54 protein-coding genes, 2 pseudogenes and 1 riboswitch (1 of these 57 running past the window's edge) are annotated in these 57,671 nt (G+C 48.8%); of the genes and pseudogenes, 19 read left to right on the plus strand and 37 right to left on the minus strand.

Going from position 1 to position 57,671, the window contains the following annotated elements:
- Positions 1-177: 177 nt before the first annotated feature.
- Positions 178-759, minus strand: a complete 582-nt coding sequence (locus tag ACOBQJ_RS10965) for a GNAT family N-acetyltransferase (RefSeq protein ID WP_421071809.1) — start codon at positions 757-759, stop codon at positions 178-180.
- A gap of 273 nt (positions 760-1,032) precedes the next feature.
- The gene (locus ACOBQJ_RS10970) at positions 1,033-1,596 is read right to left on the minus strand and encodes a YdeI/OmpD-associated family protein (RefSeq protein ID WP_421071810.1); all 564 of its coding nucleotides are present in this window, start codon (positions 1,594-1,596) and stop codon (positions 1,033-1,035) included.
- A 564-nt stretch (positions 1,597-2,160) separates the two neighbouring features.
- Between ACOBQJ_RS10970 and ACOBQJ_RS10975 the strand changes: the two genes are divergently transcribed.
- Complete coding sequence (locus ACOBQJ_RS10975; protein ID WP_421071811.1) at positions 2,161-3,039, plus strand: AraC family transcriptional regulator; 879 nt, start codon at positions 2,161-2,163, stop codon at positions 3,037-3,039.
- 300 nt (positions 3,040-3,339) lie between these two features.
- Here ACOBQJ_RS10975 and ACOBQJ_RS10980 read toward each other — a convergent pair whose 3' ends face one another.
- From ACOBQJ_RS10980 to ACOBQJ_RS11015, 8 genes and pseudogenes are all read right to left on the minus strand, one after another.
- Positions 3,340-4,071 carry a hypothetical protein gene (locus tag ACOBQJ_RS10980; RefSeq protein WP_421071812.1) on the minus strand — a complete coding sequence of 244 codons (732 nt, stop codon included), beginning with the start codon at positions 4,069-4,071 and terminating at the stop codon, positions 3,340-3,342.
- Positions 4,072-4,233: 162 nt separating this feature from the next.
- A pseudogene (locus ACOBQJ_RS10985) lies at positions 4,234-4,536 on the minus strand (tyrosine-type recombinase/integrase); the annotation flags it as partial.
- Between the two features lie 177 nt (positions 4,537-4,713).
- A complete protein-coding gene (locus ACOBQJ_RS10990; RefSeq protein WP_421071813.1) occupies positions 4,714-5,940 on the minus strand; it encodes a M48 family metallopeptidase in 1,227 nt (408 codons plus the stop codon).
- A gap of 497 nt (positions 5,941-6,437) precedes the next feature.
- Positions 6,438-7,622: a DUF362 domain-containing protein gene (locus tag ACOBQJ_RS10995; protein WP_421071814.1), complete on the minus strand. Its 1,185-nt coding sequence runs from the start codon at positions 7,620-7,622 to the stop codon at positions 6,438-6,440.
- 515 nt (positions 7,623-8,137) lie between these two features.
- Positions 8,138-8,860 carry a LiaF domain-containing protein gene (locus ACOBQJ_RS11000; RefSeq protein WP_421071815.1) on the minus strand — a complete coding sequence of 241 codons (723 nt, stop codon included), beginning with the start codon at positions 8,858-8,860 and terminating at the stop codon, positions 8,138-8,140.
- A 26-nt stretch (positions 8,861-8,886) separates the two neighbouring features.
- The gene (locus ACOBQJ_RS11005) at positions 8,887-9,162 is read right to left on the minus strand and encodes a LiaI-LiaF-like domain-containing protein (RefSeq protein WP_421071816.1); all 276 of its coding nucleotides are present in this window, start codon (positions 9,160-9,162) and stop codon (positions 8,887-8,889) included.
- A complete protein-coding gene (locus tag ACOBQJ_RS11010; RefSeq protein ID WP_421071817.1) occupies positions 9,162-9,572 on the minus strand; it encodes a PspC domain-containing protein in 411 nt (136 codons plus the stop codon). Before ACOBQJ_RS11010 ends, ACOBQJ_RS11005 begins: the two co-directional genes overlap by 1 nt.
- A 97-nt stretch (positions 9,573-9,669) precedes the next feature.
- Entirely contained in the window at positions 9,670-10,083 is a 414-nt protein-coding gene (locus tag ACOBQJ_RS11015; RefSeq protein WP_421071818.1) for a secondary thiamine-phosphate synthase enzyme YjbQ, read from the minus strand.
- A gap of 124 nt (positions 10,084-10,207) precedes the next feature.
- On the opposite strand from ACOBQJ_RS11015, the gene ACOBQJ_RS11020 reads away from it, so the two are divergent.
- Positions 10,208-10,459, plus strand: coding sequence for a DUF1540 domain-containing protein (locus ACOBQJ_RS11020; RefSeq protein WP_421071955.1), 252 nt, complete (start codon positions 10,208-10,210; stop codon positions 10,457-10,459).
- Between the two features lie 76 nt (positions 10,460-10,535).
- Here ACOBQJ_RS11020 and ACOBQJ_RS11025 read toward each other — a convergent pair whose 3' ends face one another.
- The 5 genes from ACOBQJ_RS11025 to ACOBQJ_RS11045 form a co-directional block, all read right to left on the minus strand.
- The gene (locus ACOBQJ_RS11025; protein WP_421071819.1) at positions 10,536-11,444 is read right to left on the minus strand and encodes a PLP-dependent cysteine synthase family protein; all 909 of its coding nucleotides are present in this window, start codon (positions 11,442-11,444) and stop codon (positions 10,536-10,538) included.
- A gap of 71 nt (positions 11,445-11,515) precedes the next feature.
- Positions 11,516-12,307, minus strand: coding sequence for an enoyl-CoA hydratase/isomerase family protein (locus ACOBQJ_RS11030; RefSeq protein WP_421071820.1), 792 nt, complete (start codon positions 12,305-12,307; stop codon positions 11,516-11,518).
- An 84-nt stretch (positions 12,308-12,391) separates the two neighbouring features.
- Complete coding sequence (locus tag ACOBQJ_RS11035) at positions 12,392-16,708, minus strand: acyl-CoA dehydratase activase (RefSeq protein WP_421071821.1); 4,317 nt, start codon at positions 16,706-16,708, stop codon at positions 12,392-12,394.
- A 26-nt stretch (positions 16,709-16,734) separates the two neighbouring features.
- Complete coding sequence (locus tag ACOBQJ_RS11040) at positions 16,735-18,096, minus strand: hexokinase (protein ID WP_421071822.1); 1,362 nt, start codon at positions 18,094-18,096, stop codon at positions 16,735-16,737.
- A 188-nt stretch (positions 18,097-18,284) separates the two neighbouring features.
- Positions 18,285-19,142: a YitT family protein gene (locus ACOBQJ_RS11045; RefSeq protein ID WP_421071823.1), complete on the minus strand. Its 858-nt coding sequence runs from the start codon at positions 19,140-19,142 to the stop codon at positions 18,285-18,287.
- Positions 19,143-19,382: 240 nt separating this feature from the next.
- On the opposite strand from ACOBQJ_RS11045, the gene ACOBQJ_RS11050 reads away from it, so the two are divergent.
- Positions 19,383-19,700 carry a hypothetical protein gene (locus ACOBQJ_RS11050; protein ID WP_421071824.1) on the plus strand — a complete coding sequence of 106 codons (318 nt, stop codon included), beginning with the start codon at positions 19,383-19,385 and terminating at the stop codon, positions 19,698-19,700.
- A gap of 264 nt (positions 19,701-19,964) precedes the next feature.
- On the opposite strand, the gene ACOBQJ_RS11055 is transcribed toward ACOBQJ_RS11050, so the two are convergent.
- From ACOBQJ_RS11055 to ACOBQJ_RS11075, 5 genes are all read right to left on the minus strand, one after another.
- On the minus strand, positions 19,965-20,657 hold the full coding sequence (locus ACOBQJ_RS11055; RefSeq protein WP_421071825.1) for a peptidylprolyl isomerase: 693 nt from the start codon (positions 20,655-20,657) through the stop codon (positions 19,965-19,967).
- A 192-nt stretch (positions 20,658-20,849) separates the two neighbouring features.
- A complete protein-coding gene (locus ACOBQJ_RS11060; RefSeq protein WP_421071826.1) occupies positions 20,850-22,157 on the minus strand; it encodes a TRAP transporter large permease in 1,308 nt (435 codons plus the stop codon).
- Entirely contained in the window at positions 22,154-22,645 is a 492-nt protein-coding gene (locus ACOBQJ_RS11065) for a TRAP transporter small permease (protein ID WP_421071827.1), read from the minus strand. Before ACOBQJ_RS11065 ends, ACOBQJ_RS11060 begins: the two co-directional genes overlap by 4 nt.
- A 22-nt stretch (positions 22,646-22,667) precedes the next feature.
- A complete protein-coding gene (locus ACOBQJ_RS11070) occupies positions 22,668-23,762 on the minus strand; it encodes a TRAP transporter substrate-binding protein (protein ID WP_421071828.1) in 1,095 nt (364 codons plus the stop codon).
- Positions 23,763-24,065: 303 nt separating this feature from the next.
- On the minus strand, positions 24,066-25,484 hold the full coding sequence (locus ACOBQJ_RS11075; protein WP_421071829.1) for a metallophosphoesterase: 1,419 nt from the start codon (positions 25,482-25,484) through the stop codon (positions 24,066-24,068).
- 160 nt (positions 25,485-25,644) lie between these two features.
- Here ACOBQJ_RS11075 and ACOBQJ_RS11080 point away from each other — a divergent pair, with 160 nt between their 5' ends.
- Positions 25,645-26,661: a sensor domain-containing diguanylate cyclase gene (locus ACOBQJ_RS11080; protein WP_421071830.1), complete on the plus strand. Its 1,017-nt coding sequence runs from the start codon at positions 25,645-25,647 to the stop codon at positions 26,659-26,661.
- Between the two features lie 182 nt (positions 26,662-26,843).
- Here the strand turns inward: ACOBQJ_RS11080 and ACOBQJ_RS11085 are convergent, their stop codons facing one another.
- The 3 genes from ACOBQJ_RS11085 to ACOBQJ_RS11095 all read right to left on the minus strand — a co-directional run bounded on the left by ACOBQJ_RS11085 (position 26,844) and on the right by ACOBQJ_RS11095 (position 29,076).
- Positions 26,844-27,620: a DUF169 domain-containing protein gene (locus ACOBQJ_RS11085; protein WP_421071831.1), complete on the minus strand. Its 777-nt coding sequence runs from the start codon at positions 27,618-27,620 to the stop codon at positions 26,844-26,846.
- 256 nt (positions 27,621-27,876) lie between these two features.
- Positions 27,877-28,071, minus strand: coding sequence for a twin-arginine translocase TatA/TatE family subunit (tatA, locus tag ACOBQJ_RS11090; protein ID WP_421071832.1), 195 nt, complete (start codon positions 28,069-28,071; stop codon positions 27,877-27,879).
- Positions 28,072-28,191: 120 nt separating this feature from the next.
- A complete protein-coding gene (locus ACOBQJ_RS11095) occupies positions 28,192-29,076 on the minus strand; it encodes a hypothetical protein (RefSeq protein ID WP_421071833.1) in 885 nt (294 codons plus the stop codon).
- 295 nt (positions 29,077-29,371) lie between these two features.
- Between ACOBQJ_RS11095 and ilvD the strand changes: the two genes are divergently transcribed.
- Entirely contained in the window at positions 29,372-31,060 is a 1,689-nt protein-coding gene (ilvD, locus tag ACOBQJ_RS11100; RefSeq protein ID WP_421071834.1) for a dihydroxy-acid dehydratase, read from the plus strand.
- Between the two features lie 80 nt (positions 31,061-31,140).
- Here the strand turns inward: ilvD and ACOBQJ_RS11105 are convergent, their stop codons facing one another.
- Both ACOBQJ_RS11105 and ACOBQJ_RS11110 read right to left on the minus strand, forming a co-directional pair.
- Positions 31,141-31,479: a cupin domain-containing protein gene (locus ACOBQJ_RS11105; protein ID WP_421071835.1), complete on the minus strand. Its 339-nt coding sequence runs from the start codon at positions 31,477-31,479 to the stop codon at positions 31,141-31,143.
- 183 nt (positions 31,480-31,662) lie between these two features.
- Positions 31,663-31,863: a hypothetical protein gene (locus ACOBQJ_RS11110; protein WP_421071836.1), complete on the minus strand. Its 201-nt coding sequence runs from the start codon at positions 31,861-31,863 to the stop codon at positions 31,663-31,665.
- 144 nt (positions 31,864-32,007) lie between these two features.
- On the opposite strand from ACOBQJ_RS11110, the gene ACOBQJ_RS11115 reads away from it, so the two are divergent.
- Both ACOBQJ_RS11115 and ACOBQJ_RS11120 read left to right on the plus strand, forming a co-directional pair.
- The gene (locus ACOBQJ_RS11115; RefSeq protein ID WP_421071837.1) at positions 32,008-32,688 is read left to right on the plus strand and encodes a DUF421 domain-containing protein; all 681 of its coding nucleotides are present in this window, start codon (positions 32,008-32,010) and stop codon (positions 32,686-32,688) included.
- Positions 32,689-32,916: 228 nt separating this feature from the next.
- Positions 32,917-33,297: a DUF4363 family protein gene (locus ACOBQJ_RS11120; RefSeq protein WP_421071838.1), complete on the plus strand. Its 381-nt coding sequence runs from the start codon at positions 32,917-32,919 to the stop codon at positions 33,295-33,297.
- Between the two features lie 7 nt (positions 33,298-33,304).
- Here the strand turns inward: ACOBQJ_RS11120 and ACOBQJ_RS11125 are convergent, their stop codons facing one another.
- Positions 33,305-34,024, minus strand: a complete 720-nt coding sequence (locus ACOBQJ_RS11125) for a hypothetical protein (RefSeq protein WP_421071839.1) — start codon at positions 34,022-34,024, stop codon at positions 33,305-33,307.
- A gap of 175 nt (positions 34,025-34,199) precedes the next feature.
- Between ACOBQJ_RS11125 and ACOBQJ_RS11130 the strand changes: the two genes are divergently transcribed.
- Entirely contained in the window at positions 34,200-34,331 is a 132-nt protein-coding gene (locus ACOBQJ_RS11130) for a hypothetical protein (RefSeq protein WP_421071840.1), read from the plus strand.
- Between the two features lie 33 nt (positions 34,332-34,364).
- Positions 34,365-35,141 (plus strand): hypothetical protein, encoded by a 777-nt coding sequence (locus ACOBQJ_RS11135; RefSeq protein WP_421071841.1) that lies wholly within the window; start codon positions 34,365-34,367, stop codon positions 35,139-35,141.
- Positions 35,142-35,424: 283 nt separating this feature from the next.
- Here the strand turns inward: ACOBQJ_RS11135 and ACOBQJ_RS11140 are convergent, their stop codons facing one another.
- The 7 genes and pseudogenes from ACOBQJ_RS11140 to ACOBQJ_RS11170 all read right to left on the minus strand — a co-directional run bounded on the left by ACOBQJ_RS11140 (position 35,425) and on the right by ACOBQJ_RS11170 (position 41,736).
- Entirely contained in the window at positions 35,425-35,862 is a 438-nt protein-coding gene (locus ACOBQJ_RS11140) for a hypothetical protein (protein ID WP_421071842.1), read from the minus strand.
- Between the two features lie 97 nt (positions 35,863-35,959).
- Entirely contained in the window at positions 35,960-37,111 is a 1,152-nt protein-coding gene (locus ACOBQJ_RS11145; RefSeq protein ID WP_421071843.1) for a hypothetical protein, read from the minus strand.
- A 331-nt stretch (positions 37,112-37,442) separates the two neighbouring features.
- Positions 37,443-38,621, minus strand: a complete 1,179-nt coding sequence (locus ACOBQJ_RS11150) for an anaerobic nitric oxide reductase flavorubredoxin (RefSeq protein ID WP_421071844.1) — start codon at positions 38,619-38,621, stop codon at positions 37,443-37,445.
- A 107-nt stretch (positions 38,622-38,728) separates the two neighbouring features.
- Positions 38,729-39,442, minus strand: a complete 714-nt coding sequence (locus ACOBQJ_RS11155; RefSeq protein ID WP_421071845.1) for a hypothetical protein — start codon at positions 39,440-39,442, stop codon at positions 38,729-38,731.
- Between the two features lie 278 nt (positions 39,443-39,720).
- Positions 39,721-40,173 (minus strand): CoA-binding protein, encoded by a 453-nt coding sequence (locus ACOBQJ_RS11160; RefSeq protein ID WP_421071846.1) that lies wholly within the window; start codon positions 40,171-40,173, stop codon positions 39,721-39,723.
- Between the two features lie 44 nt (positions 40,174-40,217).
- A pseudogene (msrB, locus tag ACOBQJ_RS11165) lies at positions 40,218-41,166 on the minus strand (peptide-methionine (R)-S-oxide reductase MsrB).
- Between the two features lie 99 nt (positions 41,167-41,265).
- Positions 41,266-41,736: a ferritin family protein gene (locus tag ACOBQJ_RS11170; RefSeq protein ID WP_421071847.1), complete on the minus strand. Its 471-nt coding sequence runs from the start codon at positions 41,734-41,736 to the stop codon at positions 41,266-41,268.
- Between the two features lie 177 nt (positions 41,737-41,913).
- Here ACOBQJ_RS11170 and ACOBQJ_RS11175 point away from each other — a divergent pair, with 177 nt between their 5' ends.
- The 5 genes from ACOBQJ_RS11175 (at position 41,914) to ACOBQJ_RS11195 (ending at position 47,127) form a co-directional block, all read left to right on the plus strand.
- Positions 41,914-42,414 (plus strand): superoxide dismutase family protein, encoded by a 501-nt coding sequence (locus tag ACOBQJ_RS11175; RefSeq protein ID WP_421071848.1) that lies wholly within the window; start codon positions 41,914-41,916, stop codon positions 42,412-42,414.
- Between the two features lie 154 nt (positions 42,415-42,568).
- Positions 42,569-43,930 carry an NfeD family protein gene (locus tag ACOBQJ_RS11180; RefSeq protein WP_421071849.1) on the plus strand — a complete coding sequence of 454 codons (1,362 nt, stop codon included), beginning with the start codon at positions 42,569-42,571 and terminating at the stop codon, positions 43,928-43,930.
- Positions 43,930-44,682 (plus strand): slipin family protein, encoded by a 753-nt coding sequence (locus ACOBQJ_RS11185; protein ID WP_421071850.1) that lies wholly within the window; start codon positions 43,930-43,932, stop codon positions 44,680-44,682. Before ACOBQJ_RS11180 ends, ACOBQJ_RS11185 begins: the two co-directional genes overlap by 1 nt.
- 341 nt (positions 44,683-45,023) lie before the next feature.
- Positions 45,024-45,265: riboswitch (cyclic di-AMP (ydaO/yuaA leader) on the plus strand.
- Between the two features lie 132 nt (positions 45,266-45,397).
- Entirely contained in the window at positions 45,398-46,696 is a 1,299-nt protein-coding gene (eam, locus tag ACOBQJ_RS11190) for a glutamate 2,3-aminomutase (RefSeq protein ID WP_421071851.1), read from the plus strand.
- A gap of 185 nt (positions 46,697-46,881) precedes the next feature.
- The gene (locus tag ACOBQJ_RS11195; protein ID WP_421071852.1) at positions 46,882-47,127 is read left to right on the plus strand and encodes a hypothetical protein; all 246 of its coding nucleotides are present in this window, start codon (positions 46,882-46,884) and stop codon (positions 47,125-47,127) included.
- 153 nt (positions 47,128-47,280) lie between these two features.
- On the opposite strand, the gene ACOBQJ_RS11200 is transcribed toward ACOBQJ_RS11195, so the two are convergent.
- Positions 47,281-47,424 carry a hypothetical protein gene (locus ACOBQJ_RS11200; RefSeq protein WP_421071853.1) on the minus strand — a complete coding sequence of 48 codons (144 nt, stop codon included), beginning with the start codon at positions 47,422-47,424 and terminating at the stop codon, positions 47,281-47,283.
- Between the two features lie 214 nt (positions 47,425-47,638).
- On the opposite strand from ACOBQJ_RS11200, the gene typA reads away from it, so the two are divergent.
- Positions 47,639-49,462: a translational GTPase TypA gene (gene typA, locus ACOBQJ_RS11205; protein WP_421071854.1), complete on the plus strand. Its 1,824-nt coding sequence runs from the start codon at positions 47,639-47,641 to the stop codon at positions 49,460-49,462.
- 525 nt (positions 49,463-49,987) lie between these two features.
- On the plus strand, positions 49,988-50,410 hold the full coding sequence (locus ACOBQJ_RS11210) for a helix-turn-helix domain-containing protein (protein WP_421071855.1): 423 nt from the start codon (positions 49,988-49,990) through the stop codon (positions 50,408-50,410).
- A 130-nt stretch (positions 50,411-50,540) separates the two neighbouring features.
- Here ACOBQJ_RS11210 and ACOBQJ_RS11215 read toward each other — a convergent pair whose 3' ends face one another.
- Both ACOBQJ_RS11215 and ACOBQJ_RS11220 read right to left on the minus strand, forming a co-directional pair.
- The gene (locus ACOBQJ_RS11215) at positions 50,541-51,158 is read right to left on the minus strand and encodes a LysM peptidoglycan-binding domain-containing protein (RefSeq protein WP_421071856.1); all 618 of its coding nucleotides are present in this window, start codon (positions 51,156-51,158) and stop codon (positions 50,541-50,543) included.
- Positions 51,159-51,344: 186 nt separating this feature from the next.
- Complete coding sequence (locus tag ACOBQJ_RS11220) at positions 51,345-52,877, minus strand: long-chain-fatty-acid--CoA ligase (RefSeq protein WP_421071857.1); 1,533 nt, start codon at positions 52,875-52,877, stop codon at positions 51,345-51,347.
- 271 nt (positions 52,878-53,148) lie between these two features.
- Here ACOBQJ_RS11220 and ACOBQJ_RS11225 point away from each other — a divergent pair, with 271 nt between their 5' ends.
- From ACOBQJ_RS11225 to ACOBQJ_RS11235, 3 genes are all read left to right on the plus strand, one after another.
- Positions 53,149-53,604, plus strand: coding sequence for an acyl-CoA thioesterase (locus tag ACOBQJ_RS11225; protein WP_421071858.1), 456 nt, complete (start codon positions 53,149-53,151; stop codon positions 53,602-53,604).
- Between the two features lie 79 nt (positions 53,605-53,683).
- Positions 53,684-54,451, plus strand: a complete 768-nt coding sequence (locus tag ACOBQJ_RS11230; RefSeq protein WP_421071859.1) for a sulfite exporter TauE/SafE family protein — start codon at positions 53,684-53,686, stop codon at positions 54,449-54,451.
- 25 nt (positions 54,452-54,476) lie between these two features.
- Positions 54,477-54,947 carry a CBS domain-containing protein gene (locus tag ACOBQJ_RS11235; protein WP_421071860.1) on the plus strand — a complete coding sequence of 157 codons (471 nt, stop codon included), beginning with the start codon at positions 54,477-54,479 and terminating at the stop codon, positions 54,945-54,947.
- A gap of 35 nt (positions 54,948-54,982) precedes the next feature.
- Here the strand turns inward: ACOBQJ_RS11235 and ACOBQJ_RS11240 are convergent, their stop codons facing one another.
- Positions 54,983-57,671 carry the 3' portion of a PAS domain S-box protein gene (locus ACOBQJ_RS11240; protein ID WP_421071861.1) on the minus strand. It continues 1,352 nt past the right edge of the window, so only the last 2,689 of its 4,041 coding nucleotides appear in the window; the start codon falls outside the window, past its right edge; it ends in the stop codon at positions 54,983-54,985.

The following is a 57,671-nucleotide window of genomic DNA, read 5'->3' on the forward strand; positions in this document are numbered from 1 at the left end:
CCTGCCCAGTTGACTACTACCTCAAAAGCAAGCTCAATGAAGCTGCTTGATATTTACCAACAAACTAACACGGGAAGGAGAAAACTTAAATTTTTAAATCCGTGTTCTTTACAAGGGGAGCATTATATACATCATATTATGCTCATACTGTACATCTTCGTAATTTTAAACTTAGAGTCATGTTCTTAATACTTCAATTTCTGCAATTGGAATAACCGGATCAGGCGCGTCTGGATGCTCTCCAAGCATCTTTTCCATCCAGATCATATCGTACCAGGTGCCGAATTTATAGCCGCATTTCGTAAAGTGGGCTACCTTTGTAAAACCTAAATGTTCATGAAAAGCTGTGCTTGTATTGTAGAGATGTACATCCTCAATAGATGTATATGCAATACAGGCATTCAGGTTGATAATGTTCTGGCGCTTAAGGATATCCTCCAAAGTAAGATATAGCTTTTTGCCCAAGCCTTTACCTCTGCAATCTTGCTTCAGATACACGGTAGTTTCAACGGCCCAATTATATGCCGCACGTTCTTTAAACGCCGATGCATATGCATAGCCAACAATGCGCTTCTCTTCCAAAGCAACGATGTAGGGATACATCTGCAATGTGTCTTTAATTCGCTGTGAAAACTCAGCAACAGACGGTATGTCATATTCAAAAGTGATGGCAGTATCCGTAACATAGGGGGAATAAATTTTCAAAATTTCTTCTGCGTCAGCCTCTGTTGCCATCCTAATCGAGACATCTGTGTTCATTTTTAGGCCTTCTTTCACTTGATTGCTATAACCACATTATATAAATAACTGGAACTTTAAATCAAAATATCCTTCAAACCTACTTACACAACCCGCGCCTGGACGGCGCGGCCTAAAATATTAGCAGAGAGCATCAAATCGCTATTCAAATAATTCCTAAGTATTTACTTCTTTCATAACTTTTTATTGTTAATACTCTAAACATTCCTTATATCTAAAACTATTTAAAAACATACTCACCGAAATTTCCTTTAATTCCCCTCGGAGATTTTACTACATTGGTTTTAAATTTAAATTCAGCCTATCTATTATTTTCTCTAACCTTCTTTTTTTTGCATCATCAGATTTAGCTTCCAAATATAGCCCAGTATAGTTTTTTCTAACAGAAAACGACATAGCCTGAAAATTTGTGAATGCTGGTTCCTTGCCTTTTATTAGTTCTGTAAACATTTGTACGTTCTCTTCTGAAATAGGTGTCGACTTTGGGGCATCCCACATTCCATTTTTCTTTGCTTCTTCAACTTTTATTCGGCCAAAATCAGTCATTAACCCTTTAGATTCAAGCTCTCTTACCAGATTTTTATTTTTGTCTGACCATTTACTTCCTTTTCTTCTTATTGAAAAGTATTTTAAGTACTTTGTTTCGTCAATGCTTTGCATTTGTCCGTCAATCCAACCAAAACATAGTGCTTCTTCAAGAGCTTCACTAGCCTTAAGCGTTTTAATACTAGCTTGTTTACTGAATACCAACCAAATTCCATTACTAGTGGTACAATTGTTAGATAACCAATTTCGAAAATTCATTCTTGATTCAAATAAGATTTGTTCCAAACTCATGCACCATCCTTCATATCATCACTATATCTTAAAACTACGAATAAAAACTATAATTATTACGTCCGCGCCAGGACGGTGCGGCCTTTGCACGATATGTCGTATAACGTTCTGAGAAGTCCCGCAGCGTCATACTACACTCATCTATTCTAAGTTGCGGGACTTCTCTGTTATATGATGCGGTGCGCCCCCGAAGCCTAGCCTGTACAACTGCCACACTCCTTGTGCCCCTCCGAATGATCTCGTTTCCCATATTAAGGTTTTTGTGAAGTTATGAGTTCTCAAGAAAGGTTTCATTGGCACTGGTTCCGCTTTCAATTCATAGCGGTAATTTTTGCGTTATTTACTTCACCTTCAAGAAAATAATCCATGCCGCTTCTCAGGAAAAAACCTAGTAGCAGAAGCAATGTCGCGACAGAGCAGCCGACAGCAGGACAAGCCTGGGCAGGCTCCGGAAATGTCCCCGGGTTTTTAAAAGGAATTGACTCTCCGATATATTCCGTATAATAAATATCGAGTGGATATCAAATTTTTACGATAAAATGTATTTGCAAAGGAGGGAAACGAATGTTAAAAGAATTCAATAATTTAATGGATTACATTGAAACACATTTAACGGAAGAAATCTCTGGAAAAGATATATCAAAAATTGTAGGAGTATCTGATTATCATTTTAAAAGAATGTTCTCGTATATGGCCGGAATGTCATTGAGTGAGTACATCAAAAATAGAAGATTATCCGTTGCGAATGATGAATTAATAAGAGGAGCAAAAGTGACAGATGTTGCCTATAAATATTGCTATCAATCTTTAGAGGGATTTTCAAGAGCGTTTCGAGAATGGAGTGGTTTTCTGCCCTCAGATGTCGCTCATAATAACATTCAAAAATCTTTCCCTAAACTTTCCTTTCATTTAGAAATTAAAGGAGGAATATCGGTGGAATTTAAAATTGAAAAGAAAGAAAAGTTCAATATTGTGGGGGTATTTACAAGAGTGCCCCGACAACCCGAAGATGTTAAAAAAGCTGTTACAGAATTGGCCAAGTCAATTACCGAACAACAAAGAAATGAAATGAGTCAATTAGGTGATTTATATCCTCAACAAATACTGCAAGTAGGTTTTCACTTTGATGAAGATAACTTGGAAGAAAAAGACTACTTTTCATATATGATGGGTTTTGCAACGACAAAAGAAAACACCTTCAATGATTTAAAGCAAATTTCAGTTGAAGAAAGTTTATGGGCTATTTTTCCTAATCAAGGATCATTTCCTGCAACCGTTCAAGAAACTAGTGCAAAGATTTTTACTGAATGGTTGCCTTCTTCGGATTATGAATTAGTCGAGTTACCTGGAATTACTTTCGTAAAGAAAAATGGTACATTAGAAAATGTATATAGCGAAATTTGGGTACCAGTAAAAGAAAAAGCTAGTAATAAAGTCGGCTGATTATACTAATTATAATCATTAAGTTATCACAAAGGGCTGAGAACTCTATTACAAGGGATATTCTTAGCTCTTTCTTTCCGTAATACCCTCGACCTGAAAATCACATCTATAAAAAAGAGACTCATAAGCTCCCGACCCGCTGCGTACCGTGTCATATAACGTCCCGAGTATTGCCGAAGCGTCACAACCACATTGATCTGTGCAAAGTTTCGGCAATACTCTGTTAAATGAAGTTGGTCGTCCCCATATTCAGAGGGCGACAGGACGTCGACCCCTTATATTATTGTTATAACTTGTTTTTTACATTGCTTCTTCACTTAACCATTCTTTACTCCGAGAACAATATAAATAGCTTGTGTTATTATAGCAGATCTTCACATGATCCCCAATATTTAGATATTCAATTACTGATTTCATAGTATTAAAAATATTGTCATTCTCATTAAAGTCTACTGACAAAAACGATTGAATTTTCTTTGCCATGATAACAACTTTTGGAAATCTTTTTGAAAAACAGTCATGCATTTTTGCTGATAAATCAGCTGGTGCTACATATGCGTATAACGCTAGTCTTATTGCTGAGTATTTCTGCAAGAAATCATTGTTTGCAAAGCCTTTAAAGCCAGTATTTCTAATGAATTGCATTTGTTTTAGTCTAGTTTGCGAAAAATATAATGAATCTAATTCATATATTCGTTTTAACTTATCTTCTACTTCTAAATCTAGAATTAATGCATTAATTGAACACGCAAAAGCATTCTCTCCTTCAGCATCAACATTAATTGCCCTTGTATCAGGTAAATCCCTTTGCATTTGACATAAGTGTAATAATTCATGTACTAAGTTAACTTCAAATTCATATTGTGGTAAGTTCTCATCAAGCCAAATATAGTAATTAGTTTCATCTTGACCGCACTTTCCAAATGAACCTTTTTCCTCTAATTTGTAATATATTACTGGTTTATTTAGTTGCTCTCTGATACCACTTTCAATATTTATCGTTTTCGATGATAATATTTTTCCAAGTACCATTATTTGTCTCCTTTATTTTCCATGACTACTTGTGTCTTAATCCGCGCCAGGACTGCACGGTCTTTGCGACCAATTTCATTTAACTTGTGGATTCGCGCACTAAAAAGTTCGTGAATCCCTCTAATACTGGGGTGTTAAACGAACTAGTTCGTGAATATCTGCTTATGTAGGTATGTCCTTCCTGTTGCTTTTTTGCCTGGTAATCAGACTGTCCAAGGGGCTTTGGATTCTTCCTATATGGCGCTCACTGACATGGGTGTATATTTCAGTGGTTTTGGAACTTTGATGCCCGAGCAATTCCTGTATATATCGCAAATCAGTACCGGCTTCCAGCAAGTGAGTAGCAAAAGAATGCCGGAGAGTGTGAACCGAAACATCTTTCTTGATGCCGGCTTTCTCTTGCGCCTGCTCAAATATCTTTTGTACTGATCGCTCGTGCAAATGACGGCCTGGCTCGGCGCCGGGGAAGAGCCAATCCTAAATATTAATAATGGATAATGGTAACTGAGTTGTATACTTCTGCCTTTTGTTTCAAATTCCTACATAGCATTGTCATTTTTTTCAATATTCTTACGGGAAAGTCACGGGTAGGGTTGTGAGCAGGTACGGTGGAAGTTAGACCATGTGTGGAGTATGATTTTTTTATAATGCTTTACCGGCCTGCTCAATTGTTTTAATCCTGGTCAGGGCGGGCGGGTGGCTGTAGCTGAACCACTGCACGAAGGGGGCCGGGGCCACGTCGGAGAGGTTGCCGGCGGCCAGGTCTATTTCCAGGCGCACAGCGGCCGGGACGTCCCCGGTAAGCATCACGGAGGTCCGGTCAGCTTCTGTTTCCATGCGACGGGATATATAGTTCTGCAGGGGGCTTCCGGCGAAAGAAGTAATCAAAAAGAAAAGCAGTATTACTGACCAGGTAACCGGGCTGCGCGTTACATTCGGGACGGTCACACGCAGCAGCAAAAACAAAAGGTACCATAGGATGAAGTTGCCAATTATCCCCAGGGTCATGCCCTGAATTATGTGCCCTTTCTGCCAATGAGCCATTTCATGGGCCACCACCGCTTGCACTTCGTTCAGCGGGTATGCTGATAACAGGGTGTCATACAGCACGATCTGCCTGGTGCTCCCCAGTCCTGCGTAATAGGCGTTGGTCCTGGTGGTGCGGCTGCTGGCGTCCATGACCAGCACCTCGTCCACAGGCAGACCGGCTTTTCCGGCCAGTTCCCGGACCATGGAAGTTACTGCGGGGTCTGTGGCAGGCGTAAAGCGGTTGAACAGAGGGGAAACCGCCACCGGCCAGATAAAAGTCTGAATAATAATCCAGACTGAAAGAAAAGCAGCGGCGGCCAGCCACCAGGCGTTGGGCCAGCGGCTCATCAACCCGAAGAGGATAAGGACACCGGCGGCTGACAGGACCAGGCTAATAGCGCCCTCCTTAAAATAATCACTCCACCAGGACCCCATGGTCTGGGTGGAAAACCCCCACCAGTGCTGCCAGTAGTAGCTGTTGAAAAGCGTAAAGGGCAGGTTGATAAGCTGCAGTAAAAACCAGAGAACCAGGAAAAACAGCAATAGACTGCTCCAGAAACCACCACCTACTGTTTGCTCCAACCACCGTGCCAGCGCCGCAGCCCGGCCCGTGAAAATAAACCAGGCCAGGAAAGCGGCCTGGGCGAAAATCGAGAAAATATAGACCAGGCGGACAGCCCTGCTGTACTGACGGCCTCGTTCCACCTGCTCCGCACTGAAGTATAGAAATGTATCGGGAGCGGCCTTGCCGGGAAAAAGGGTGAACCAGACATACAGCAGGCCAAGCACACCCACCCCGGCAATCAGGATTAACCAGATCATATTGAAACGAGGCTGCATTATTAACCTCCTCAAATTTTTAATCATCTCACGCAGGAAGCTGGGGGATGGTTCTTTGGACCGTGTCATAAGGACAGTTCTTTCTAAGAGGCTTTTTCTCTCGATCGTGTCATGAGGACAGTTCTGTTGACACGCTTTTGTCTCAAGATTTAATAATAGTAATCGTGTCAACAAAACCGTCCCCAAGACACGCTCGGTGGACGGCTTTGACCCTGGAGATAGGTCACGAAAATTGTCCCCTGATATGGACACGCTCCCGCGTGAAGCTTGAAAATTGCAGGTGCGACTTTAGCCGCACATTGGCCGGCTGAAGCCGGCCCTACAACAATTAGCCAAGCGGGTTCAACACCATGGGCTTTGCATAGGGTATTTGTCGGCAGCCTGAAGAAAGCACCTGTCTCACTTGAACACTAGGAGCTGGGGGACGGTTTTTTTGCTTCCCCGACATTGAGGCTCCCTTTATACTGGGAAGCTAAAAGAACCTTCCCAATGCTTCCCTATTTAAACAGGACCCGGCCCAGCCAGGGCCTAATGATTTTGACAGCCCTCTGCGGGCAAAGTTCCTGGCAGCAGAAACAGCGAATGCATTTATCCAGGTCGGGCGACGGTGTTTTCTTGTCCATACTGATGGCCCCGGCGGGACAGATGCGGGAGCATTCGCCGCAGCTGATGCAAATTTCCGGGGAAAACCCGGGGGAGGGGCGAAGCCGCCTGTTAAGTGAACTGATCAGCCACCCCGGCAGCCTGCCGTGCGTATTGGATTTTAAAAGGTCAAAATCCCTGGCTTTAGGAGGCAGGCGAAAACGCAGCCTGGGCAGGGAAACCGGGTCGCCCAGCAGGCTAACGTCTGATAAATTCCCGCTGATATAACCCCTTTCAAATGAAACCGCGATAGTGGGTACTTCTTCAGCCCTGATTCCCACGAGGGCGGAGGCGACCAGGTCCAGCGTGAAAGGGCAGGCGCTGCCCAGGAGCAGTCCGATCTGGACAGGCTCACCACCGGATGGTCCCTCCCCTTCCATGCCTACCACCGCGTCCATGAGGTGCAGGCGCGGCGAAACAGCCCTGGCGACGTCCACCAGCATGGCTGAAAATTCTTTCGCTCCGGGCATCCGGCAGTGGTATTCCGCCTTTTTCAGGCCGGGAATTACACCAAACAGGTTCTTAACAGCTCCGGTCATCCTGGTTAAACCATGCGTCTTCAGCTTGCTTATGGAAACGACCCCGTCCGCCCGGGCTACTTCCTCCAAAACTGTAACCCCGGCCACGATGCCTCCGGCGGGGACTTTGGCTGTTGTTTCCGTTGTATTAAAATTAAGGACGGCCCCGCTGCGGGAAGCCGCTTCGGTCAGGCCGCACCCCTTGTAGACCCACTGCAAAATCCGGGAATTAAAAGGCCCGCCCGGGCTCTCCGCAATTACAGCCCTGCCGCCCGCCCCGATCACTGAGCGGGCTGCCGCCTCAATGACGGAGGGGTGGGTTGTTACCGCCTCGTCCGGGCTTTTCCTGATCAGCAGGTTTGGTTTGATAACAATGTTTTCACCGGGCCTGACAAACTTTTCCCATCCCCCGAGAAGCCCAACCAGCCGGTTTACCGCTTCTTGTACGGTTGCCGGGTCATAGCCGGGGCATTCGACTATGGCAACGTCCTGTTTCAGGCTTTTCTCCTTCTCAATCTGCATGCTCTCTCCTTAGAATATATACAAACCCTGTAATGCTAAATAACTCCCGGGTAAACATTTTGACAGGATTTACAGGTTAAAGGATTAAAAAACATTTTTATCCCAGGTTGTTGACAATATCTCCATGGTTGAATCCGCTTGGCATTTGAGCCGTTGGACATGAGTCGTGGGACGTGGGATATTTGAGTTGTAAGTCGTGTGCGTGGGTCGTGAGTATCCGGGTATTACTCTGTAGGGCGGGATTTATCCCGCCAATCCAATCGGGGACATTCCTCGGCCTAAGAGTCCGGCTCCAAACAGAGGTGTGTCCCCATTCCGCTAACCGGCTGAAGCCGCACCTACACCTCTCACGCCACACGTCTCATTTCTCACGTCTCAATGGAGCAGCTGTTTCACCATCATTGACTTTGCTGTATTAATTTGTCCACACTCTGGGATTTAAAAAACTTTTTTAAATCATTAAAACCATGTTAATCAATGCAAATCCTGTTAATCCTGTCAATTTGTTTTTGCATTTAGTGTTTTATTTCTACGCCGCCCATTATTGCGGTACACCGCAGGACCAGCTTTGTGCCGCTTGCGGGCTCACCCTTGTATTGAGACTTCCTGGTGGCGATAATGCCGCCGCTGTCCTCGTCGAAAAACTTCACGCCGCCCAATACGGCAGTGCCCTCGTAATCAACCGTGATCTCCGGCGGCACGATAATTTTAATGCCGCCCATAACGGCCGTGGCATTTAAACGGACCTCTCCCTCAGGTATTTCAGCGGCGTTCAGGTCCATGTCGACACCGCCCATCAGGGCAAAAAAACTTCCGTCCTCCAGTTTCCAGCCTTTTTGCTTCAGTTCAATCCCGCTCATAAGAGCCCAGTGGACACCGCCCGAGCCGGACGTGCCCCTCAACAGGCTCCAGCCGATTAAAATTATCACCACAGGCCAGAACAAGCTCCAGAATATAGAAAAGTCCAATTCATACAGGTCCAGGTTGTTCCCGATCACGAGCAGGCCCAGGGCAACCAGGACCAAACCTGTAATTAGCGCCCCGGAATTTCGCCGGTTCCCCGATTCGGCCGGAATCAGCAGGTCCAGACCCCAGAACACAAGCAACAACGGCCAGTAAGTTGCAAACAGGTAACCCACGCTGACATCAATAATATTGAAGTTGTTGAGAAGCAGTATTACACCCAGGGCGATAACCGCGACGCCGAGCAAAAAGGAACTCCTGCGGTAAGGTCTCATCAGCAAAACCTCCGGCACTTAGGTATTTAAAAGATTTGACAGTTAAAATCAAAAACCAGCCTGGGAGCGTTAATGAATAAAAACACAACTCCCCCTACCAGACCCAGTATTATTATTAGCCCCAGCCATTGGGGAATCCTTCCATTACCCAAGAAGCTGATACCAATTATTATAATTATGATTGGCCACATTTTTTGCAGTTGGGTTATAAGATTCCTGGTTCCATAGCCGAGGTTAATTAATAGAGCTATTACACCGGCCAGAATAAAAGCCAGGCCAATTACAAAATTGCCTATTCTCATCAACCTGACCCCTTCCTGTCCCTAAAAACGATGAAAAGCCCCAGTGCGATCAACAGCAGAGGCCATGAATAGCGCATAAAGTCCCGGGGCAGTATTTCGTACGCGAGAAGTACAATCCCCAGGCCGATCAGCAGGAGACCGGCATTGCGGCGGGCAGTTTCTCCGTGCGGACCCTTTTCTGGTTTGACTCTGGCCTCTCCCTGCTCTGCCTTAGGATATCCGAATGTATCTTTTTCTTCGGGAATGATAATAGCAGCGGCAATATAGGCCAAAACACCCGCACCGCCAGCAAAAACAGCCAGTACCCATAATAACCGCACCAGAGTCACGTCAAATTCAAAGTATTCGGCCAGACCTCCGGCCACTCCGGCAATAATCCTGTTTTTCCGGGATCTGTACAATTTGTCCACCTGCACCCCACCTGCAGCCATACCGGCAAATTCAATTCTAAGTTATTATTTCAATACAGCATAGCTATGATTCATAATAAACAGGGACTTTCCGGTCTTATTCACCCATTACCTTGATCACAACTCTTTTTTTTCTTTGCCCGTCAAACTCGGCATAATAAACCTGCTGCCAGGGGCCGAAATCCAATCTGCCGCCCGTAACCGGTATGATGACCTGGTGGTGGACCAGCAAGCTTTTTAAATGCGCGTCCCCGTTATCCTCACCGGTCTGGTGGTGGCGGTAGGCCTTGCCGTAAGGCGCCAGTTTCTCCAGCATCTCGTCAATATCATGAATAATCCCCTGTTCATCGTCATTGACATAGACACCGGCGGTAATGTGCATAGCCGACACCAGTACCATGCCTTCCTGAATGCCGCTTTCACGAACCGCATTTTCCACTTCGCCCGTCACGTTGATATATTCGCGCCTTTTGCGGGTGTTAAACCAGAGATATTTGGTATGAGATTTCACATGGACCCTCCTCGTATAATTTTATTTTTATCAAATCAAGAAAAATTTTTAACTAATAAAAAACTCTTATCTGTTAAAAATACAGGAGAATACAAAATTAAAAGGAAAGGGTTGAGCAAGGTTGATGAATAATCAGCACATCCACTGCATTGTCAACGACTGCCACTACTGGAACCAGGGGAATATGTGCCAGGCCAACGAGATCCTGGTGTCCACCGATGAATTCGGCAGCAAGCAGCCGGACCATATTGACGCGGCCACGGCCAAACAGCTGACTCCGGCCTCGGCCGGTTCCTGCATGGCCACCTGCTGTAAAACTTATGTATCCAAGGGTTCCGGCCAGATTAAGGCGGACACCGTAAAACGGATGTCTTAGATTTCACAAAGACCCGGCTAACCTACAGCCGGGTCTACTTTGTAAATTCAGTATTGTTGCTTTTTAGATTATTAGGCTAAAATGAACATTCGGCACAGATTGACCTGAAAAGGGTGGTGCTTAGATAACGGTCGCCGCGGTCCGGCAGTATTGTCACTATAATGCCTGATTCCATGGTCCTGGCAATTTGCAGGGCGCCTGCCACTGCAGCGCCGCTCGACATGCCCACAAAAATTCCTTCCTTGGTGGCCAGCTGTCGTGCCGTTTCATAGGCCTCGTCGTCCTCCACGTTGATCTTTAGGTCCATCTGCGAGGGTTTGTATATCTTGGGGACAATGGCTTCTTCCATATTTTTCAGCCCCTGGATGGCATGTCCCACATAAGGTTCCACCCCGACCACTTTTATAGACGGTTTCATGCTTTTTAAGTACCTTCCTGTCCCCATCAGGGTCCCGGTTGTGCCCATCCCGGCGACAAAAACGTCGATTTCCCCTTCCGTCTGCGCAAAAATTTCCGGGCCGGTAGTCTCGTAGTGGGAAAGGGTGTTGTTTATGTTCGTAAACTGGTCGGGCATATAATATTTATGAGGTTCCTCCTGGACGATCTTGCGCGCCATCCTGATGGCGCCGTCGGTGCGTTCTTCGGCAGGGGTGAGCAGGACTTCCGCGCCGTAAGCCTCAAGTATGCGGCTCCTCTCCTCGCTCACACAGCCCGGCATTACCAACTTGACCCGGTATCCCTTGGCCGCTCCAATCATCGCTATGGCGATGCCGGTGTTGCCGGACGTGGGTTCCAGTATAATCTTGCCCCTGGTAAGCTCGCCTGATTCTTCAGCTTTCTTGATCATGTAATACGCGGGGCGGTCTTTTATTGAGCCGCCCGGGTTGTTTCCTTCCAGCTTGGCGAATATCCTGACTTTGCTCCCGTTATTGAGTATTTTTAATTCAACAAGCGGTGTGTTGCCGATAGCAGATAATACGTCCAAAATTTTTCCCTCCAGTTGTCCCCTTTGATTATAATTAACTGCTTATATTAGAAAATTAAATATCCAGCTTTTCAGGACCCCTTGAAAAAAGGCTTGCGTTTTTTCAGGAAAGCGTCCAGACCTTCCTGGTAGTCGTCGCTCCGGGACGCGTCCAATACACCCTGGCGCTCCACCTCCAGCTGGCGCTCTAAAAGCGTCAGCAGGGTCTGGTTTAAATTTTCCTTGGCGATCGCAAATGAGCGCGTGGCGCCGGCAGCCAGTTTTTCGGCCCACTGGCGTGCCGCCTCTGGCAGTTCCTCCGGCGCGGCCACTTTGTGGACCAGGCCCATGGCCAAAGCCTGTTGCGCATCGTAAACAGGATCGAGGAAAACCATCTCGCTGGCCCTGGCAAAGCCTGCCAGCAGGCCGACCCACATGCTCCAGCCGACGTCTGGCGCCAGCCCGAGGCTGGTGTAGGCCTGCTTGAATTTTGCCTGGCTGGAGCAGAGCCGCAGGTCGCAGGCAAGGGCCAGCGACATCCCGGCGCCGCCTACCGACCCGTTTATCACAGCCAGCACCGGTTTCGGCATCCGCCTGATCTCAAGGACGATCCTGTGCAGGGGTTCCAGTACCCGGCGGACCGGTTCAGCGGGATCCGAGCGGGCAAACTGCTCAAAATATTTTATATCGCCCCCGGAACAAAAGGCTTTCCCGCTGCCGGTAAGCACTACAACCCTTATTTCCCGGTCGGAGCTGCAAATCTCCAGGGCGCTGCGGATTTCGTTTGATATGTTTAAATCGAGAGCGTTGAAACTGTCGGGCCGGTTCAGGGTAATGGTTGCGATAGAGCCGTCTTTGCAAAAAAGTATATCCTTGAAAGACATGTAACCATCCTCCTCAAAAATAACGGTATCAATATATTTATTCGATAGGCATTTCATTTTTCCCGCTTATAACAATCAATAATGTTAAATTAGGTTTGCCGCCTTAAACCTGCCCCCGCTTTTCATTTCCTGGATCCGCCTGTGAATCCTTTTCACCTGCAGGCAGAATATCTCCAGCCTGGCCTCGATTACCTGGGGAAAAGCGTTGCCGTCCGTCTCCACCGCGATAAACGGAAGCGACGGGCAGCGCTGCATTACTTTTGCCACCAGCTCTTTATCCCTGGCGACCTCAATTTTTCTTTCGTTCATCTTCGTGTTTATGACAGCTTCCGCAATCCTGCTGGGCATACAGCCGAAAGGACCGATTGAGATGACGCCCGCCACCTCCTCCACCACCTCGGTGATGGCCGAGCCGACTGTCAATATTGTTTCGACTGTAAGGCTGGGGGAGATTAAATCAGTGACGTTGCCGATCATCCTTTCCACGTCGACCCGGTGCGCCTCGTACAGGCCGGAATGAGAGAAGATTTCTTTGATGCTCTTTTCATAAGAATTTTTAAAAAACTGTTCGATAAACGTGCCGATAAACCCTTTTCTTGCAGTATCGGCGCTCAGGTTGTTCTTAATCAGGTAATCGCAGTAATATATCCATTCGGCGATGGGGGCGGTCCTGACCATAATACCTTTTTGAGCCAGTTTTTCCACCAGGTACTGCCTGGAAAATCCGTCCCGCCTCACGTATATCTCGCCGACCAGGGCCACCTTGGGCGTATGGGACAGGGGCTGCAGCACTTCAATCGCCTTTAACGAGCGGGCTGCCTGGCGCAGTTTTTCTTTGAGTTTTGGCCAGCTGTCCTTTTCCACGCTGTCGATGATATCCGCACAGACTTTATTATATATTTTCATTGACATCTCTTTATCCCTGGCAATGGTCAGGACTGCGCTGTATATCTCTTCCAGCACATCAGAAATTATGACCGCTTGAAACGCCCTGATACTGAAGTCAGCGCCCAGGCCGGCGTAGCTGTTCTCACAGCTAAGGGAAATCTGCGCCACGTTTTCCACCTGCAGCTTCTGGATCAGGTTTTTTATAAGGACGTTGTACTGCCCGAACCTGCAGGGGCCGGAAGAGGTCGGCATAAAATAGACCAGCAGCTCGTTGTCGTCAACCCTTTTGTCCAGGTAGCCGAACAAGCTGCCCACAGTGAGGATCAGGGGCAGGCACTCCTTGCAGGTCGCATGTCCTTTTCCGATCTTTAATTCCGCCGCGGCCGGCGAAGGCACAGCTGTTGACCTGACTCCGAGATGCCTCAGTGAGGCCGCCAGCATCTTCGACCCCATGTCTCCCATGGACGGGATCAACACATGGACCCTGGGGTGGGTCAGGCCGTATTTATCTCCCCTGGAGTCAACCACCCAGGTCGCGCCGTTTTCACTAATGATTTGCGCGGGCTTAAAAGGACGGGCCTTCCGGGGTCCTTTATCCCTGTTTATTTCAATATAGCTTTTAACGACGTCAAGAAACGCTTCAATCCGGGTATCCAGGCCCGCGTCCGCCGAATGGCTGTCCAGTTCCAGGGTCAGGGAAGGTTTCTGTTCCATGATGAACCTGAAAAATCCCACTATAAATGAATCCGGACCGCAGCTGAAATTTGTTATATAGGCGGGGAAAAGCTGGTGATGGCGTTTTACAAACCTGGCTGTTTTCAGGATCGTCTGTCCCAGCGCCCAGAACATGTTTTCGGCCGGTTCCTCATCGTCGCAGGGCAAAAAGTCATGGGGAATAATCCGGCAGCCCCTGGAGGCGAATTTCTGCGGAATACCCATGTTGGCCTTATGGGTAAAGGCGTTGTACGGCCTGCCAAATAGCACGACAGCCATGTCTTCCGGGCGCTGCTCCATCTCCGCCAGGAACTCCCTGCCGATAGCTTTGCACTCGGCGGCAAATTCATTTTGCGCGCTGACAGCCATGTTATATGCCCTGGTAGTAACCCCTGGTGTGAAGCCCAATTCCTTCCCTATTTTTATGAAATTTTCCCGCTCGCTCTCATATCCGTCAGAAAAATTGAGTACAGGGCTTAAGACCTTTTTCCCTTTTAGTTCATCAAAAGCTGCTTTCAGGTAATAAGGCTCCGCCTGGACAAACGGGCAGGTCACGCTGGTCTCGATGCCGTTGGCGACCGGCATCGATTTCACGTGCGGCAGGAAATAAATATCTGGATTTTGCCGGATTGTCCCCATCAGCGACCCGTGGGCGATCTCGACCGGGTAGCAGAACTCCGCCCCTCTTCTTTCAACGCCTTCTTCGTTAATTTCGCCGCACAGCAGCACTTCAAAACCCAGCGCCGAGAAGAAGTTGTAATAAAGGGGGTACAGCGTGTTCGTTAAAAGTGAATTGTTAATCGCCACCGTCCTGTTGTTTGGCGGCAGTAAACGCGTGCCTCTGCCGGCGCTGTATTTTTCAAATACAAGTTTTTCGCGCACTTTCACCAGGTCGAGCTCCTCGGTATCGATATCTTTTTTATTTCTTACCAGGTTGGCGTACTTGTTGCAGGCTCCCCCAAAAGGATATACCTTCCCTTTAATTTTGATCCGGCTGATGGAGCACTTCCTGTCACATTTTTCCCTGCCTCCGGCGCAGGTGAACGGGTCCTCGTACGACACCTCCCGTTCCGCCAGTTCAGCGGGGTCAAAAGCCATCGGCTCCAGCAGGCCGAGGGCGAGCTTGTTTTTTACCTCCAGCGCCACGCCGAAGGCGCCCATCAAGCCCGGTTCCGGAGGGACGATGATATCCTTGCCGGTAAGGGCGGCCATGGCCGCCGGCACCGCCTTATTGTAGCAGACGCCGCCCTGCATGAAGACCTTGCGCCCGACAGCCCTGTTGCCTTTAACCCGGTTGATGTAATTCATGCAGATCGAATAGACCAGGCCCGCGGCCAGGTCCGGCACCGCCGCCCCCTCCTGGATGGCGCTTTTGATGTCGCTGCTGATAAAAGCCGCGCACTGGTCGCTGAAATTGAGCGGCCTGCTGCTCTCGAGGGCGATATCGCCTATTTCCTCCGTGCTGATATACAAGGACTCCCGCGCTGCTTCCTCCAGGAAGGAACCAGTCCCCGCGGAGCACGCCTCGTTCATGGCGTAATCAGATGCTACCCCGTTGGTAATATAGGTATACTTGGCATCCTGGCCCCCGATTTCAAAAATGGTGTCCACCAGCGGGTCAAAATAAACCGCGGCCGCCGCATGGGCGATTATTTCGTTAATCACCGCCGGGGTAAGGGCATGCAGCCCGGCAATCTGCCGGCCTGAGCCGGTCACGCCCAGCCCGGTTATGCGGACTTCCTCCTCCAGCTGCCTGTTCACCTCTCTGTAACAATACCGTGAGGCCCGGATTGGATCACCGTTCGTCCGCAGGTAACAGCTGGCCAGGATCGCGTTGTCGCTTGTCCTCATAACCACGGCCTTGGTGGTCGTGGACCCTACATCCAGACCTAAAATGCAGACATCACCTTTTTGCGCTTTCCGGCGGATGGCCCGCTTAAATGTCACTTTAGGCAAGTGGTCTTTTATGGCGGGCAGGGTTGAAAATGAGCTTTCACCTTCAATAAACAGGTCGACGGGATCCCGCACCGGTTTTGTCCCAGCCTCCAGCGCCCACAGGGCGGCCCCGTATGCCTCAAAATAATTTGCCTGTGCGGGGATAACAAGATCGGGAATTTCTTTTTTAATAAAATCTATCATGGCCGTATTGGCGGACGCACCGCCCACTATCATTACCCTTTGCCGCTCGGTCTTCTTTAAAAGCTCGAGCACCTTTACCGCCATCATTTCACAGAGCCCGGCTGTTACCCGCTCTTTTTGAGCGCCCTTGTTTAATGCGTGGGTACAGTCACTTTTACAGAAAACCGAGCACCTTCCCGCAACTTTATACGGGTTTTCCAGGTCGGCGATAGATACGGCTTCTTCCACGGCCAGGTCCATCCTTTTTATCTGCTGCAGAAAAAACTCGCCTGTGCCGGAAGCGCACTTGTTTCCGGTGAAGACGTTTATAATCCTGCCTTCCCGGTCCAGCTTATAAGCTATAAAAGTCTCCCCGCCGGCACTTATTATGACGTCTACGTTCCTGTAAGCCTGCCTGATATGGCTGTAGGCATACTCCACCGCCTCCGGCTCAGAGATAGTGGAAGCGTTGACCTTGCTTTTCAGCTTTCTCCCCGTGACGGCAACCCTGTCTACAGACTGCAAAAGCCCCGCGCTAACCATTTTCGTGATGGCGCCGCGGGGGTTGCCTTCATGGGGCGCGGTCCCGGACTGCAATAACTTGACGCTGTTGTCCGCGTCCTTCTCCAGCAAAACCAGGCCGATATTTGAAGCCCCTATACATAAACCAAGCGTTATCAATGTATTCACCCCGGCAAAAAGTGTCTTTATAGCATCTCTTCGGAAGCTGCGGCAATGGCGGCGGCAATGGCCGCGCCCATGCCTGAGCCGTCTTTGGCTGGTTTCACTGTCACCTGGCCCGCCCTTTCCCGTAAAATTTCATCCAGGGCCAGGCGCAGGTGCGAGGCAAAACCAGGCGTCTTTTCATAAAGAGACCCGTCAACAGCTATTGTATGCGGCAGTTTCAAAAAAGGGTCGAGGCGCCGCAGCACACCGGCGTATGTTGCCGCCGCCAGCCGGGCAGCCCTGGTTGTCAACAGGGAAGCGATGGTTTTCAGGGCGCTGAGTTCCACGGGTAAGGGGTCCCGCATCCCCGCGTGCTCTTTGAGCCAGGCCGCCGTCCCGGTGAGACCGTCGCTCCCGTCACCCAGCATCAGGGACATATGCTCCGCGCCAAGGCTGTTGTTTTTGAAGGGGAAACCCGTTATATTACCGCTATTCTTCTGAAACAGGCATCCCTTTTGCACCAGGTCAAGGACAGCCAGCCTCATCAGCTCGCCCAGGTAACGGCCGGATACCATTTTTTCCAGCACCTGCTCACCGGGCTTTTCGCTGTGACGATCAAGCTGGCGGTCAAAGTCATTTAAAGGGAGCATGTCGAAGTTCCCGGATTCAATATTTATGATCACCGGACCGTTATGGTGCGGCGGCCGCGGCTCAAGATAGCAAGTGTTATGCCCGGTGCCGCAGATAGAGCCGATGTCCGCGTGAGGGTCGCCGTATGCCGCCGCCAGCAGTGTGCCCACGGTGTCGTTTATTACGGCCACGGGCCTGATCCCGTGCAGGCCCTGCCTTTGTAAAGCTTCACGCAGGAGGAGGGTGATATCCCTTCCTTCCGTCATCCCTGTCTTGAACTCCTTGGTCCAGCCGATAAGCACAGCCTGGTTCAGGGAGCGCATTTCAGTGGGAAATGAGAAGGTATGGCCCAGGGGAATATTTTCACCGGGTCGGACAAGACCAGCTATCTGTTCGGCCAGAAAGCCAAAAAGCTCCCGGCCTGTCGCGGCTGAAGAGGTGTAATCATACCTGCCGGGCTCCTTTAACGGGGTTGATATCTTTTTTATGACTGTGATCCGGCCGTTCCCCCGCAGCTCGATTAAAGAGACCCTGACATTGGTGCCGCCGAAATCAACTGATAAGAACACCCCGCACTCTTTTCCGGTGGGGACGCTTAAAAAAGAAGGCAGCATTTTGAGCGGCCCTTTTTGTCCTGCCAGGCCGGCCAGCATGGCTTCATAAAATTTTTCGGCGATGTCCAACATTTGCGGCCCGGTTACGGTGAATATATCGTGCAGAGCCCGCAGCCCGGCATCCAGGCCGTTATTTTTTTTTAGCTCGCGCTCCTTCATATCGATCCCAATCGTCCTTTATAAATGCTCCATTACTTATGTTAACACAATTATAATCAGAATAACAATTTTTCCTTATTTATAAAGAATGGACTCCTATTACCATTTATGGTAAATAGAGCCTCTTTGACTATAAAACCCGCATTTCCTTGCAGATAAGGGCTTGCGGGTTATAAACGGCTATTGAGTTAGTGGATCGCTCTTTTCTTGAACCTGCCGCCCATAACTTCATGGACATCACTAATGGTGATAAAAGCACCTTCGTCAACTTCGTCAACGATAGCTTTCAATTTAGCGATTTCGAGACGTGTTATCACTGAATACAAAACGCTTTTTGACTCGCCGGAATAACCGCCTCTCCCATCTAAAAAGGTAACCCCTCTGCCCAGGCGGGCCATCAGCATTTCAGCAATCTGCTCCGGTTTTTCAGATACAATCATTACCGCTTTAGATTCGTCCAGACCTTCCACTGTAATATCGATCATCTTGAAGGCGATAAAATAAGCGAGCAATGAATACATCGCTTTATCCCAGCCAAAAAACAACCCGGCGCTGCTTAAAATAAAGATATTAAAGAACATCACAATTTCACCGATGGAAAAGCCAGTTCGCTTATCGAGGATAATAGCTACAATCTCAGTGCCGTCTAAAGAACCTCCGTAGCGGATAATCAAGCCCACGCCAAGGCCAAGTACTATGCCGCCAAAAACAGCGGCAAGCAAGACGTCTTTGGTCAGTCCGGGAATAGGATGTAGAATCGTTACGCCGATCGACAGGACAGTTACCGAGAACAAAGTCGATATTACAAAAGTTTTTCCTATCTGCTTGTATCCTATAAAAAGGAAAGGCAGGTTCAGAAAAAATATAAACGCCCCCAGAGGAAGATTGGTGAGAGTACTGGAAATGATTGAAATCCCCACTATCCCGCCATCTATAATATTATTGGGTACCATGAATATTTCCAGCCCTACTGAGGCCAGGACAGCGCCGACCATTAAGAAAAAATACTTTTTAATGATCCGGAAAACCATGTTCTTTTTGGTCATTAATCAACTTCCTTTTTGTTTTTATTATAACACAACTTATTTTGACCACTGCTGACCAAAATTTTTATATTAGTAATATAGAAATTTTTGTGTATTTGAAAGCTAAATTTACCAGAAAAGTTTCCGATATAAAAGCATAGGCACTTATTAATTTATTTCATATATTTTGGTAAAATCAAAAGGAATTTATCTAAATATAGAGAAAATAAAAAATTAGAAAGAAACTTAGGAGGTAGTTATATGCTTCTTGGCGACAGAAGGGATGCTTTTAAAGACAGCGAAAAAAACGCAGAAAGTAGTTTAATTAAAAATGACCCCTCACAAAGTGTAAAAAAGTATGCCTGTCCGGTTGTTTTTCTGACTGATAAATATAGAATCGTCGGCAGCATACATATATCTGTTAATATCCGTCTGAATGATTTTTTGCTGTCATCAAGTGATTTCATCCCTGTCACCAACGCAATTGTCTATGACGTCTTAGACGGCAAGGAACTCTTCCAGGTAGAATTTATCTCCCTGAAGAAAAATATGATCAATATTGCCATGGAAGTCAAGTAAACAGCAATTAACAAGTCAAAAAACCCTGCTTCTTAAAAAAAAGCGGGGTTTTCCTTTTTTTGTATTTCCCATTGACAGGATTTACAGGTTTTCAAAACATTTTTCACATGATTTACAGGATTATCAGGATTTACAAGATTATAAATAAATTTTTATATTTTTTTATATTCTAATATTCATTCACTTTAAGTTTTTTTAAAAATCCTGTTAATCTTTTTAATCTTATTAAACCTGTGATATTTTTCATACTCATTTATGTCAAAGTTATTGATCCCAGCTGACTGACTCCATCTTGTCCCCGGCCTTAATTTGATCAACCACATCCATTCCCTGAATAACCCTGCCGAAAACAGCGTACTTACCATTCAGCCCCGCAGCGTCATTTTTAAGAATATAAAACTGCGAGCCGGCGGAGTCGGGCTCCTGGCTCCGTGCCATTGCCACCGCTCCCCGTTCGTTTTCCAGGTCCGGGGAGGTCTCCAGCGGTATTGTCCAGCCAGGCCCGCCGGTGCCGTCGCCCTTGGGGTCCCCGCCCTGAATCACCCAGTCCTCTACCCGGTGAAACGTCAGCCCGTTATAAAAATTAGATTTTACCAGCTTTTCAAAGTTAGCCACGGTAACCGGCATTTTATCCGGGTAAACCTCTATTGTGACAGCTCCTTTTGTCGTCTGCATGGTAACTGTATGAGCTTCTGTCGGCGTTTCGCCGGGGGCTTTTTGATTTATCCAGTAAGCCGCGGCAACGGCTATAAGGACTATTAACGCGACCACTGCAATGATCATCATATTTCTTATCCTCTTTCCATCCCCGGATGATTTACGAGACTTTTTAACAGTCCCGGAAGACTTGCCTTTACTGCCTTTTGCGCCTTTTATGTTAGCATTTTTATTTGAAGCAGTTTTTTTGGCAATCTCAGTTTTCTTTATATTTTTTTTGATTTGAGCTTTATCTGCCAATAACATCCCCCTTCCTCAACATATTTTGAATTCGACCATATAAAGAAAAACCCTGCTCCAACAAGAAGCAGGGGGTGGATAAATGGCATACACTAAAAATATTACCAGTTTGCAAACAACTTATGCTCAATTCTAAATGATTTGTTTTGAGCAGCCCAAAGACAGCCACCGCCTTCCGCAAAAAAAACACTGCTATGATATCATAGCCGGCAGAATAGTGGCTATCTGCGGGAAGATCATCAGGATCGCCACACAAATTATGATGGCGAATAAAAACGGCCATACCCCTTTAAATATTACCTCCAGGGGCACGTCGGGCACAATGCCCTTGATAATATAGACATTCATGCCCACCGGGGGCGTGATCACGCCCATGGCCACCACCAGGACTATAATCACCCCGAACCAGATCGGATCGTAACCAAGAGTTGTGACCGCAACCGGGTAAAAAATAGGTATGGTCAGCAGTACCAGCGCCAGCGCGTCGATCAGACAACCCAGCACCAGGTATATGAAAATAATAATCCCCATGATGGCAAAGGGAGGCAGGGCCAGGCTGCCGGCCCAGTTGGCCAGCTCAAACGGCACTCTGCTCACGGCCATGAAGCGGCCAAACATCACGGCCCCGGCGACCATGAACATAATCATGGCGCTGGTACGCGTGGTGTCATAGAGGGATTTTTTGAAGCCCTCCCAGCTCAGGCGCCTCTCAATGAGCGATACCACAAGGACTCCCGCCGCTCCTACCGCGCCTGCTTCCGTGGGCGTGAACCAACCGGCGAAGAGGCCGCCGATAGAGAGCACAAATACAAACAGGACCTCTCCCAGGCCGCCGCGCAGCGAATCAACCCGCTCCCGCCAGCCCGACTTCGGACCGGCGGGCCCCAAATCCGGGTTGCGCAGGGTAAGGATATAAATCGCTCCTATATACAGAAGCATGAGCAGAATACCGGGCAGGATCCCGGCCATGAACAGCTTACCCACCGACTCCTCAGTCGCCATGCCGTAAACTATGAAGATCACGCTGGGCGGGATCAGTACGCCCAGGACTCCGCCCGCGGCGACGCTGGCCGTGGCCATGGAAGTATCGTACCTGTATTTTTTCATTTCCGGCAGGGCAATCGCCCCCATGGTAGCCGCAGTGGCGGTGTTCGACCCGCAAATAGCGCCAAATACGGCGCAGGCTACCTGCGTCGCTATAGCCAGCCCGCCCGGGTAATGGCCGATCATCTTGTAAGCAAAAACATAAAGCCTTGTGCCGATTCCCGAATAATAGGCGAGGAAACCCATCCAGACGAACATGGGAATGACGCTCAATGAATAAGAAGATAAATTGGAGTACATCTCCTTGGCCACCATGTTCATGGCTGCCTGCGGGGAGACCATGAAGCTGAACCCCGCAAATCCGGTCAGGGCCATGGCGACCGCGATGGGCATCCTCATAGCGACCAGGGCCAGGAAAACCAGTATGCCGATTAAACCAATAGTAAGTGATGTCATTTGTCAGTTGCCGCCTTAACAAAAAATTCGATAGACCTTACCAGCAAAACCAGGCAGTAGACCAGCATACCCAGGGCGATCAGGAAAACGAAGGGGTAGACCGGTACCTGGGTTGTGGAGGAGACCAGCCCGCTGTCCATCATGCTCCTGGCATAAGCCCCGACATACCAGGCGGAGCCCCCCAGGAAACACATTGAAATGAAGTTGATCAGCGCGTTGAGCACGGCCCTCAGCCTGGCGGGCAGCCAATCCACCACAAGGCTGATGTCAATGTGCGCGTTCTGCACGCCGCAGAAGGCCAGCGACAGCCCGATTACCACGGCGGTAAGCAAGCCCACGTACTCATAGGCGCCAAAGACCGGCGCCTTGATTATCGTACGAAGCAGAATATTCACAGTGACCAAAACCATCGTTGTCACCAGAAAAAAACCGGCCGCCTGGTCCAGCACCCGGCTGAGTCCCGTGACCAGGCCTGAAAACATTTTCATTTAACTCTTTACCTCCGCCAGCCTATTTATATTCCGCATTGTACTTGTCAGCCAGTTCCTTGACCTTGTCCAGTATCTGCCGGCCTTCGATGCCCTTTGCCTTCATGTTGGCCAAATACTCGTCCTGGATCGGCTTAATTGTTGTTATCCAGAGGTCCGCCTCCTCTTTCTGCAGAGTGAGCAGTGTCATGCCTTTCTCATCAACAGCGTACTTCAGGGCGGCTTCGTTCTGCTTATCCCATAGCCCCATGGCCACTTTCCCAAAGTATTCCTCGTTGACCTTTTCAATGGCCTTCTGCGTCTCAGGGGACAGCGAGTTCCACTTGTCAAGGTTCATGGTCACAAAGAACAGAGTGTTGTAAAGGAACGGTGTCTTGGTAATATACTGTGTGACTTCGGCCTGTTTCCAGCCCTGCAGCACCTCGACAGGTCCCAGGTTGCCCTTGACCACACCCTTGGATAATGCTTCATAAGCGTCCGACTGCGGCATTGCCACGGGGTTCGCTCCCAGTGCCTGCAGGGTCTTGGCGCTGAGTCCGGTAGCCCTTATTTCCAATCCCTTTAAGTCTTCCATTTTCTGCACCGGGACTTTTGTAAACAGGTCTCCCGAGCCGGTGGTCAGAACCATCATCAGCCTGGTGTCCTGCACTTCTTTGGGGTTGAGCTGCTTGATGCCTTCCCAGGCCACCTTGCTGGCAACCTTGGAGTTATTGTAGGTAACGCCGGGAAGCTCAAAAGCTTCCAGCGCGGGGAAACGGCCCCTGGTGTAAGAGAAACACGACAGCCCCATGTCGGCGATGCCGTTAACGACGCCGTCATAGATCGCGTCCGCTTTCAGCAGCGTTTCCTGGGGATAGCTGGTAATTTTCACCTGGCCGTTTGTGGCTTCTTCAATAGCCTTGGCCCAGGGCTGGATCAGGTCCTTCTCAGCAGGGTGAGTGCTCGGGAAAAAGTGCGCCAGCTTGAGTTCAACCACCTGCTGGTTTTTTGCCGGGGCAGTTGTTTTCGATGAACAGCCGGTGAAGGCAAGCAGCGCCGTCACCGCCAGCAGCAGTAAAACCATGCCTGTTGCTTTTGCAAATCTCCGCCTTCCATTGCCAAACCTTAATTTTTTCACAGTTTTTCCTCCTTAAATCTTTTTAGAAAATAAAAAAAACCCCATAGGAGTTTTAGGCGAGCAGTAAAAATTATTTTACTCAAAAGAGAATATAAAACAATATTCCCTTGCCTGCCGTATTACCATCCTACGTTTACCACACTACTGTACTTCCCGTAACCTGCCATGCTGCTGTACTATAACAAGACCTGCAATTTTAAACCGAAGATATTTTCACCACACTTTCACGTTTCTCAATAAATATATGTATATTCGGCGGCAGAAAGGAAATTCCTTCATTTATAGAAAATTTTTTCGACATTTTCACTCATAGTAAGTTTTAATAAATTCCTCAGGCAAGCTGAAACTGCCTTCTTTAATAATCGAAGCCTTTATGCCGTACAGCGGGATTTTGCTTAATCGCGAGCTTAAAGCCAGGCCGGGCGAATCATAGCGGCCCAGTATCACCCTCGTTTTACCGCTTTCGGCTGCCGGCACGCAGCTTGCCCCTCCGGCCGACTGGGTCCGCATGAACAATTCCATTGCTTTTTTATGTTCCAGTGTAACTGACAGCTCATACTGTTTATGCCGGTGCAGGCGCCCGCTGCTGTAAGTAATACTGCGGTCCCCTATACCCCCGAAACTGTACATGCTGAAAACTGCCCTGCCCCGGTCCTTGAGAATGGTGCTCTCACGTGACATTTCCGACAAATCCAGCCTGCTGATTTTATAGGCATTGTACTCAAAGCCTTTTTCATGCACTCTCATAACCGCGTAGGAGCAGGGGAACTGGACCGTGGCGGGCAGTACGACGTAGGGCAGGCTGCCGGTCATAAAACGGCTGGTGCTCACATAATGGCGGTGCATATGCCCGCAAAAAACACCCCTGACATCAGGGAAGCGCCTTATGGCTTGCTGAAACTTTCTAAAATCCTTTGTGCCAAACCACACATCAAAACCGTTGCAGGGATGGTGAAGGAAAAGGAATGACGGGCGGCCCGCTGCCTCCTTTAGCCGCTGCACCACCCAGGATATCTGCTCATCGCCGATCTCCCCCCAGTCTTTGTTCTGTCCGCAGCTGTCAATGAGAATCAGTTGGTGGCCCAGGATATTAAAACTGGCCCGGGTCTCTGCCCGGCCAGCCACGTATTTTAAAAATCCAAGCTCACCCAAGCCCGCGTTCTTAAGATATTTATCATGGTTGCCGATACAAGCCAAGTAGGGAGTATCACCAAACGCAGGCAGCAGGGCCTTTCCGAGTACTTGATACTGCCGCCCGCTGGACGAGTCAGACAGGTCTCCCACAATCAAGGCCAGGTTAATATTCCTGGCCTTGATATCCCTGACGCACTGTTCAAAAAGAACACCGGAGTACTTGCTGAGTTTGCCGAAATACTTTTCGTTGACATCGTTTACCGAGTCTTCAAGAGCTATATGAGTGTCGCTTATAAGCCCCAGGCTAAATATCAGTTTGCCTCCAGGCGCGGGCAAAGTGACAAAGGAGTTCAGGGGGCCGCTGGCGCCGCCGCTCGCAACAGCGTACCAGTAGCGGGTGGATGGTTTCAGGCCGCGCACTTCCGCCAGGTGGTATTCTGTATCCGGCAGACCTGTATATTTGATAAGCGTGCCGGGAGCCTCACCCAGGTAAACGGTGGTGTCAGCTTTTTGACCCGGCGTAACCCAGCTAAATACGGCGTGGTCACTGCCCGCCGTGCATAGCTCTTCGTTTTTAATAACTACCATGTCAACCGTTCCTGCTTTTCATTCCAGAATTTTATGCTATTATATTAGCGAAAAGAAAAAAATGTTATTAGCTGAGTCCAATTAAAGGAATATTGTCATTTTTTGACGAAGATATATTTTCTAGAATTTAATTAAATTTAATATGATATGGGTGGTAAAAATGTTCCAATCCCTCTTTCAGTACCTCTTACTGCAAAACAATGATATTGTCCTGTTAATCGGACACGACGGGCGCATCGTTGACGCGAACGACACCGCGGCATCAGCGTACGAATATGACCGCGAAGAACTGCTGGCCGGTAACTTCGAGGACCTGTGCGCTCCGGATACAGCATTCGACATTTCAGACGCGCTTAAAGAATCAGCCGGGCAAGCCTTGAAAATCAAAACATCTCAGCGCGGTAAAAGCGGCAGGGTTTTCCCGGTGGAGATTATCGCCAGGAGCGCCCGTATTGATGACGAAGAGATGCTGTTCTGTGTTGTCAGCGACCTTACTAAAACCGGGGCGGCCGGGAAAGGCAGAAAAAAAGATAAAAAATACGAGGAACTTAAAGCTTCTTACGAAGAGATCAAGACAGCCTATGAGGAGCTGGCTAAAACCACTTATGAATCTTTTAACGACATCAGCGGCCTGGTGCTTTCCAAGCGAAAAGAAGAGCAGGCCCGCAAGCGGGCTGAACTGCTCTCAAACACCGATTACCTGACCGGCACGTTGAACCGGCGGGCTTTCGAAAAACAGCTCGACGCTGAAATCAACCGGGCCAGGCGGGAGAATTTGCCCCTGGGGGTAATCCTTACCGACATAGATTTCTTTAAAAACATTAACGACACCCACGGCCACCAGCTAGGTGACGAGGTCCTGAAAAAAATGGCGGAGTTTCTCATGCAGCAGTGCCGTTCATACGATTTTGTCGGCCGCTACGGCGGTGAAGAATTTATTATTTGTCTGCCGGGAGCCAGTCTGGAAGACGCTTATAAAAAAGCCTGCCGCCTCTGCGCGGCAGTACCCAAGTTAGAAGTTCCCGGTTTGGACAATATTAAAATAACTGCGAGTTTTGGAGTGTCCTCTCTAAAATCCGCCGACAGGGAAAACATCGATACTATATTTAAGAGGGCCGATCAAGCCTTATATAAGGCGAAGAGCGAAGGAAGAAACTGCGTCCGCATGGAAGAATAACAAAAGAGGCCGCTGTCAGCAGCGGCCTCTTTTAATAAAAAGATTTTCACAGGATTGACAAGATTAAAAGCCGATTAACTTGATTTGATATTTTTAAAGGAAAAAAACATTAAATATATGAAAAAATACTTAAAATCTTGTAAATCCTGATCATCTTGTTAATCATGTGCAATAAAATATTATTAATTTCTTTCCCGTACTTTCTGCCATTCCTCTTGCTCTAAAAAACTGCCTTCCACATCCGACTCCATCTCTAATAACATCTTGAAAGGCACTGTGAACGATAGGATATCCTTGCCTACCTGTTTTCTGGCGGAAACATCGGTAAGGCCGATAATTGCCCTGGGCCTCTCAGCTTTCGCTTCCCTGTAGGCCATGATGCAGATACTGTGGCACCCGGCGCCGAATGGCGCAATGACATTATCATTTGATTCACGCGAATAGTTAGCCAAAACCACCAGTGCGGACAGCTGGTCCGGATTGACCAGGAATATGACGGCCTCGGGAGTTTCGCCTTCATTAAGTTTATCCAGCGGCTTAAAGACAATATATTCCGTCGGAACATCAAACACCGGCAGGGAATCAATAAATTTTCTTGCTATCTCAGGATTTTTCAGATATCGTTCCCCGCGTTCAAGGGACGGCATGTTCCTGATAATATTCCTGCCCATCTCAGTATTGGCTAATTCCTTGTTGCCCGTGGAAAGGAAGTACTCCAGGCCCCCGGGGATATTCTTGTAAGTGTCGCCAAAACCCAACCCCGTGCCGCCGCCGGTACAGCCGAAAGTCTTTCTGTCAAACACAGCCGTCCTTCCCTTGGCCGCGGCGTTTAGCATGGATACCGCGCAGCCCCACGCGCCTTCCCTGAACTGAAGGGCCGGCTCGGGTTTTTCATCGGTAAAGATCACCGCGACAGGTGAATACTTCATTCCAATTGCTTTTGCTATTTTACTTTCCATGAGATAACACCTCTTTTTAAATAATTCTGCAATTATTCTAACATATTACACCCCGACAGGATTTACAGGATTATTAGGATTTAACATGATTTCATTTTTTATTTTTAAGTTTAAGAGATAAAATATCAATTTAATAATCCTTGTTTACACTCCTCATATACTCTCGATACTTAATATGCCGTTTGTGTTATGTCATGTTCAATCAAAATAACAAACAAAAACCCGCCGGTGGCGGGTTGTATTTTTTCTCTTTAATTTAGGCTTTTGTGGCCTGGTCTTTAGCTTTTGTTTCCTCATTTTCTTCGATATCTGCCTGCGTAGAACGCTTGAATTCACGAATAGTCTTACCCACGGCCTTGCCTACATCCGGCAGTTTACCCGGTCCGAAGATAATTAGAACCACTACCAGAATCAGTACTAAGTGTAAAGGCTGAAATGCTCCTGAAAACATGCCACTCCCCCCTTCAAAGGTCTTATGATGATTATACCAGATAAAATAATAAACGCAATTGTAAATTCTTAAATGTCATTGCAAAGAATCTGCCAGGTTTGAATAAATGGTGATAATGTTTTACTTACCAGCTGTCGCCCTGTCTACAAAATTCATTATTTCATCCGATTTCTTATAATCATACTTTTTGAGAAGGGCCGTGTATTCCTCCAGCAAACCGGCAAGTTTCGTTCCTTTTTGGCTGTTAATTGTATTTTCATAACTTTTTATAAAACTGTTTTTTGCTTTTTCTGTCTGGTAGTCAAATAAGGGGGTGTTGTTTAAGCCAAGCAGATAAGCCGTCAGGTAATAGTTGTGGAACTGCTTCACCTGCTGTATTAGCACAAAATCAGGATAGCTGCCGATAAATTTTTCGGCCTTAACAATTCTGTTTGCCAGTTCGTCCGGGCTGATGATCAAGGCGGCATCCGACGCAAAATGCTTGTTGCTTTCGGCCGCCATAATCTCAAGGTATCCGGCGACTTTATCTGAAGCGTGCCCGCCAAAATCTTTGTGTATTTTATCATAATCAATTTCAGGGTAATACATGCCCTCGGATGCGGAAAGTTTATAACCGTTGCTGAAAGCGTCCTGCAACAAATTCTTTATCTCCTCTTCCTTTATATTCCGGAGCAGCAGCAGGTCTTCGTACTTGTAACTATTTAAAGGAATATTTATTTCAGGGGAAAACATCTTGTCTTCATAGTCTTTCAGCCGTGCCTGCTGGACTTCTACAAGGCCTATAACCGCTTTATCCATATTCTCCCGGCTGAGGCCGGTTTTGTTCATTTCGATAAAAGCGGCTAATTCCCTGGCAGGCTTGTTTTCATCAATCATGACCTGGTATTGATTGATCAGTTCTTCCTGATTGGGCTTCAACTGCTTGTCGTCCGTTTTTTCAGTTTTAGCGCACCCGGCCAGCATAATCATCATAATAACAAATACTAACGCCAATATCTTTTTCAAGACAGTCACCTCATTTTGCAGCGGGTTTGGACATCCCGCCATCATCCTTTCTTTTATAATAATTCATACTAATTAGACGCGATAAGAGACATTCCAGTTCTGCTGTGCCTTCTGAAAAAATATGGCATGCCATATTTTAGCCAAATTCTATACTCAACCGGGTACGAAGAAACGCTGTCTGTGGTCAAAATCTATTGTTTTACTCAGTTGAGTGGTTTATAATCTTTTTTATACATGGTACAAGCTGCCCGGTCATGTTAAAATATATAGACAATTTAATTAAGGAGGCTTTTATATGAACAAGGGTTGTCTTCAAAGCGAGATGGTAACACAGGGAGTCGCCCGGGCGCCGCATAGGTCCCTCTTTTACGCCATGGGTTATACCAGGGACGACTTGAAGAAACCGCTGATCGGCATTGTAAACTCTTTTAACGAGATTATTCCGGGACACATCCACCTGCGTGATTTGGCCCAGGCTGCCAAGCTCGGAGTGTCGGCGGCAGGCGGCACACCGGTGGAATTTCCGGTTATCGGTATATGCGACGGCATCGCCATGAACCATGACGGTATGAAATATCCCCTGGCCAGCCGTGAACTGATCGCCGACTCAATTGAAACCATGGTCGTAGCCCATAAGTTCGACGGGCTCGTCCTCATAGGAAACTGTGACAAGATCGTGCCGGGCATGCTCATGGCAGCGTCCAGGCTTAATATCCCTTCGGTTTACGTCAGCGGCGGGCCGATGCTGACCGGCTCCTACATGGGCGAGAACGCCGACCTGGTGCGGCCCATGTTTGAAGCTGTGGGAGCGTATGCCGTGGGGGCGATCACAGCCGCCGAGATGGAGGAGATGGAACAAAGCGCCTGCCCCACCTGCGGCAGCTGCGCGGGGCTGTTTACCGCCAACTCCATGAACTGCCTGGTGGAAGCGCTGGGCATAGGGCTTCCCGGCAACGGCACCATACCGGCTCCCTACGGGCAACGCAAGGCGCTGGCCAAGCTGGCCGGCCAGCAGGCCGTGCAGATGGTCAGGGAAAACATCCGCCCGCGGGATATTTTGACTTTAACTGCGTTTTATAACGCTATAGCCCTGGATATGGCTATCGGCGGTTCCAGCAACACGGTACTGCACCTGCTGGCTATCGCCAGCGAAGCAGGAGTACCGCTCAGGATCGAGGATTTCGATGAAATCAGCACCCGTGTCCCCAACATAGTCAAGCTCAGCCCCGGCGGCACGCACCGCCTTTTTGACCTGTACGTGTCCGGGGGGATCTCCGCGGTGTTGAAACAAATGGCTGACGCGGGCTTGCTTAACCTGGAAACAAAAACGGTAACTGGAAAATCACTTGGTGAGAACATCAGCAACGCCTCGGTCCGCAACAAGGAAGTTATCCGTCCATTGGAGGACCCATACAGCAAGGAGGGCGGCATCGCCATCCTGAAAGGCAACCTGGCTCCGGACGGGGCTGTGGTGAAACAGTCGGCTGTGGCCAGGGAAATGCTCAAGCACAGCGGCCCGGCACGGGTTTATGACAGCGAGGAAGAAGCCTTTGAGGCGATAATGGAAGGCCAAATCATTAAAGGCGACGTGGTAATTATCCGCTACGAAGGTCCGAAGGGCGGACCGGGCATGCGTGAAATGCTGAGCCCCACATCATCAATTACCGGCATGGGGCTCGACAAAGACGTGGCTTTAATCACTGACGGCCGGTTTTCCGGCGGCACCAGGGGCGCCAGCATCGGGCATGTTTCGCCTGAGGCCTCCGAGGGCGGCCCTATCGCCCTGCTGCAGGAAGGCGATATCATTGAGATCGACATCCCCAACCGTGTCTTAAGAGTCAAGCTGACCGACGAGGAACTTAACGCCCGGCGCAGCGGCTGGAAGAAGCCCGCGCCCAAAGTGACCGGCAAGAGCTACCTGGCCCGCTATTCGGCACTGGTGACGTCAGCCAGCACCGGCGCGGTAATGAAAACACCCGAGTAAAAATGCGGAACAAATACATGGTGATATTAATTTATAAAAAGTGGTTGGGACTGTTGGTCCCAACCACTTTTTACTTATTTTTATGGCTTCACTACCGTTAAGAGAAACTTGAAGCTCTTCCTGGCCTCCAGGGCGTGGGGAACTCCTTTCGGCATAACTATGCTTTCCCCTGCCTTCACATTAAAATTCTTCCCGCCAATGGTGATCTCCGCTTCCCCGTCCAGGACCTGCACCAGGGCGTCCCCCGGCGCCGTGTGCGCGCTGATCCCCTCCCCCTGACTGATTGAAAAAAGCGTGAGCGTGACCTGGGAAAGCTGCGCCAGGGTCCGGCTGATCACTCTTCCTTCCTGGTAGTCCACCAGTTCATCCATCTTCAAAATCTCAGCGAATCCTATATTCTTCATCAAACTGCCGCCCATTAACCTTATACCCCCTCTTTTTATATAAATGCTCATTCGTTACCCGCAATATGCGCCGGCCCTTTAACAGCCGGCAATGCCGGCTAAACACCGGAGGATTAATCCCGGATGTATTTTTCTGCTTTCATCCTGTTATTAAGGACATCCCAGACCGCGGGGTTATATACCCAATCCACCCTGCCGTTATTCATCTCTCACTTCTATGTAAATGCCGCAGCAGCACGCCGGGCAGATGAACTCGTCATCGGCAAAAACATCATCAACTGCCGGTGGCGGGTTATTTTCCAGAAGTTCACCGCATTTGGAGCAGCATGTCTGGATATCGCTGTTCTTATGGCATGGCATTTTTTCCCGGCCCGGCGGCAAATTTTTATTTGCCGGCAATTTACAGCACCTGCCTTTAAAGAACTGTCCATAATATAATTCTATGTCCGGGGCTGAATCCTTTTTTGCCTTACAGGATATTACATAAAAAAACGGCTGCCGGCAAATGATACATTGGTAAAACTAGACGCAGGGAAAGAGCATATGCTGATAGGTATTGTACGTACTCTTATATTATTTGCAGTGGTAGTGATAGGGTTAAGGTTGATGGGGAAAAGGCAGGTAGGCAAGCTGCAGCCTTACGAGCTTGTCATCGTGATCATGCTTTCAGCCCTGGCTGCAATCCCGATGGAGAACACCGGGGTGCCGCTTCTGTCCGGTCTTTTCCCGATATTCACCCTGATCGTGGCCCAGGTCGCCATGTCTTACCTGTCATTAAAAAGCGAACGGGCCAGGGGCATTATCTGCGGCACTCCCAGTGTCCTGGTCGAGAACGGAAAAATTGTTGAGGAAGAGCTTGCCAGGATTCGCTATAACATAAATGACCTGCTGGAACAGCTGCGGGCAAAAAATATGCCCAACATCGCCGATGTTGAATTTGCCATACTTGAAACAAGCGGCGAATTGAGCGTTATCCCAAAATCGCAGAGAAGGCCTGTTATGCCGGAAGATTTGAACCTGCCCACAAAATATGAGGGTTTGCCTGTCACGCTTATTATAGACGGGTATGTCTTCAAAAAGAACCTGGCCAGGATAAATCTCAGTGAAGGATGGCTGCGCTCCGAACTGAGCAAATTCGGCGTTAGGTCCTTTAAGGAAGTCCTTTTCGCGCACCTTGACACGGAAGGTAAGCTGCTCTACCAGGTAAAATCAAAAGCAGTTTAGCAGCTCTATTAGGATTCTGGCAGATTAAATTGACGGATTTACAGGATTAAAGAATCTAAAAAACATATATCACAAGATTTACAGGATTATTAAGATTAACAAGATTAAAATAATATTTTTAATAATTGTTTTAATCATTTTCCGGGGTTCAACTGCCGGGTAAGTTCAACCCCATGGATATTATTTTTCATAACATGATAAAGACTTTATTATTCAAGGAGTTTAACAATGAGGTTAATGCTGGTCCTGATAAGCATATTGGCAGTAATCATATCGTTCAGTTTCTGGACAAACCACCTGTTGCAGGCATCCGCCGATGAAATGCTGCAAAGCATCGTGGAAATAGAACAGGTCCTGGTAAACAATGAATGGGAGCAAGCCCAGGCCAGGACCGATGAAATGGAAAAGATCTGGGACAAAAAAGCGGGCTGGTGGCCGGCTGTACTCGACCACCAGGAAATTGACAATATCGAGTTCTCCATGGCAAAAACCAGAGAATATATCGCGGCAAAAGACGCTCCCCTCTCATGGGGACAGATCTCGGAGCTGAAGCTAATGATCAGCCATATTCCGGAGAAGGAATCCTTAAAAGTCATAAACATTTTTTAGAAAATATTTATACATCGTTTACCGTTGACTGCAGAGTTTTGACCCATGCTTCCGGCGGCACATCGCGGTACTTAATGCCCCCGACATAGTATTCGTTTCCCTGCAGCACCTTCTTGTTCAGGACGCCCGGCCCGCATTCCTGTATCACCCTGTAGATCCCCATCAAACTCCTGCCGCTGAGGTTGGTCTTGACTTCGCTTGCCAGAATCCAAAACAACTGGGGAGCTTTTATTATCACACGCGGTTCCACCAACCGGGCCGCCAGCTGGCGCACCTCAGCCTGGGGGTCGACCTTGCAGTCGGTGTATGTCCCTTCAAAAATATCAGAGACCGTGGTGATGCCGCCGTCCATTGAAACCGGGCCAATCATAAAACTGACCTTGTTCAGGGTGGCCTGGTCAACAGATAAATAACAGCCAATCGGTATCCCAAACAGATCCTCCAGGCAGTCGGTAAGGCCCGGTCTGCCGATAGCGTTGTAAGTCTCCGCTATAGTAAATTCACGGCCAAGGTGTTTAACCCTGACAAACAGAGGGATGGCAACAATACCGATAGGATTGCCGGACTCACGCACGCACATTAAGGTAACCGCTTTTAAACTGTCTCCGTTGGTCCAGAAGACAAGGATATTTTCATTCTGGCTTTTGTCTATTACCTGGGACGCGGACAAACTGCCCGGCCATAAAAATAAAAATGTCAGGCACAGGACCGCAGCGATTTTTCTCATGCCGAAAAGATTTATACCTCCTTGTTCAACGAAAATATTATGAAACCATCTTCGTCACTTTATTCCTTTAGTCATCATAAAACACCTGGTTTTCTAAATTTACATCTGCATATAATCCGCGCGTATAAGCAAACTACCTCTTAAACACTTAAACTATAAGGGAAGGTGGATTATTATGGCAGCCGATAAAACAAAAAATATTCCCCTTAAAAAACAAAAGCGGAAAGCCAGGAACAGGGTCGTTTCAAATCAGGATATAAACACGGCCATACTGAGGGATGTTAAAGAAGACCTGACCAATGATTAGTCCTGCGTTAAATCAAAGGAGGTTTTAAAATCTATGAAAGTCAAAGGCTGGTTTGTCGCGGCGGCCGCGGTTGTGATCCTGGGGATGGTTCTCCTGGGCGGCTTCCCCTATTTCAAAGCTTTAGCGATGGGAGACACTCCGGCAGGACTGGTTGTACAGGGAGTTTTTCAAAAAAATATTGCCATGCACATGGTTTGCGGCATAACTGATTTAGCTGATTTTCTTGGCATCAGCCGGGAAGAATTGACAGGCGCCCTCCAGTCGGGCAAAACAGTAGTACAGGTCGCAGCTGAAAAAGGGATCAGCGAACAGCAGCTGGTGGATTTCATGGCTGAAAAATATAGTGAAAGAATAGATCAAAAGGTCGCGGACGGCAAAATTACCGCGGAACAGGCCAAAAAGTTAAAACAATCCATGACAGAGCGGATTAAAACTGATTTGAACCGCGCCAACACCGGGCCGAATTTCGGAAAAGACAAAATGGATCCTAAAGATGGACCAGGCACGGGAATGAAAATGGGACGAGGCATGGGTGATATGGAGGACTTGGCCGGTTTTCTCGGCATCAGCATGGAAGATTTGCTGGCCGCGCGCCAGTCAGGCAAAACTTTGGTACAGATTGCCGGTGAAAAAGGGATCACCGAGGAGCAGCTGGTGGATCACATGATGGCAGAGTTCAACTCAAAAATTGATCAAAAAGCCGCGGCAGGCAAAATTACCGCGGAGCAGGCCGATCAGCTCAAACAGTCCATGACCGAACGCATAAAAGCATGCCTGAACAGCACGGACACCTGCCCCAAAGGACCTTAAAAAGGACCTGGGTTCTAAAAACGTCACAGATTACATGGATATGGAAAAAGCCGGGCAAAGCCCGGCTTCAGGTTGTAGACAAATTATACTGCAGAGTATATGGTGTTGAAACCAGCTGCCCCCTTTGCACAGTGGGAGCGTGTCTAGGGGACGGTTTTGTTGACACGATTACAAATATTATATCTTGAGAAAAAATCGTGTCTACAGAACTGTCCTCTTGACACGGTCCATTGAAAATGAGCCAGGCATATTCAACACCATGGGGCGTCACACGTCTCACGTCTCAATGAAGGTTGGACGGCTGCGCTTTAACAAGTTCGGCAAACAGTTCGAGAAACAGGGATTTAGTCAGCGGCTGCCTGTTTTCCATGCAGACCCAGCCCCTCCTGCTGGAGTATAAGAAAGAATATCTCCGCCTGTTGTTCGTCATGTCCACACGCCCAATGGCCCCGATGGCAAACCTGCCCGCCGGCTTAAGCTCGATAATCGTGTTTTTCGTTTTTAAGTACAGCATGGGCGCGCTGTAGCTGCCTATATGCTCCTCATCCAGTTCAACCGTAGTCTGAATAATCTCACAAAGCGGCGTGCAGCATGGACATGATGCGCCGTGCTGCGGCCTGGTCCATTCTTTTAGCTGTTTCACCATGCCGTCAAGAGCCGCCAGCCAGTCCTCCTTGATTTTTTGGTTTGTCATCGCTTCCTCATTGGGCGGGACAGGCATATCATCAACTCCACTATCTCATTTCAATAATTATAGGTTAATTAATTATAGGTTAATTTTCCATGCAAAATCAATTATAATCTGCATTAACGTTTTTCTATTGTGACGCGATCGTACTATTCCGGTAGCGTATGACAGACAGGACTACCGCCCCTAAAGCCACAGCCGCAGCGATCAAACTGATGAAGAACCCGGCCACCGGAATCCTGCCAAGCAGGATCAGCGCGGCAAAGCCAATCATAAAGGTCCAGATGCCGTGCACCCTGCCTTCCCAGCCCAGGCGCGCCGACAGGTAACGGCCAATGGCGTCCCCGACTATAATTTTTGCCGCGTACAGAGTTAATAAATAAGCCACGATTAAAGTCAGTGAAAGCGGTATGCCTATAACCGTAATGAGCAGCAAAAGGGAGGCCAGCGGCGCGGCAATTAGCGCAAGCGCGCCCCAGCCAAGGGCGGAGCCGGGTGAGCGCAGTATGTTCTCACTGAGTCCGCTCCAGATCCGCGGGAAAATCAGGATAAATACGCCCCATGCCACAATGCCTGTAACGAACCAGATCAGTTGAGCAATCCAGTTAATACCTTCCGGGCGCGCTTTTTGCTCGGTCCTTTGAACCTGCTCCCACCTGGTTTCCCCTGTAATAATAGCGCCAGGCAAGATGTCAGCCTCATTTGGCGAACTGTAGTTTAAATCCCCGTTAACAGACGCGGACTGTCCCAGCGTAAGGTTCTCCACCTCCCAGAAATGGACACTGCCGCCGACCGGCCCGTATATGCGGAAGTCCCCGCCGGCTCCCAGCGCCTGGCGGCCTACTGAGCCTGAGAATAAAGCGGTGCCCGCGAAGACCAGCGCGTCATCTCCGATCTCCGAATTTTCATGCAGCCTGACCTGTGCGGCAGCCGCGGTCAGGCTTTTGCCAATTTCATTGTTAAGGTCCAAATCGGAAACAGCGCAGCGGACGTTGCCGCTTACCCTGCCGTTTATCCTGACGGTCCTCGCCGCTGCCAGAAGATCACCTCTTATATCGCCGTTTATTGTGATATCCTGCCCGGCGGCAAAGACGTCCCCGTCCACATCAGCGTCTACAACAACATAGCTGCCCGCTGCAAAAAGCGGCCCGGTAATTTTACCGGCGGGTACGATCACCGAATCACCGGTCATTTTTTCCACCGCGCCGGCCGGAAGGGCAAAACTTAAAATTACCAGCGCGACCACAGACAATTTCAATATTCTTCGTTTAAAATTAAACATCCACTCACCCTCCATTTAATTTCTTCATGCTCCATAAAAACCAGGTGTTGTGTCTAGCTGCTGCCCGAGATCTGGCGATTCAATTATACCTCATAATGGACACCCTGCCAAATGTTTCCTTTAAACCCTTCGCAACCTCAATAACGGCAAGTTAAATATATATTCCCCAGATTAAGCAGACTTTAAAAAAACCTGAACCAGGATGTAGACAAAGTGTTTCCATGTCGTGAACCCCCTATAAAAAACCTGATCTTGTTTTACTTTGGGCATACTGTCCTTATGAATTATAAAGACCCACCGTTGAAAAGGTGGGCCTTACAATATTTATTAATTATATTTTTTCCGCAAACGCTTCACCGAAGGCTTCGCAGGATTTAATTTCGTCAGGCGACGGGGTGTACTGCGCCCTGATGCCCTCCAGTGCGATTTCAATGCCCGCTTCCTTTAGCCTGGCCTCAATGATTTTGACTGACTCGCCGCTCCACCCGTAGGAACCGAAAGCAGCGCCGATTTTATTTTTAAACTTCAGGCACTTGATCAACTCGAGTACCGCGGCGGCGTCACCCTGGATTCCGTTGTTTACTGTCGAGCAGCCGACAATGACGCCCCTGGACTTAAATATTTCCGTCATTAAATCGCTTTTGTCGTATTTGCCCATACTCAGGGCTTTTACGCCCAGGCCTTTTCTCTCAACGCCCCTGGCTATGGCCAGCGCCATCTTTTTGGTGGCGCCCCACATCGAGTCGTAAATTACAATCACTTTGCCCTCGTGGTAGTCGCTTGCCCACTGGTCGTATTTTTCAACGATCTGCAGGGGGTTGTCCCGCCAGATGATGCCGTGGCTTGGAGCGATCATCTCGATTGGCAGGCTAAGTGCGGATATTTCCTTAATCTTGGCCTTCACGAGCTTGCTGAAGGGAGTTAATATATTGGCGTAATATTTTTGAGCTTCCTGGTAAAGCTCGCACTGGTCCACCTCGTCGTTAAACATGTAAGGTGAGGCGTAGTGCTGGCCGAAAGCGTCATTGGACAGCAGCACGTTGGCGCCTGCCACGTAGGTGGCCATGGAGTCAGGCCAGTGCAGCATCGTCATTTCCACAAAGACCAGCTTGTTATCTCCCAGGTCAATGCTGTCGCCTGTTTTGACAATATTGACGTTCCATTCTTTGTGAAAGTGCCTTTTGATTAACATCGCGCCGTTCTTGCTGCAGTAGATGGGCGTGTCGGGTATCTTCTCCATCAGGTAAGGCAGGCTGCCGCAGTGGTCCTGCTCGGTGTGGTTGATCACGATCAGGTCAATGCTTTTGAGGTCTATGTTCTTTTCCAGGTTGTCGATAAACTCGCGGTGAAAAGGGGTCCACACCGTGTCCACCAGCGCTGTCTTTTTGTCTTTAATCAGGTAAGAATTGTAGGTCGAGCCCCGGTGGGTAGAAAACTCCTCACCGTGAAACTTCCTGATCTCCCAGTCTTTTTTCCCCACCCAGTAAATATTGTCTTTTATTTGGATCATTACTAAAACCAGCTCCTTAAAATATATTGACATCATTTTAATAAAGGGAGCTTAACTAAAGCTTTCGGAAAGGTTAATATTTTATTAATAAACTGATTACCCAAAGGTCAGCTGTTTTTCAAGCGGCACCTTACGAAAATGTCCTGCAGGCGGGAGATGAGCTCGGACTGGCTCTTGACATGGATGAGGTACCTGGGCACATGCTGCCCCTCGCTGCCCAGCTCCATCATAAAGGGCTCTCCCCAGAATGCCAGGAGGGCCTCCTTGGCTTCCCTGTCCACCCCGACATCGATCATCTGGAAGGCTATGTCTTCATCAATTTCACGCCAAACTGGCTCCTGCACCTTGTCCCGGCCGCGGCACTTTTCTATTTTAGGCCTGATATCCCGCTCCCAGGCCTCTTTCATGGTTTTGTTCATCACAAAATATATTTTAGTGGTCCTGGAGCTATCGATTGAGGTTTTTAAAAGCCTGTCGAAAAGCTCCTGGGAGCGGAACATCGTGCAGCACGCGTTAAACCACCAAACTTCTCCCCTGTTTTTCAGGGCGAACTCCTCGGTGTAGACCAGGAGCTCCCTGGGCTTTATAAGCTCAACCTCAGGGTCGGAGACCTGCACGTTTTTGGTAATGGTCTTGATGTCCTCTTTTATCTCCTCTCCCCGCAGCGCTTCCTGCAGCGTGTGCAGGGCCAAAAGCATAAGCAGGATGGAGATCACATAAGTCTCGGGTATTATGCCCAGGTGGTGCAGGACGATCGCGCCGATACTGGCGGCTATGATGGCTATGACGTCTAAATTTTTCAGGACGGCTTTCCATTTCATTACTTTACTCTCCCCTGATCACATGTAACATGGATTTGTTAGTTTATTATTTGACAAAAACCTGTCGATACCTTCCAATGAAAAAGAACCCTTATACGGGCTCTATGGTTGCAGACAAAGTCTCCATGGTGTTGAATCCGCTTGGCTATTTGGGGACATATCTCGGCCTAAAAGGAATGCCTTTTCCAATCGGGGACATTCCTCGGCTTTGTAGGGCGGGATTTATTCCGCCAATAATGTGCGGCTAAAGCCTCACCTGCATTCCCCCGTCTAATCGGTTACCGGGGGAGTTTGCCCAGCAGGCGCCATATGCAGCGATGCACTCTGTGCGGAAAGCCGGTTGGCTCGGCAAACATCAGAATGCAGTGGCCGTGTGTGACATCAATGCCGTTCTCTTTGCACAAATCTATCGCTTCTTTGGATTCAGCCCCCTGCTGGAGCCAGATACGGCTTATTCCGGCCGCCGCGGCGTCCCGCACCACATTTTCCGTCGCTTTGGGAGAAACCACTATTACGGCGCCTCCCGGGACTTCCGGCAGTTCTTTCAGACTGCGGTAGCATTTATCCCCTTCAAAATCGTCAATTTTAGGGTTCACCGGGAACACCCTGTACCCTTTCGCCTTGAGTTCCCGATAGACAGTGCTGCCGAATTTTCCTTTTTTCTTTGAAACACCCACTACCGCCAGAGTCTTCTGGGATATAAAATCGTCTACCGCCGCTTTGGTCGTCATTAAAAATAACCCCTTTCGGTAATTAATTGGACGCCTTTGTTCCTTTAACTTTTAAACAGGCCGGCATACTCGCCGTAACCTTCTTTTTCGAGGTCTTCTTTCGGTATGAACCTTAAGGCGGCTGAATTGATACAATAACGCGTCCCACGCGGAGCTGGACCGTCGCCAAAAACATGTCCCAGGTGCGAATCAGCTGATTTACTGCGCACCTCGGTGCGGACCATAAAATGGCTGAGGTCTTTTTTTTCAATAATTTCCCCCGGGTCGAGGGGCCTGGTGAAACTGGGCCAGCCGCAGCCCGAATCAAATTTATCTTTTGAACTAAAAAGCGGTATGCCGGTAACTACATCCACGTAAATGCCTTCCCGCTTGTTATCCCAGTATTCATTCTTGAAAGGCGGCTCTGTGGCGTTTTTTTGAGTAACCTGGTACTGCATCTCAGTCAATTTTTCTTTTCGCAGTTTAACATCAGACCTTTCTATATAGATGTGTTTGAATATGAAAATGACTGCATCATTTGTTCCAATGTTTTTCAATAAAAACATCACGCCCTGATCCCCTGCGGTACTGTTTGTAATGTCCGGGGTTTTTCTTGTGATAGTCGTGGTGGTAATCTTCCGCGGGATAAAAAGTGGAAGCAGGCAGTACTTCCGTTACAACAGGCTTGTTAAACCTGCCGCTGCTGTTAAGAGCTTTTTTTGACGCTTCCGCCTTTTCTCTCTGCGGTTGGTCATGGTAAAAAACAGCTGTCCGGTAAGACGGCCCACGGTCAAAAAACTGGCCGCCCACGTCCGTCGGGTCGATCTGCCGCCAGAAGATATCCAGCAGCTCTTCATAACTTATTAAAGCAGGGTCGAAGGTGACCCGCACCGCCTCGCAGTGTCCGGTCGTGTTCGAACAGACCTCCCGGTAAGAGGGGAACTCTTTAAGTCCGCCCGTATAGCCCGGTATAACCTCAATAACGCCGTTGGCTTCCTCAAAGGGGGCGACCATGCACCAGAAACAACCTCCCGCAAAAGTCGCTGTCTTATAACGTCTCTCTTCGTTTGGTCCCGCCAAATTATCACTCCTTAAAAAGTCAGTTTTTACTTTTTAAAGCTCTTCGAGGTAATTTCTTAGTTCAACCAGGTGCATTTTTTCTTCCTCAAGCAAATCATACAAAATCTTTTTTATTTTTTCGGAACGTGTCCTTGTTGTCAGCTCGTGAAAAATCAGGATTGCGTCCTTTTCAGCCTGGATCCCTATTGCTACGACGTCCTTTAATGAATGCAGGCCGCCCGCGAAATCTTCCACCCCGGCCGGTTCCGGAAAAACGCTGTCTTTCTGAATGGAATTTAAGTAACTGGAGGTCTCCTCGTCCAGCGTTTCGTCGTCGCTGTAATCCATGATAATTTTTTCGAAAAGCTTTTTGTGTTCTTTTTCATCTTCCGCCAGCTTCATCAACATCTGTTTTTGCCTTACATCATTTACTCTTCCCGCCAGGGTGGAATAAAATTTATGACCTTTTTCTTCCATCGACAGCGCTATCTTAGCTATATCGACCAGCTTGATTTGCTTATTCATTATCCCGGACCTCCGTAAGCTGAAGTTTTTATTTATAATACCATATCCTGCTAATTATTTAAAAAAATATTCCAGGATGTTTCTAGTTTTACTCTCAGATTAAAGGTGTTGCAAAATACTGGCAACTGCTGAAAACATTTCATAATATAAACAAATCTAAGTGAAGGAGTCTACAGTATGGATAACACGGGATTAAATACAAGGACCGCCAGGGCGGTCATGCGCGGCGGGCCTCTGTGCCCGCAAATAACCGGTATCGTGTATTTTTATGATGTCCCCGGCGGCGCCTGGGTTTATGCTGACGTGTCCGGTCTGCCGCCTTACCAGCCGGCCCGGAACAGCACGCCGCCGGTTGGACCGCACGGCTTCCATATACATGAACACGGAAACTGCACAGTGGGCGACCCTGCTAACCCGTTTCAGGCCGCCGGCGGGCACTGGAATCCCAATAACCAGCCTCACGGCAACCACGCGGGCGATTTCCCGGTCCTGTTCTCAAACGGGGGGCGGGCTGTAACGGGGTTCTTTACAAACAAGTTCAGCGTCTCGCAGGTAATCGGCAGGTCGGTAATAATTCATGAAAACCCGGACGACTACCGGACGCAGCCGGCGGGAGCCGCGGGCAGGCGCCTGGCCTGCGGAGTAATCATGCAACTCTGGGGAGGGGGTTGGGGATAAACCCCAGCCTCCTTGATATTTTATATAGAATATTCTAACCGAATTTGACAATAGCTAATTAAAGGTGAATCGGTGTTTCCGCCAGCAGCCCTCAAAGGTGCAATAAATCTGGTGGAATGGTTTAGATATTATACTACCGGTAGGGAGAAAATAAATGAAGTTAATAAAGTTCGGGCTTGCGATATCCCTGTTTGTTTTTTCCTGTTTGTCGCTGTATTGTACAACCCCATCCCCTGGCGAGACTACGCAGCCTTCCGTCTATTCCGTCAAGGTGGACGATACTGTGACAGAAGGCACGGCCAGGCACATTCAAAGAGGCATCTACCTGGCGGAAAGGGACCAGGCCGAGGCAGTTTTAATACTGCTTAACACCCCGGGGGGGCTGGTCTCGGCTACCCTCGATATCTTACAGGCAATGTCCTCTTCAAACGTCCCCATCATTACATACGTCAGCCCCCAGGGCGCGATAGCAGCCTCAGCCGGTACCTTTATCCTGATTAACGGCCATATCGCGGCCATGTCCCCCGCCACCACCTGCGGGGCAGCCATGCCGGTGACTATGGCCTCCCCCGGCGAGTCCCCCCAGGCCGCGGACCAGAAAACCATAAATTTTTTAGCCGGCCATATGAAAAGCATTGCGGGAGGAAGGGGCCGCCCCGCGGACCTGGCTGAAAAATTCGTCACGGAAAACCTGGCCTTAAACAACAACGAGGCGCTTGAGGCAGGAGTTGTGGACATCAACGCCGCGGACCCGGCTGATCTACTGCAAAAAATCGACGGCATGGCCGTCAAAACCAATGCCGGCGACAGGCGCCTGGCCACAGCAGGAGCCAGGATCACTGAACTGCCCTTAAACGTTAATGAACAGCTCATTCACCTTGTCAGCAATCCCACATTTGCAATGATATTACTGATGATCGGTATATATGGATTGATCATCGGCTTCTATTCGCCCGGGTTCCTCCTGCCCGAGATCGCTGGTTCAATAAGCCTGGTATTAGGCCTGGCCGGGATGGGCCTGTTCCGCGGTAACCTGGCGGCGGTATTTTTAATCCTGCTGGGAGCCGGGCTCCTGGTAGCGGAATTTTTTACCTCGACCTACGGTGTGCTGGGCGTCGGGGGCCTGGTTAGCATTGTCCTGGGTATCATGTTTTTCCCCACAGAGCCTTTGATGCCCCCTGCCTGGTTTTCCGCTTTCAAGCTGCTGGCGCTGGGAGTGGGCGTTGTCGGTGCGCTTCTTATGTCGACAATCATTATGGGCGTATCCCGCATTCGCAGGCACAAGCCTGTGCACGGTGAAGACGAATTTCATAACACCGCCGCTTACGTTGTTAAAGAACTTAATCCCGGCGGCATGGTTAGATTAAAAGGGGAAATGTGGCAGGCAGTTTCAAAAAATGGGCATACTATCGGTGAGGGCAAAAAAGTCAAAGTGCTGGAACGGCAGGGACTTGTTCTTTTTGTCAGCCCGGATATCAATAACAATGGAACAGATGCAGCAAAGGAGGAAAACTAATGTTCTACAACCTTTTTTCAGTTATAATACTGGCCGTTATAATTTTCTCTGTGATCACGTCCGCGGTCAAAATCCTTCCTGAATATGAAAGGGCTGTGTTGTTCAGGCTGGGCAGGCTTGTTAATGTGAGAGGGCCCGGTCTGATCTTAATCATCCCGTTTATTGACAGGATAATCAGGGTATCCCTGCGGGTGATAGTTTTCGACGTGCCGCCTCAGGAAGTCATTACCAGGGACAATGTCGCCTGCAAAGTAAACGCTGTGCTTTATTACAGGATCGTATCCGCGGACAAGGCGGTAGTAAACGTCGAGAATGTCCACGCAGCGACAAACCAGTACGCCCAGACCACCCTCAGGAGCGTTGTGGGCACCGCCGAACTCGACGAACTGCTTTCACAGCGTGAAAAGCTGAACCAGACTGTGCAAAAAATTGTGGACGAAGCTACAGACCCCTGGGGGATTAAAGTGATTGCGGTGGAAATCAAAGACGTTGTCCTGCCCTCGGAAATGACCAGGGCTATCGCCCGCCAGGCCGAGGCGGAAAGAGGCAGGCGGGCGGCCATCATCCAGGCCGAAGGAGAACGCCAGGCGGCCGAGCAGCTGGCCCAGGCCTCCGAGGTGTTAACCGGCGTGACAGGCGGGCTGACCCTGAGGATGCTCCGCTCCCTGTCAGAAGTTGCAAACGCGCCGAATACCACAGTCTTGTTCCCCCTGCCCATGGAACTAAGAAAACTGCTGCCGGGCCCGGAATAAATCTCGCTGCCAGGTCCTGGTGCAAAACTATCTGGACGAACTGCTGGGATATTCAGGGAAGGGCGCCTTAAGGCTGACGATATCATTACTCACAATATTTCACTTGATGACGCCCTGGATGGATATTTTAAATTTTCCCGTAAAGAAGACAACTGCGTGAAGGTCGTCATGCACCCCACCCATTAAAAAAATGCAATACGTATTCGGCCCCTGAGTTTTACCGGCTGCCGGCGTATACTTATTAAAGGGAGTAATATTTTACCATGTCGGCTTTGCTTGTTACTGCCAACTTTAGATGATATAATAAGTTGTAGTAATAAATGTAAAAAACTAAATAATTTCACTATTTTTCGCTGAGTTCTTAAATAAGAAGCGGGGGAACCAATTTTTCGGGGTGAATCCGTTGAGTCGTGAGTCGTGAGTTGTGAGTCGTGAGAACTGTGGAATGAATTTGGGGTTAAAAACCCTAAAGAATTACCCGAAACCTCACGTCCCACGTCCCAATTCCCACGACCCAACCGGTAGGGCTACTCTTTCGGCCCGAACCCGTCAGCTAACTTCGTAAGCGTTGAAAGGGAGATCTGGACAAGCTTTGTTTTTTACTGGAGCTGCCCGGGTTTAATTTAACATTGCTTTCTTTAAACGCCCTTTCCCCCCGGACTTCTGTCCGGGGTTATTTGTCTCCAGGAACTTCGCCAAAAAGGAGGACTTTAACATGTTCACACAAGTTGAATCATGGAAATTTGACGAGGAAGAAAAAAAAGCGATCGCAGTCAGACGTTCAAATGAATTAAAGGAAAAAATAAGCGACTACCTGTTGCAAAAAGGATCAATTAAGACCGGTTTTGACTTTCGAGAGACATTTTTATTCAACAAGGAGCTTATCCTGCGGTATTTCAACGCCACTGAAGAAAACTGGCGGGACTGGCGCTGGCAGCTTTCTCACCGGATTTGTGACGCCGTTACCCTGTCCGACCTGTTCGGGTTCACCCTGAGCCAATGTGAACAGATCAGGAGAGTGGGCATACGCTATCGCTGGGCGATATCCCCCTACTACGCCTCACTGATTGATCCAATCAACCCGGCAGACGAGATCATGCTCCAGTCCGTACCGTCTATTGAAGAAATGGACCAAACAGGACAGATCGATCCGATGGCTGAAGAATTCACTTCACCGGCCCCCTCTATTACCAGGCGCTACCCCGACCGGCTGATCATCAACGCCACCAACCAGTGTGCGATGTACTGCAGGCACTGTCAAAGGCGCCGCAACATCGGAGAGGTAGACCGGCACCAGCCTTACCAAAACCTGCAGGCCGCACTCTCATATATACGCGAGAACAGGGAAATACGGGATGTCTTAATAACAGGGGGAGATGCGCTGCTGCTAAGTGACAATAAACTGGACTGGCTGCTGGGTGAACTCGATAAAATTAAACATGTTGAGATAAAGAGGCTCGGCACCAGGGCTGTCGTCACCCTGCCGCAGCGGATTACCCCGCAGCTGTGCGAAGTCCTCAAAAACCACCCGCCTGTCTACATCAATACCCAGTTCAACCACCCGAGAGAAATTACACCGGAAAGCAGGGCGGCTTGTGATATGCTGGTCAAAGCCGGCGTGGTCATGGGAAACCAGACGGTGCTCCTGAAAGGGGTTAACAACGACTCCCATATAATAAAAAAACTGTGCCAGGAGCTACTGAAAATCAGGGTAAGGCCTTATTACATCTTCCAGGCGAAACCGGTTAAGGGAACACGTCACTTTATCACTTCCGTGAACGAGGGCCTGTCTATCATGGAAAAGCTTCGCGGGTATACCTCCGGCCTGGCCGTGCCGATGTATGTAATCAATGCCCCGAGGGGGTATGGTAAAATCCCGGTCCAGCCCCGCTACCTGGTGGAAAATGAGGGCAGCACCGTCAGACTTCGGACCTGGGAAAATAAAATATTTAAATATTCTCCCCTGCCGGTCAGTTATTCAGATTTGCCCTCAAAAAAGGCACTTAAATCATAAATTACAAATAAAAAATATTTCACATGATTAACAAGATTTAATAGATTAACAAGGTTTAAACTCAAAGGTTAATAAAACTAAATCCTGTAAATCATGCGTAAAATATTTTAAGGTGTCAATGTTCTATGGAATGTGAAGCTTAAAAGGGTTTATAATAGAACGGTAATACAAGCGAGGTGTCTATTATGCCCGGTAATAACAAAACTATTTCAATCAGGCAGAGGATGATCGACCGCATCTTTGCTGAAGAAAACCTCCTGCAAAACCTTTCCCACCACTACGGCGCCGATGTGGAAACTGTGAAAACATGGATCACCGACCTGTACAGCGACGATATGATCCGCAGCATTATTGTGGGGCTGGACAAGCTGGAAAAAGCAAAAGAAGAAATGGAGAAAAACGGTCTGATATCGCCCCAACCCTCAAAATAAAAAGGGCCTTATAAAGGCTATCCAGAATGTCGACAGATTAATAACTGCAGAGTCCATGGTGTTGAAACAAGCTGCTCCCTTTGAACCAGTGGGAGCGTGTCTAGGGGACGGTTTTGTTGACACGATTACGATGCGGCTTCCTCCCATAACGGTTTATGGCTCAGCGCCGTCTTCCGCTCCCGCCTGGCTGTCGTATATTACCTCTTCACTTGCCAGATCCCAAATTTTTATCCTGAACTTATCAACTCCGGTGCTGTCAACCTGTCCATCTATAGGCAGGCATACAACCGTATTCACCCTGGCCGTTGATCTCTCGAAGACTCTATACTGTATAGCTTTAGGCTATTAGGGCAAACAAATATACTGTGATCAGGTCCTCATCTGATTAAGGGGATTAGCCAAGCGAATTACAATAAATGACAATAAATAGAGCGTAAAATCCTTTTATTACAGTTGTTAGAGCCCGGAAAAACTGGTATACTTATAAGGTTTGGAAGGAGGTGTTGGTTTCATGACCCACAACATGTTCAGAAATATTGCCATTATCGCCCATGTAGATCACGGCAAGACTACCCTGGTGGACGCCCTGCTCAGGCAGAGCGGTATCTTCAGGGAAAACCAGCAGGTGCTGGAGAGAGTAATGGACTCCAATGATCTGGAAAGGGAACGCGGCATCACCATCCTGGCCAAAAACACTTCAGTGATTTACAAGGGCATTAAGATAAATATTGTCGATACCCCCGGACATTCAGATTTCGGCGGCGAGGTGGAACGGGTACTGAAAATGGTCGACGGCGTACTGCTATTGGTGGACGCTTTCGAGGGCGCCATGCCCCAGACCCGGTTCGTCCTGCGCAAGGCCATGGAATTGAACCTGAGGGCGATCGTGGTCATCAACAAGGTAGACCGGGAAGGAGCCCGCGTTTCAGAAGTCGCGGACGAGGTCCTGGACCTGTTCATTGATTTGGATGCAGGTGACGAACATCTGGACTTTCCCGTCATTTACACTTCGGCCAGGGAAGGAACGGCAACCATGGACCCCTCCGTCCAGGGACATGATATGAAGCCTCTCTTCGAGTCCATTATAAAAAATATCCCGGCGCCGGCCGGTGATATCGACGGCCCGCTGCAGCTGCTGGTTAATAATACCGAATACGACAACTTTGTCGGCCGGGTGGGGATCGGTTGTGTAAAGCGGGGTACTATTACCGCCGGCGGGCAGGTTAATATTATAGACCACAACGGAGACCTGCGCCAGGGTCGCATCGGATCGCTTTATACATTCGAAGGACTGGAAAGGATAGCTGTTTCAGAGGCGGTCTGCGGTGATATCGCAGCATTTTCCGGCCTGGAGGACATCCGCATTGGCGAGACCGTTGCCTGCAAAGACCGGCCAGAGCAGCTGGACCCCATCACCGTGGATGAGCCGACCCTGAAGATGAATTTCATGGTCAACGACAGCCCTTTCGCCGGCATGGAGGGCAAGTATTTAACCTCCCGCCACCTCAGGGCCAGGCTCTACAAGGAAATGGAGAAAAACGTCAGCCTGCGGGTGGATGATACCGACAGCCCCGATGTCTTTCAGGTCTGCGGGAGGGGTGAACTGCACCTGTCGATCCTGATTGAGACAATGCGGCGGGAGGGATTCGAGCTGCAGGTATCGAAGCCGGAGGTCATCTTCCGCTGGGACGCGGGCAGGAAGACGGAACCGGTTGAGCTTCTCATGGTTGATATCCCGGAGGATAAGATGGGTACGGTTATGGAAATCATCGGGGCCAGGAAAGGAGAAATGGTCAACATGACTTCCCTCGGTCCGGACCAGATCAGGCTGGAATTTAAAGTGCCCGCCCGCGGGCTGATCGGATTCCGCTCCCAACTGCTGTCCGAGACCAGGGGGCACGGGGTGATGAGCCATCTTTTCCTGGGCTATGAGCCATATAAAGGGGACATCAGGGAACGTTACCAGGGCGTGCTGATCGCCTTCGAGACCGGGGAAGCCAACACCTACGGGCTTCATTCCGTGCAGGACCGCGGCGTGCTGTTCATCACACCCGGCACCAGGGTCTACGAGGGCATGGTCGTGGGCGAGCATTCCCGGGAGCAGGATCTTGAGGTTAACGTCTGCAAGAAAAAACACCTCACCAACATGCGCTCCAGCACCGCCGAGACAGCCCTGCGCCTGGAGGAACCCAGGCAGTTCAGTCTGGAAGAGGCCCTGGAATATATAGGCACCGATGAACTGCTGGAAGTAACCCCGAAAAACCTGCGTATGCGCAAAAGGGCGCTGAGCAAGCAAGACCGCGCGCGAAGCCATAAAAACACACAGCCGGCTTGAGAAAGCCACACATCCAATACGTTAAACTGAAATTTTATCAGAGAGTCTTTCCATGAAAGACTCTCTTTGTTATTAAACATTTTATTTAAGCCATTAACACGTTGAGTCCTCCGTGATTGTTAACCTCAATCCAAAAATAAACAGAGGAATTACAAACCTGATACCTTGCGCCGTTCACTTCGAGAAGTTTTGTGATCTTTAGCATTTTTGCCTGGTCACTAAATGACCATTGCATTTTAAGAACTCCACATTCAAAAAAAACATCCATCTCTACCCCTTCAGCTTCTCTTCGGAGCAGCAGCCAAAACTCTTCAAATGCTATAGACCGGATATCATATCCCCCTCTCGCAACATATTTGAAGATATATGATTACAAAAAGTAAGTAGCATGAAAAACCCCTACTACCAGATATTAACTATATTATAAATCTTAGTTTTTAAGAAGTAAATACAAAATTCTATATATTTAAGAATAAACTCCCCGGAATTAAGAATAATGATAATATAAGATTGGTGGTGGAAAATATGAGCAGCCTGTTAAGTATCCGCCTTAAGATGGCACGAGAAGCAAAGCATTTAACCCAGGTCCAGGTTAAATGCTTAACAAATATAAATAATAAAACATTGTCCGGTTATGAAAAAGGGGTTAGCGAGCCGGATATTGACACCCTAATAACCCTTGCCAATTTATATGAAACCAGCATTGACTACCTTGTCGGCAAAACTGATGAACCAACCCCTCATCCGATCAAAAAAGAAAAGCCCGGCTTTGAGGAATATGTCCTGTCCGCACCGACTTTGGAGGACGCTGCTCAGAGAATAGCAGAACTGCAAAATAAATATTGCATTGACAGAGAAACTTTCATCAGATTATCAGAAATAGCTTACGATAAACATGGCTTATCACAGGTAAAAGGCATTGATAAAACTTTTTATATAAAAAAGTAAAGAAGGATGAATTTGCCAACATTCTCAACCGGTACCGGTATGGTACCGGTTTTAAGTTGCGGGCCCCGTGGCGTTGAAGCTGCAAGCAGGCGCTGACCCGCCTCCTGTACAGTTGAAATTAAACCTGCGCCTAGGAACTGTTTCGAACAACAAGGACGTCGTCGGACTTGGCGCAGACGCTGTTCAGGCAGGCAACCACAAAAACGCGGCCAAGGGTGCCGGCGGGCACCTGCCAGAGTATTTCGGCAACCCCGGTAACCGCGCTGGGACAGTCGACTCCGATCAACCGGGCGAGCTCACAGGTCTCCGTGCCGGTGGGTTCCAGGAAAAAGAAGGCCCGGGAGACCGGGCGGTTGAATGTCGCCCTGACTATTACACGGGGCAGGAGCTGGACAGCCCCGTTAACCACAGGCAACTGCCGGCCGGTTTCCGAAAGAAACCTCAGAGTAAGGACGCGAAGGCCGTCCGGTCCGGGAGTAGGAGTGGGTGTTGGCGTTGGTGTAGGTGTGGGTGTGGGTGTGGGTGTCACGATGGGGATGCAGATTACCTGCCCCACAAAGATGATGTCGGGATTTGTGATTTGAGGGTTGGCCGCGGTAATCTGGCGCAATGTCACAGAAAACCTTTGGGCTATGCTGAAAAGTGTATCCGAAGCCCTCACTGTATACAGCTGACCGCCGCATTGTTGGGGCGGGGCCGGTATTTGCCTTGCTGAAATAACATTGCCTGAATCATTATCGTTACTCATCTGTATTACCTCCCTGCTTATATCTCGTTGATACACTATATGCATATGATGGAAATTAGCGTTTACAGATAAGTCTTTTTTGCCGTCAAATGAGATGAGCCGGGGTGCTTTATCACGAAAGTCCCGGCTCATAACTGATTTATAGAATACTGCCCTTGCTATATCCTGTTAATCAAAGTGTATTGTTTATTTTTCCTGCAAAATCCCCATGGCGTTGGCTTCTTTCAGCTGCTTCTTGTCAATCTTGCCGGTGGCTGTTTTGGGCAGGCTGTCTACTATGGCCACCTGCCGCGGGCATTTATAGTTAGCCAGGCGGGCGCGGGCAAACATTCTGAACTCCCTGGGCGTACCCTGCACACCCGGTTTCAAGACTATAAAGGCCTTGGGGACCTCTCCCCGCAGTTCATCAACCACGCCTATCACCGCGGCCTCGGCCACCTTGGGGCTCTCATAGAGGCATTCCTCCACTTCCCTGGGATAAACATTGAGGCCGCCTACAATGATCATGTCTTTTTTGCGGTCAACAATATAGACATAACCGTCTTTATCTATTTTACCCAGGTCGCCGGTATGGAACCAGCCGCCTTTCATTGCTTCCGCCGTGGCCTCCGGCTGGTTAAGGTACCCCGCCATTACGTTCGGTCCCTGTACGCATATCTCGCCCACTTCGTTTGCGGGGAGCTCCCGGTCGTCCCCGTCAACGATCTTTACCCTGACTCCTTCTATGGGCGGGCCTACCGAACCGGGCTTGCGGACGCCGTTCACCGGGTTGGCGTAAGAAACCGGCGATGTTTCCGTGGGGCCGTTGCCTTCTATAATTGTAACACCGTAGCGCTCTTCAAAAAGGCGCATGACCTCAACAGGCATCGAGGCGCCTCCTGAAAAGCACAGCCGCAGCGAAGACAGGTCGAACATGTCCGGGTTGCTGATGGTCGCTAAAATAGAAGCGTACATGGCCGGCACGCCGGCAAAAATGTTAACCTTTTTTTCGATGATTTCTTTCAGGACCGTGTCGGGCCTGAACTGGGGCATTACTGTGATGCTGCCGCCCGAAAATATGGGGCACAGCATGCAGACAGTCTGGGCAAAGGAATGGAATAGGGGCAGGACACACAGGTGGTTGTCGGCCGGCAGCACCTCCACGTGCTTGATGGTGGCAAGGGTGTCAAAGATCAGGTTGCCGTGGGTCAGGAGGGCTCCTTTCGGTTTGCCTGTTGTGCCTGAAGTGTAAAGGCAGGCGGCTATATCGCTTTCCGCTGTCTTTACCTCTACCGGGCTGGACGGCCTGGCCAGCAGGTCCTCGTAGGAGACGACATCTCCGTCTGTCTCACCGCCGATAACTATTACCCGCCTCAGGGTAGGGACCTGGCCCCAAACTGTTTCGATCAGCGGAAGAAAAGAAACGGGCGTGATCAAAAAGACTGCTTCGGCGTCATTAAGTATGTATTTTATCTCTTCACCCTTAAACATTGGATTTAAAGGGACCGCCGTTCCCCCGGCCCGCGTAATGGCAAAGTGGGAACGGATAAAGTCTGGGTTATTCCCAAGGAGTAAGCTTACCCGCTGCTGCCGCTGCAGCCCAAGTTCGAGCAGACCCCCGGCCAGGCTGTCTGCCTCCTGGTCCAGCTGGCTGTAGGTTATTTTCGTTTCATTAAAATATATTGCTGTTTTATCCGGATTACTCGCGGCGCTGCTGCGCAAATATGATGATACGGACATATCACTCCCCCTAAATGAATAGTGAACAAAATAACTCATTTCCTTTAACAGGACAAATGATTATATTCTCCAGTTTAAAGAAATTTCCCTTTGTAATCTCTAAATATTTTACATTTTCAGAATTTTACCAAATTTCCGAATCCATAATTACACGTAAACTGGAGTCCATTGTTATTCAAACATGGTAAAACTATTTTGGTTGAATGCCGGACACTTTTGTGGCAGAATAATACAGGAAGCCTGGAATTAAGCTGTTTTATGAGGTGATTGTATGGAAGAGAAGCGCTCCACCGCCGGCGGTATCAGCAACCGGCAGGAATTAGAGGTCCGCTGGGGTGATTGCGACGCCGCTGGCATAGTTTATTACGCCAAATATTTTGACCTTTTTACTGACGGGCGGGTAGCCCTGCTCAAAAAAATAAACATCCCTTACCAAAGTTTTTTTCATAACCGGAACATTGTTGTGGTGGCCGTCGAAGCAACCTGCCGCTACCGGAAGTCCCTGTTTCCCGAAGAAAGATATTTTCTCAGCACTACGCTGTCCCGCCTCAGCCGCACCCGCATGGTTTTTGATTATACTATTACCAGCGCTGAAAATGAACTGCTGGTTGCCGAGGGGCGGACCGTGCATGCTTTTGTTGACTCCACAGGAAAACCTTTTGATATAAAAAAAAGACACCCGGAATTATGGTCACAGCTGCAGGAGAATTATAATAAAAACATATAAAAAACAGGCCGGATTGACAGAATATAATATACTTATAAAACCTTACCGGGGTTTTTAGGTTATTGGAGGGTTAGAACAGATGAGTTTTTTAATCGGGCTGCTGGCAGGTACATTTGGAGGGCTGGTCGGGCTGGGCGGCGGCGTGATCATGGTCCCCCTGCTGGCAGGCGTCTTAAAACTCGCACAGCACAAGGCTCACGGCACCAGCCTGGTAGCGCTTGTATTTACCGGATTAATGGGTTCCGTCACTTATGCCATGCAGGGCAACATTGACATACTGGCCTCGGCCCTGCTGGCGTCAACCGCGATATTCACCGCCAGGGCCGGCGCGCATTTTGCCCATGCTCTTCCCGAGTGGAAACTGAAAAAGGCCTTCGGTGTTTTTATGATCGTGATTACCATACTATTGCTCCTGAAGCCTTACCTGCCCCAGGTTGTTGATCCCTCCACGGGACTTACATGGGTTAAAATACTTGTGCTCTTATTGACCGGGGTCTTTACCGGTTTTCTGTCCGGCATGATGGGAGTCGGCGGGGGTACGATCATGGTGCCTTCAATGGTCCTGCTGGCCGGATTTACACAGTATACAGCGCAGGGCAGTTCCCTCCTGGCCATGGTGCCGGCCGGAGGAGTGGGAGCATACACTCACTGGCGTCTCGGTAATGTAAATACAGGTACTCTTACCGGGCTGGTACCCGGCATCCTGATAGGCACTTTTCTTGGCGGCAGCCTTGCTCATATTATAACTGAAGATGCTCTGCGGGTCATATTCGCGGCTGTGCTGGTATGGACCGGGTTCAGATATTTAAGGACTCCTGTTCCCAAACCCGAAAAAAGAGAGGAATAAATAAGTATATAGAGAGGTGGACTTCATGCAGGCAAGAGATATTATGAACAAAGACGTGATTACCGTCCCGGAAGAATCTTCCATTGAAGAAGCGGCTGGTATTTTAACGGAAAACAATATATCCGGCGCACCGGTGGTAAACAAGAAAGGTAAAATAGTGGGCATGGTTACCGAGGAGGACCTGCTGCACAAGGAGACTAACCCCAGGACCCCGGCCTTCATAAATATACTGGGTGCTTTTATTTATATCAAGGGCATAGAAAGATACCGGGAAGACTTCAAAAAACTTGCCGCCGCCAGCACGTCCGAAATAATGACCACTGATGTGATATCAGCCGGCGGGGATATGGAGATAGAGGACGTGGCGGCTTTGATGGTGAAACACGGCATCAAGCGGGTTCCGGTTGTTGAAAATGGCGATATCATTGGCATTATCAGCAGGGCCGACATCATCAAAACCCTGGCCGCAAAAGCCAGGCCCGCTCAAAACCAGTAGCTCTCCTTTTATTGTTATGAAAGAAATTTTTAAGTCTAAATAGCTTTTTCCAATTTTAATATATCGATAAATTTATTGACCAGGCAGGGGTCAAACTGGGTCCCGCTGCACCTTTTCAGTTCTTTTAAGGCATATTCGCGGGGCAGCGCCTTGCGGTACGGCCGGTCGCTGGTCATCGCGTCGAAAGCGTCGACAATAGCCAGGATGCGGCACTCCAGCGGTATCTCTTCACCTTTCAGCCCCAGTGGATACCCGCTGCCGTTCCACCACTCATGGTGTTTTAAGATCCAGTCCGCAATTGGTTCCAGGGCGGGCGCGGACCTGGCGATACGGTGTCCTATTTCACTGTGACGCTGCATTTCAAGCGCTTCCTCAGCGGTCAGGACACCAGGTTTGAACAGTATCCTGTCCGGCACGCCCACCTTGCCGATATCGTGGAACTTGGCCAGCAGGCTTAAATCTGAAATGCTGCGCGTTGACATGCCCAAAACCCCGGCCAGTTCCTTTACGTAATCCTGCAGCCTGTTGGCGTGTCCCTCAGTAATGAAGTCCCTTGCCTCGAGGGCTTTCATCAATGTCTGGACTATAGCGCTCCTGGCGCTTTGGCTGCGGTGCAGCTTTTCCCTGTACATATTGTTGTCCGCTTCTTTGAATAGCTCGCTTACGCTGGTTGTGTCCATACTGCCCACCGCAAACCCGATAGATACGTTCAGGGGGATTTCCGGATCTGATCCATTGTAATTGTCAAAGGAAAGCCTTAATCTCACGCAAGCTTCTTCCACGGCTTTTTCGTCGCTGCGGGTAAGGAGAATGGCAAACTCATCCCCTCCGATACGGGATACAATGTCTCCTTTCCGAAAGGATTTCCCTATATTTTTGGCGACCTCCACCAGGAGGGAATCGCCGGCGTCATGCCCCAGGGTGTCGTTAATTAGCTTCAGCCCGTCCAGGTCGCATATTATTATCCCAAGCGGGTCGAACCTGCCGTCTGAAGCACGCCTCATCCCCTCTTCAAAGAAGGTGCGGTTATAAAGCCCGGTGAGAGGGTCATGCAGGCTGAGGTATTTAAGCTGTTCCTCCGCCTTCTTCTTCTCGGTAACGTCCCTTATGGATTCAATAGCCCCTATAACATTCCCGTCACTGTCGAGCAGCAGGGTGGCTATTCCCCACAGGATGGCTCCCTTACCCATGTAGGTGAAGGGCACGTCTGTCTCGGTGATGAGAGTATTTCCGCTTCTTATAACATAGGCGTATTTTTCCTCAATTTCTTTTTGGGGCATTAATACAAGGTCTATCAGGATCGGCCGGGTTTCCCCGTAAAAAGGCACGGCGTAAGCGTAGTCACCCTTGCCGAGCATCTCCTCTTTTCTGACCCCGGTCATTTCCTCAATGGCCTTGTTCCAGGCAATCACCCTGCCGTCGTTGTCAATGACAAAGGTGGCGTCGGGCAGGAAATCAATAATATCCATGAGCTGCCGGTTGGCTGCTTTCAATTCCCGCTCAGCCAGCCTGCGCCGCGTGATATCCTCGCACGCGATCAAGAATTCACCGGTATGCAGCCTGACCGGGGTAAAGCTGATTATTTTTTCCTCCCCGTCCTTGCAGGTGACCCTGGAAAGCCTGGTCTTTTTCTCCCCCGGCATGGAATTTCTCACATCATTTTCCCAGAAAGCAAGGACCCTGTTCCTGTATTCGGGATCGGGATAAGCCTTGTCAAACCAGGCTTTTCTATCAGGTATGTCAGCCAGGTTAAAGCCGAATATCTCAGTGAATTTAGGATTTATATATTTATAACATCCCTGGTCATCAAACAAGACCATCCCGAATGGAGATCCTTCAGTAAGGGACGCAAACCTGTGTCTTTCAGCTGCCAGGGCCTCCTCCGCCTGCTTGCGCGCAGTGATGTCATGTATTGACTCAATTGCCCCGATTGTGTTTCCGTCTTTATCGCAGAGCCTCGATATCTTGGCCCTCAGGTGGGCGCCCTTCCCCCCGTAAACTGATTGGACATAAGTTTCGGCATAAAGAGCACTGCCTTCTCTCATGATAAAATCATATTCAAGTTCAGTTTTTCTGTCGTCAGATAAGACCAGGTCGATTAATATCGGCCTGTTGACACCGTAAAACGGGACCGCGTACGCGTAGTCGCCTTTCCCGATCATATCTTCCTTGTTAACCCCGGTCATTACTTCCAAAGCCTGGTTCCAGGCTATTACCTTTTTATCGCTGTCTATGACAAAAGTAGCGTCAGGCAGGGAATCAATAATGTCTAAAAGCTGCTGGCGAGAGGTCCGAATTTTACCTTCAGCTGTTTTGAGCTCTGTAATATCTTCAAACGTGGTAAATACCAGGGACGGCTTGTTTTCACCGTCCTTGAACTGGGGTACGGCGTTGGCTATTATCCACCTGTAGACGCGTTCTCTCGGATTATAGATGCCCAGGACCATGTTGTTTACTTCTCTGCCTGTCTCGAGAGCAATCGTGGACGGGTATTCCTGTGAGGGTAAGTCAGATCCGTCTTCACGGATTGCCTTCCATTCCGGATCTGATAAAGAGCTGCCAAAAATCTGCTCAGGGCTCACACCCAGTATTCTTTGCGCCGCCGTATTCGCTGCGATTATCTCGCCCCTGGCGTCCTGGCACATTACACCATGCGACATGGTTTCAAAAAGGGTGCGGGACTCCTTTTCAGACCTTCTTAATTCCTCGTCCAACCATTTCCTC

Origin of the sequence: Pelotomaculum propionicicum (assembly GCF_048984525.1) — a bacterium.
Lineage (GTDB): Bacteria > Bacillota > Desulfotomaculia > Desulfotomaculales > Pelotomaculaceae > Syntrophopropionicum > Syntrophopropionicum propionicicum_A.

Coding starts and splice junctions, on each gene's coding strand:
- ACOBQJ_RS11150 (WP_421071844.1), bottom strand. CDS start 38,621: ATGATCCAAATAAAAGACAATATTTACTGGGTGGGGAAAAAAGACTGG.
- ACOBQJ_RS10990 (WP_421071813.1), bottom strand. CDS start 5,940: ATGCAGCCTCGTTTCAATATGATCTGGTTAATCCTGATTGCCGGGGTG.
- ACOBQJ_RS11185 (WP_421071850.1), top strand. CDS start 43,930: ATGTTCTACAACCTTTTTTCAGTTATAATACTGGCCGTTATAATTTTC.
- ACOBQJ_RS11215 (WP_421071856.1), bottom strand. CDS start 51,158: ATGAGTAACGATAATGATTCAGGCAATGTTATTTCAGCAAGGCAAATA.
- ACOBQJ_RS11120 (WP_421071838.1), top strand. CDS start 32,917: ATGAGGTTAATGCTGGTCCTGATAAGCATATTGGCAGTAATCATATCG.
- ACOBQJ_RS11175 (WP_421071848.1), top strand. CDS start 41,914: ATGGATAACACGGGATTAAATACAAGGACCGCCAGGGCGGTCATGCGC.
- ACOBQJ_RS10980 (WP_421071812.1), bottom strand. CDS start 4,071: ATGGTACTTGGAAAAATATTATCATCGAAAACGATAAATATTGAAAGT.
- ACOBQJ_RS11000 (WP_421071815.1), bottom strand. CDS start 8,860: ATGAGACCTTACCGCAGGAGTTCCTTTTTGCTCGGCGTCGCGGTTATC.
- ACOBQJ_RS11060 (WP_421071826.1), bottom strand. CDS start 22,157: ATGACATCACTTACTATTGGTTTAATCGGCATACTGGTTTTCCTGGCC.
- ACOBQJ_RS11050 (WP_421071824.1), top strand. CDS start 19,383: ATGCTTCTTGGCGACAGAAGGGATGCTTTTAAAGACAGCGAAAAAAAC.
- ACOBQJ_RS10970 (WP_421071810.1), bottom strand. CDS start 1,596: ATGAGTTTGGAACAAATCTTATTTGAATCAAGAATGAATTTTCGAAAT.
- ACOBQJ_RS11115 (WP_421071837.1), top strand. CDS start 32,008: ATGCTGATAGGTATTGTACGTACTCTTATATTATTTGCAGTGGTAGTG.
- ACOBQJ_RS11225 (WP_421071858.1), top strand. CDS start 53,149: ATGGAAGAGAAGCGCTCCACCGCCGGCGGTATCAGCAACCGGCAGGAA.
- ACOBQJ_RS11130 (WP_421071840.1), top strand. CDS start 34,200: ATGGCAGCCGATAAAACAAAAAATATTCCCCTTAAAAAACAAAAGCGG.
- ACOBQJ_RS11160 (WP_421071846.1), bottom strand. CDS start 40,173: ATGACGACCAAAGCGGCGGTAGACGATTTTATATCCCAGAAGACTCTG.
- ACOBQJ_RS11085 (WP_421071831.1), bottom strand. CDS start 27,620: ATGGAAAGTAAAATAGCAAAAGCAATTGGAATGAAGTATTCACCTGTC.
- ACOBQJ_RS11030 (WP_421071820.1), bottom strand. CDS start 12,307: ATGTCTTTCAAGGATATACTTTTTTGCAAAGACGGCTCTATCGCAACC.
- ACOBQJ_RS10965 (WP_421071809.1), bottom strand. CDS start 759: ATGAACACAGATGTCTCGATTAGGATGGCAACAGAGGCTGACGCAGAA.
- ACOBQJ_RS11005 (WP_421071816.1), bottom strand. CDS start 9,162: ATGAGAATAGGCAATTTTGTAATTGGCCTGGCTTTTATTCTGGCCGGT.
- ACOBQJ_RS11125 (WP_421071839.1), bottom strand. CDS start 34,024: ATGAGAAAAATCGCTGCGGTCCTGTGCCTGACATTTTTATTTTTATGG.
- ACOBQJ_RS11075 (WP_421071829.1), bottom strand. CDS start 25,484: ATGGTAGTTATTAAAAACGAAGAGCTATGCACGGCGGGCAGTGACCAC.
- ACOBQJ_RS11145 (WP_421071843.1), bottom strand. CDS start 37,111: ATGTTTAATTTTAAACGAAGAATATTGAAATTGTCTGTGGTCGCGCTG.
- ACOBQJ_RS11170 (WP_421071847.1), bottom strand. CDS start 41,736: ATGAATAAGCAAATCAAGCTGGTCGATATAGCTAAGATAGCGCTGTCG.
- ACOBQJ_RS11020 (WP_421071955.1), top strand. CDS start 10,208: ATGAATAATCAGCACATCCACTGCATTGTCAACGACTGCCACTACTGG.
- ACOBQJ_RS11140 (WP_421071842.1), bottom strand. CDS start 35,862: ATGCCTGTCCCGCCCAATGAGGAAGCGATGACAAACCAAAAAATCAAG.
- ACOBQJ_RS11155 (WP_421071845.1), bottom strand. CDS start 39,442: ATGAAATGGAAAGCCGTCCTGAAAAATTTAGACGTCATAGCCATCATA.
- ACOBQJ_RS11045 (WP_421071823.1), bottom strand. CDS start 19,142: ATGACCAAAAAGAACATGGTTTTCCGGATCATTAAAAAGTATTTTTTC.
- ACOBQJ_RS11220 (WP_421071857.1), bottom strand. CDS start 52,877: ATGTCCGTATCATCATATTTGCGCAGCAGCGCCGCGAGTAATCCGGAT.
- typA (WP_421071854.1), top strand. CDS start 47,639: ATGACCCACAACATGTTCAGAAATATTGCCATTATCGCCCATGTAGAT.
- ilvD (WP_421071834.1), top strand. CDS start 29,372: ATGAACAAGGGTTGTCTTCAAAGCGAGATGGTAACACAGGGAGTCGCC.
- ACOBQJ_RS11065 (WP_421071827.1), bottom strand. CDS start 22,645: ATGAAAATGTTTTCAGGCCTGGTCACGGGACTCAGCCGGGTGCTGGAC.
- ACOBQJ_RS11180 (WP_421071849.1), top strand. CDS start 42,569: ATGAAGTTAATAAAGTTCGGGCTTGCGATATCCCTGTTTGTTTTTTCC.
- ACOBQJ_RS11040 (WP_421071822.1), bottom strand. CDS start 18,096: ATGAAGGAGCGCGAGCTAAAAAAAAATAACGGCCTGGATGCCGGGCTG.
- ACOBQJ_RS11235 (WP_421071860.1), top strand. CDS start 54,477: ATGCAGGCAAGAGATATTATGAACAAAGACGTGATTACCGTCCCGGAA.
- ACOBQJ_RS10995 (WP_421071814.1), bottom strand. CDS start 7,622: ATGCAGATTGAGAAGGAGAAAAGCCTGAAACAGGACGTTGCCATAGTC.
- ACOBQJ_RS11195 (WP_421071852.1), top strand. CDS start 46,882: ATGCCCGGTAATAACAAAACTATTTCAATCAGGCAGAGGATGATCGAC.
- eam (WP_421071851.1), top strand. CDS start 45,398: ATGTTCACACAAGTTGAATCATGGAAATTTGACGAGGAAGAAAAAAAA.
- tatA (WP_421071832.1), bottom strand. CDS start 28,071: ATGTTTTCAGGAGCATTTCAGCCTTTACACTTAGTACTGATTCTGGTA.
- ACOBQJ_RS11080 (WP_421071830.1), top strand. CDS start 25,645: ATGTTCCAATCCCTCTTTCAGTACCTCTTACTGCAAAACAATGATATT.
- ACOBQJ_RS11210 (WP_421071855.1), top strand. CDS start 49,988: ATGAGCAGCCTGTTAAGTATCCGCCTTAAGATGGCACGAGAAGCAAAG.
- ACOBQJ_RS10975 (WP_421071811.1), top strand. CDS start 2,161: ATGTTAAAAGAATTCAATAATTTAATGGATTACATTGAAACACATTTA.
- ACOBQJ_RS11230 (WP_421071859.1), top strand. CDS start 53,684: ATGAGTTTTTTAATCGGGCTGCTGGCAGGTACATTTGGAGGGCTGGTC.
- ACOBQJ_RS11135 (WP_421071841.1), top strand. CDS start 34,365: ATGAAAGTCAAAGGCTGGTTTGTCGCGGCGGCCGCGGTTGTGATCCTG.
- ACOBQJ_RS11105 (WP_421071835.1), bottom strand. CDS start 31,479: ATGGGCGGCAGTTTGATGAAGAATATAGGATTCGCTGAGATTTTGAAG.